The following is a 40,520-nucleotide window of genomic DNA, read 5'->3' as shown; positions in this document are numbered from 1 at the left end:
GCCGGCGCCGGCTGCGCGGCGACCTCGGCGGCGGGCTCGCTGTGGCGCGCGCTCACGGCCGCTCTCCCGCGGCGGCCAGCGCGGCACGCTGCTCGGCGATGGCCTGGCGCTCGGCAATGGTCTGGGCGACCTTGTCGCGCAGATAGATCGGCATGGCATCCTCCGGCGCGACAGTTGCGTTGCGCGCCAGCGCGCGCAGGGCGATCGATACCAGCGCCGGCGCAGCGGGCAGCGCGTCGGGCACGCTGTGCTGCGCCAGCGCCGCGGCGGCAAGGCGCTCGCCGAACACGGCGGCGGCGTTGCCGGCCAGCCAGAACGGCGCGGGCGGCAGGCTCACCGCTTCCGGCGCGCACACCTGCATTTCAGTGACGGGCTGCCATTGCTGCGCGGCATCGTCCCAGCGGAACGCACCTGCGTAGGCTTCATCCATGCGGGCATCCAGCGCCACCAGCACCGGGATGCCGGGCGGCAAGGCGGGCAGCCCCGCGCCGCCCAGGCGCACGCGTTCGGCGCAGGCCATCAGCGAATTGACGGGCACGACCGGCAGGCCGGCGCCAAAGGCCAGGCCCTGGGCCACGCCGCAGGCGGTGCGCAGGCCGGTAAAGGAGCCAGGCCCGGCGCCGAAGGCGATCGCTGCGCAGTCAGCCAGGGCAATGCCGGCCTCGGCCAGCAGTTCGCCGGCGGCCGGCAGCACGCGCGAAGACGAGCGCGGGCCGGTATGTTCATGACGCACCAGGCACTCCAGGGCGCCGCCATCGGCAATGCGCCCGAGCGCGACGGAGCACCACTCGGTGGAGGTTTCAACAGCAAGAATCCAGGACATGGCGAGATTGTATCCGTTGCGACCTCAAAAGCTGAACTTGCGCGGTGGCCGATCTGCCGGGATCGCCCGCGCGGCGGCCGGACCGAAGGCTTCTTCGGTTTCTTTCGGCTCAAACGCACGGTGCCGGGAGATATCATCGCGCTGTCCCGGGGCTGCTCCCGGCCCCTCGCCCCAGAAATCATCCAGGAGAACCCCATGAGCGACCTGCAGGCACGCTTCGCCCAAGCCCAGCTCGACGTCAAGCAACTGGCCGAGCGCCCCAGCAATATGACCCTGCTGCGCCTCTACGCGCTGTTCAAGCAAGGCAGCGAGGGCGATGCCCATGGCGACAAGCCCGGCATGACCGATTTCGTCGGCCGCTACAAGTTCGAGGCCTGGGAAACCCTCAAGGGCACCAGCCAGGAAGAGGCGATGGAAAAATACATCGCGCTGGTCGAAGAACTGCGCAGCGGCGCCACCGCCTGAGTGCGGGCCGGGGCTGGCGCCCCGGCCCCGCTAGCCCGGCGCGGCCGGCAGTTGCCGCGGGCGGATGCGCCAGGCCGCCAGGATGGCCGTGGCAATCACCAGGCCCACCGCCAGAAAGGTCTCGTCGAAGGCGCGGATGCGCGCCGCGGGATCGCCCTCCGGGCCCAGCACCGCGCCCTGCGCCGCCAGCCGCCATTGCAGTCCTACGCCCGCCAGGCTCACCCCGATGGCGCCGCCCAGCTGCCGCAGGAAGTTGATGCAGCTCGAGCCCTGCGCGATCAGCGAGTAATCCACGCCGCGCATGGCGCCCAGCGTCAGCGACGGCAGGATGCAACCCAGCCCGATGCGCCCCAGCACCGCCCACGCCACCAGCAACAGGTAAGGCGTGGCCTGCGAGCCCAGGGCCATCAGCAGGAAAGACGCCGCCAGCAGCGCAAGCCCGAACGACACCTGCCGGTGCGGCGCGACGCGGTTGATCAGCCGCCCCGAGGCGGCGATGGTGAGGGCCAGCGCCAGGCCGGCCGGCAGCAGCACCAGGCCGGCCCGCGACGGCGAATAGGCCAGCGCCATCTGCATGTAGACCGGCAGCAGGTAGGTCGAGCCGAACAGCCCCGCTCCGTAGATGAAGGCGACCACCGCGCCGGCGGCGAACTGGCGGTAGCTGTACAAGCGCATGTTCATCAGCGGATGCTGCGCGCGCAGCTGCCACAGCACGAAGACCACCAGCAGCAGCACCCCGAAGCCCGCCAGCGCCAGGCCCGCCGCCATGCTTTCGCGCAGCTGCACCAGGCCGTTGAGCAAGCTCACCGTGCCAATGCCGGCCAGGCCCAGGCCCTGCCAGTCGAGCGGCTTGCGCTCGCCCATCATGGCCGAGTCCACCGCCATGAAGCGGCGCGCCATGAACAGGCCGATCAGCGTCAGCGGCACCACCACGAAGAAGATCGAGCGCCAGCCGAAGGCCTCCACCAGGAAGCCGCCCACGCTCGGGCCCAGCGCCGGCGCCAGCACCACGCCGAAGCCGAACAGGCTGACCGCGCGGCCCTGCTCGCGCTCCTCGAATACCCGCAGGATGAGGATATTGGGCAGCGGCTGCAGGATGCCCGCGGCAATGCCCTCGGCCACCCGCATGGCGATCATCACTTCGTAGGACGGCGAGAAGCCGCCGACCAGGCCACCGGTGCCCAGCAGCAGCAGGCTGCCCACAAAGGTGCGGCGCAGGCCGTAGCGGTTGAGCAGCCATGGGGTGAGCAGCATCGACAGCGTCATGGCGATCATGAAGCTGGCCGCCACCCACTGCGCGCGCTCCTGCCCCAGCAAGAAATGCTTGCTCAGGGCGGGCACGGCCACATTGACGATGGTCGACGAGATGATCGACGAAACCGTGCCCAGCATCAGCGTCATCAGCACCAGCCAGCGCAGCCGGTCCCCATAGCGTGCGCGCAGCGTGGCCCGCGTCGGCCCGCCGGCCGGCTCGCCCGCCGAGCCGCCCGAAGGTCCGCCCGCGGCGGGTGGCGAGGGCTGCGCGCTCACCCCAGGCGCCCGGTGGCAGCCAGTTCGCGGATCTTGCGTACGGTGTCGATATCAGCCTCGTGATAGGCCGACTTGACGATCTCGGCGTAACGGTCGTCGCCGCTCGCGTCCACCGCCGGCATGGTGGTTTCGTAGACAAAGCGCAGCAGCAGCGCACCGGGTCCCGGCGTCTCGATCGCCATGGTCAGGGAGCCGCCGGCGTGGTCGGCGGTGGCCGCGGTCTCGTAGCGCACCTGGCGGCGCGGCGCGAAAACCACCCGATCGCGGATCGAAGCCTTGCCGAAGTGCAGCACCCGCACGACGTAGTCCTCACCCCGCTCCACGATCTCGGCACGGTCCAGGCCCAAGACGAACAACTCGGGCTCGCTGGTACGCAGCACCAGCCCTTGCCATAGCTGATCCGGCGTCAGCGTGTCCAACTGGATATTGTGTGGATCGTTGATCTCCACAAGGTGCTCGAAACGCAACTTTCCTCTCCCGATCTATCGTTAGCCGATATTATGAAGGCTCCGCGTCAAGGTCTACAGCAAAACTTCCCCCTCCCGCACATCCTCGCCCCCGACCCCGCCGCCTCCGGAGCCCATCCATGAACCAACCCATCATCGAACCCGCCATCGACGCCGTCGATCCGCTGCAGGTCCTGGTGTATGCCGATTCGCTGTCGTGGGGCATCGTGCCGGGAACGCGCCGCCGCCTGGCCTGGCCGGTGCGCTGGCCCGGCCGGCTCGAGCTTGCCCTCAACGGCTCCGCCGGCCAGCGGCCGGTCCGCGTGCTGGAAGACTGCCTCAATGGCCGCCGCACGGTCTGGGACGATCCCTTCAAGCCCGGGCGCAACGGCATCCAGGGCCTGGCCCAGCGCATCGAGATGCATTCGCCGCTGGCGCTGGTGATCCTGATGCTGGGCAGCAACGATTTCCAGTCCATGCATGCGCACAACGCCTGGCACGCCGCGCAAGGCGTCGGCGCCCTGGTCGACGCCATCCGCGCCGCGCCCATCGAGCCGGGCATGCCGACACCGCCCGTACTGGTGCTGGTGCCGCCCGCGATCACCACGCCGTGCGGGCCGCTGGCGCCCAAGTTCGCCGGCGGCGAGCACAAATGCGCGGGGCTGACGCAAGCCTTCGCGGAAGTCTGCAACACGCGCGGCTGCAAGTGGTTCGATACCGGCAGGGTGATCCGCAGCAGCGCGGTGGACGGGGTGCACCTGGATGCCGGCGCCCACCTGGCGCTCGGCGACGCGCTGGCGCCGGTGGTTCACAACCTGCTGGCGCCGCTGCGCGCCTGAAGTGTCCCGGGGGGGCGCCCGATGCAACACTCCTGACAGTACATGTCAGGAGCGCCGGCGCACAATCGCGGCTCGATCACGCCCCCAACACGGGCAGGAGACTGCGATGCAATTGCTGATCCAACTCGATGTCGACGACCTCGCGCGGGGCATCGGCTTCTACGAGCAAGGCCTGGGGCTGAGCCTGGCGCGCACGCTGTCCGGCGGCGCGGTGGCGGAGATGCTGGGCGGCGGCGCGCCGATCTACCTGCTGGGCGGCCGCGCCGCGAGCTGGCCCGGCAGCCGTGGCAGCGCGAGCCGCACCCCGCGCAGGCAATGGACCCCGGCGCAACTGGACTTCGTCGTGACCGACCTGGAGGCGGCCATCGAGCGCGCGCTGGAAGCCGGCGCCGAACTGGAAGACTGGCCGCAGGATTTCGCATGGGGCCGCCAGGCCCTGCTGTCCGATCCCTTCGGCCACGGGCTTTGCCTGGTCGAGTGGAACGCCCGCGGCAACGAAGCCGGTGCGGGCGGCCGGCCAGTGATGGCGGCAATGCCCGCGCGACCCGGGATGGCGCGGGACGCCGCCATGTCCGGCTGAGGCGCGCGGCGGGATTGCCCCTGCGCGCGCCTCCCCGCTACATCGTCAGCGGATCTGCAGGTCGCGCCTGACTTCCGCGCTGCCCTGCCTGACGGTGATGGTCAGGACATCGCCGCTCACCGGCGGCGTGGCCAGGCTGGCCAGGTACTGGAAGCGGATGCCGGTCTGGATGCTCTGGAACAGTCCGGCCAGGTCGGTGCCCTCGACGCGCTTGTACTCGCCACCGGTATCCGCGGCCATCTTCTGCATCTCGGGCTCGTTGACGTCGCCGCGCCTGCCGAACGCTACCGTGTAGAGCGGCACGCCCTTGCCCTGCGCCGCGCGGATGACGCCGTCCGGCGCGTAGGGCGCGACGTTGTTCTGGCCATCGGTCATCGCCACCACGATGCGGCGTGCGTTGACGCCGGCATCGAGCAGATCGAGGCCGGCCTGCGTGGCGCCGTAGAACGCCGTGGTGCCGCCATAACGGTAGCTGTTGCGGACCCGCCAGTCGCCGGTGGCGGGATGGACCGGGTCGGCCCCGCTGCCGTCATAGATCTGCGACGCGCGGTTGTACAGGTCCACTACCGGGCGCAGCGCGGCGATGTCCTGCGTCAGGCCGCTGGCGCTGAAGCGGTAGCCGGCCACCGCCGCGCCGCCGCGGGTCCACGTGTAGTAGCGGTCCAGGTTGGCGTCGTCGATCGTCTCGACCTTCTGGTCGAAGATCACCACGCCGGCTTCGTCGGCCGCGCTGCGCAGGCCGTCGAGCAGCACGTGCCCGGCCGCGCCGGCGATCTGCAGCGCGCTCTTGCCGGTGTTGCCGATCAGGGTGCCCATCGAGCCGCTGGCATCCATCACGATCGCCACGCTGGCGTTCTGCGCCGCGCTGGCGCCGTACGACAGCGAGCCCAGCGGCAGCGCGGTGCCGGCCACGGCGAACGCGAAGTCCGGCGCGGCCAGCCCCAGTACAGCCTTGCCGGTCTGGTCGTCGGTCACGGTCAGCGCCACCTTGCCGCCGCCCAGGTCCTGCACCACGCTGAGCACATAGGCCGCGTTGGCCGGCAGCGCCGACACCGGTGGCTTGCCTGCGCCCGCGCTGGCGATGAACGACGAGAGCGGGCGGCTGACCGGGCCCAGGCCGGCGGGCTGGGCATGCGCCTGCACGGCGGTCTCGGGCACGTTGCCGGCGAAGCCGCCGCAGGCATCGGTGGTCAGCGTGCCGACCACCGTGCCGTCGGCGCTGGCGAAGTGCACGTCGAGCGCGGCGAGCGGGTCATACCCGTCAGGCACTTCCGGACAGGCAGCGCTGGCGGGCGTGCGCAACACCGTGCCGGCCAGGCGCACGATCATGGCGCCGCGCGCGGCCGTGCCCTGCGGCTGCACCAGCACGCCGGCCACCGCCACGGTCTTGGGGACGGCCGGCGTGGACGGGGCCGCGGGACCGGAGCCCGCGCCGGGCGTGCCGGCGGAGGTGTCGTCGTCGGAGCCGCCGCAGGCGGCCAGTACCGCCACTGCCAGCACGCTCAGCATGGCATGTCGAAATTCGCGCATCGATTCTTCTCCTGAAAAATGCGGTCGTTGTTCTGCCGCGATGGTTCCATCGCCGGCGCGACAAAAGGCTCGGACGGATTTGTTTGAATCGGCGGAATCGTCCGGCGATGGTGACAAAGGGAACAAAGCTGGCCCGCTTGATCTTGCGCAACGGATCGATCCGGCCAGTGCGCTATGGCCACGCGAACGACGCGCCAAACGGATAAGCAAGCGCGCATTGCTTCGTTGGTGACGCAGGCGGCTTGTTCTATCGTGTCTCGGGTGCAAGAAACTCCAGCCCGCGCGGCGAGCCTTCGCCGCCCCAACACGCAATCCGCGCATATCGCATGACCTCCTTCGGCCCGGATCTGAACGATCCCTTCGTGGCCCGCGCAGTGAAGCTGCGCGAAGCCTTCCATACCGATGCCGTTGCCCGCGACAAGGCCGGCGGGCGTCCCACCGGACAGATCCGCCTGCTCAAGGAAAGCGGCCTGCTGTCGGCTGGCATTCCCGCCGCGTTCGGCGGTGGCGGCGCGTCATGGCTGTCGCTGCTGCGCGTGGTGCGCGAGTTCGCGCGCACGGACGGCTCGCTGGCTCACCTGTTCGGCTATCACCATCTTCCCGTGCACACCGTGCGCGCACGCGGCACGCCGGCGCAGCAGGCGCGTCTGCTGCATGCCTCGGCTTCCGGGCAATGGCTGTGGAGCAACTCGGGCAACGCCTTGTCGAAGACGTCGGCCGCGCAGCGCGCGCCCGGCGGCGACGGCTGGCTGGTCACGGGCTTCCGGCCGTTCTCGAGCGGCACCCATGTGGCGGACGTGATCCAGCTGGCGTGGGAGAACGAACTCGGCCAGCGCCTGACCGCCGTGATCCCGGCGGAGCGCGCCGGCATCCGGATCGAGGACGACTGGGACGGCATCGGCCAGCGCCAGACCGGCAGCGGCACGGTGACCTTCGACAACGTGCTGGTGCGCGACGACGAACTGCTGGGCCGTGCCGACGACGCGCTCACGCCGTTCGCCTCGCTGGTCACGCTGCTGCAGCAAAGCGTGCTGCTCAATGTCTTCGTGGGCGCTGCCCAGGGCGCGCTCGACGAAGGCAGCGCCTACACGGCGACGCAATCGCGCCCGTGGATCCACTCCGGCGTGGAGCGTCACGTGGACGATCCCTGGGTCCAGCGCAAGTATGGCGAGCTGGCCATCCGCACGCTGGCGGCCACCGAACTGGCCGACCAGGCGGCGCGCACGCTGGACGGGATCTATGTCCATGGCACGGCGCTGACGCCGGAGCAACGCGGCCGCGCCGCCATCGACATCGCGACCGCCAACCTCTACGCCGGCGAGACCGGGCTGGCCGTGTCCAGCGATATCTTCGAGGTGATGGGCGCGCGCTCGGCCACCAATGCGAACGGCTTCGACCGCTTCTGGCGCAACGTGCGCACGCATACGCTGCACAACCCGGCCGAGTACAAGAAACGCACGGTGGGCACCTGGCTGCTGACCGGCGAATTTCCCTCGCCCGCCATCTATCGCTGATTGCGCTTATCCCGTTGACTTCCGCCGGCTGCGCCAGCCGGCTTCAACCGAGTCCCCATGTCCGCCAACGTCGCCTACCTCCATGCGCCGGCCGATGCCGCGCCCGCGCTGTTCGAACCTGACCGCAGCAACCCGTTCATCGCACGCGCCGCCGCATTGCGCGACCGCTTCGCCGAGGACGCCATCGCGCGCGACCAGGCCGGCGGCAAGCCGGCCGAACAGATCCGCCTGCTCAAGGAGCACGGCTTGCTGGCGCTGCTGCTGCCGCGCGAATACGGCGGACAAGGCGAGCGCTGGTCCACAGTGCTGCGCATCGTGCGCCTGTTCGCGCAGGTGGACGGCTCGCTCGGCCATCTGTTCGGCTATCACTACAGCAGCCTGCTGAGTCCGCGCCTGCGCCGCGCGCCGGAGCAGGCCGCCAGCCTGTGGCGCCGCTCGGCCGAAGGCAACTGGTTCTGGGGCAATACCGCGAACAGCTTTTCCAGGAGCCTGTCCGGCCGCCGCGACGGCGAGTATTTCGTGCTCGACGGCTACCGGCCCTTCACCTCGGGCTCGCACGTGGCGGACTTCCTCGCCATTGCATGGGAGGATGCCCACACCAATGAACGCCGTTTCGCCGCCATTCCCGCCGACCGCGCGGGCATCGTGATCGAGGACGACTGGGACGGCATCGGCCAGCGCCAGACCGGCAGCGGCCGCGTCACCTACCGCGGCGTGCGCGTGCACGAAAGCGAGGTGCTGGGGCCGCCGGTGCCGCTCGACCCCACCAGCGCGCCGGCAGAGCCGTGGCGCACGGTCACGCCGCTGCAGCAGCAAAGCGTGCTGCTCAACGTGTTCATCGGCACCGCGCAGGGTGCGCTGCGCGCCGGGCGCGAATACACGCTGGGCCAGTCGCGCCCGTGGGTCCACTCCGGCGTCGAGCGCCATGTCGACGACCCGTGGGTCAAGCGCCAGTACGGCGAGCTCTGGGTCAGGACCCAGGCCGCCACCGCGCTGGCCGACCGCGCGCTGGCCGCGCTCGACCAGGTGGCGGCGCGCGGCGAGGCGCTCACGGCCGGGGAACGCGGCGAAGCCGCCGTGGCCATCGCCGCGGCCAATGCGCTGGCCGGCGAGGTGGCGCTGCAGGTATCGAGCGAGATCTTCGAGCTGACCGGCGCGCGCTCGGCGGTACGCAAGTTCGGGCTGGACCGCTTCTGGCGCAACGCGCGCATCCACACGCTGCACAACCCGGCCGAGTACAAGACCCGCAATGTGGGCCGCTGGATGCTGGGCGAAGGCCATCCGCAACCGGGAACCTATCAATGAGCGCAACCTCGGCTTCGCGTCCGCGCCAGCTTCACCTCAATATCAACATCCTGCACTCGGGCTTCGTGCCCTCCGCCTGGCGGCTCGCCGACAGCGACCCGTACGCCTTCGCCGACGTGCGCCACTATGTGCGCGTGGCGCAGATCGCCGAGGCAGGCAAGCTCGATGCCGTATTCCTGGCCGACAACGCCGCCATCGTCGACCAGATCCACTTCCGCCCGGTCACGGCGCTGGAGCCGACCGTGCTGCTGGCCAGCATCGCGGCCGCGACCACGCATATCGGCCTGATCGGCACGGCCTCCACAAGCTACAACGAGCCCTACAACATCGCGCGGCGCTTCGCCACGCTGGACCATGTGAGCGGCGGGCGCGCGGGCTGGAACGTGGTGACCACGGCCGATGTGCCCTCGGCGCGCAACTTCGGGCGCGACGCCGCGCCCGACCACGCGCAGCGCTACGCGCGCGCGGACGAGTTCACCACGGTGGTCAAGGCGTTGTGGGATAGCTGGGAGGATGACGCCTTCATCGGCGACAAGGCCGGCGGGCGCTTTGTCGATGCCGACAAGGTGCAGCCGATCGCCCACCGCGGCGAGCACTTCAGCGTGCAGGGGCCGCTCAACCTGCCGCGCTCGCCACAGGGCCACCCGGTGGTGGTGCAGGCCGGCGGCTCCGCCGACGGGCGCGAGCTGGCCGCGCGCCATGCGGAGGCCGTGTTCTCGGCCTCGCAGTCGTTCGAGGAATCGCTCGCCTACGGGCGCGAGCTCAAGTCGCGCGCGCAGGCGCTCGGGCGCGGGCCCGACGCGGTGCAGGTGCTGGCCGGCCTGACCACCATCATCGGCGCCACCGAGGCGCAGGCGCGCCGGCGCCGCGACGAGCTGGTCGACCTGATCCCGTGGGACTACAGCCTGACGCGGCTGGCCGGCACGCTCGGCATTGCGCCGGACCGCCTCAAGCTGGACCAGCGGCTGCCCGACAATCTCGCGCTGCCCGCCGGCGGCAACGGCAACCACACCTTCTTCAACGCCACCCTGGCGCTGGCGCGTCGCCATGGCTACACCGTGCGCGAACTGATCCGCGAGCTGGCTGGCGGCGGCGGGCACCGCGTGATCGTCGGCACCCCGGAGCAGATCGCCGACGACATCGGGCACTGGTTCCGGCACGGCGCCGCCGACGGCTTCAACCTGATGCCCGACGCCCTGCCCGGCGGGCTGCAGGATTTCGTCGACGGCGTGGTGCCCATCCTGCAGCGGCGCGGCATCTTCCGCACCGCATACGAAGGCAATACGCTGCGCGACCACCTCGGGCTGGCGCGCCCGCAGGGCCGGCAAGGCACGCGCAAGGCCGCCTGACATTCAACCCAAGGACCAACCATCATGGCTCAACGTAGCGGTTTCCTCAGCCTGGGCGCTTTTCTCTACCCCAGCGGCCACCACATCGCCGCCTGGCGCCACCCCGACGCCAAGGCCGATGCCGGCATCGACTTCAAGCACTACGTGGCGCTGGCGCAGGCCGCCGAGGCGGCCAAGTTCGACCTGATCTTCCTTGCCGACGGCGTCGGCACGCGCGGCGACGACGTGGAATTCCTCAGCCGCACCGCGCACAGCTACCAGGCACAGTTCGAGCCGATCACGCTGCTGTCCGCGCTGGCCGCGGTGACCGAGCGCATCGGCCTGGTCGGCACCGCCTCCACCAGCTTCAACGAGCCGTATCACATCGCCCGCAAGTTCGCCTCGCTCGACCATATCTCGGGCGGGCGCGCCGGCTGGAACCTGGTCACCTCGTCCAGCGAGCACGAGGCGCACAATTTCAACCGCGAGCACCACTTCGCGCATGCCGACCGCTACGAGCGCGCCGCCGAGTTCGCCGACGTGGTCGACGGCCTGTGGAACAGCTGGGAAGACGACGCCTTCCTGCGCGACAAGGCCAGCGGCCGCTACTACGATCCGGCGCGGCGCCATGTGCTCGGCCACAAGGGCAAGCACTTCTCGGTGCAGGGCCCGCTTAATGTCTCGCGCACGCCGCAGGGCCATCCGGTGGTGGTGCAGGCCGGCTCGTCCGAAGCCGGCAAGGAACTGGCCGCGCGCACCGGCGAGGCGGTCTTCACCGCGCAGCAGACCGTGGAAGACGCGGTCGCGTTCTATGCCGACGTGAAAGGCCGCCTGGCGAAGTACGGCCGCGAGGCCGACGACCTGAAGATCCTGCCAGGCGTGTTCCCGGTGGTGGGCCACAGCGAAAGCGAGGCACGCGAGAAATTCGAGCAACTGCAGTCGCTGATCGATCCGGTGGTGGGCCTGGCGCTGGTGTCCGGCCTGAGCGGCGGCTTCGACCTGTCCGGCTACCCGCTCGACGGACCCATCCCCGAGCTGCCCGAGACCAATGCCAGCAAGAGCCGCCAGCGCCTGGTGATCGACCTTGCGCGGCGCGAGAACCTGACCATCCGCCAGCTCTACCAGCGCGTGGCCGGCGCGCGCGGCCACTGGCAACTGGTCGGCACGCCGGCACAGATCGCCGACCAGCTCGAAGAGCGCTTCCGCAAATACGGCGCCGACGGCTACAACATCATGTCGCCGGTGCTGCCTGGCGGGCTGACCGATTTCATCGCGCTGGTGTTGCCGGAGCTGCGCCGCCGTGGCCTGTTCCGCACGGATTACGCGGGCACCACGCTGCGCGACCACCTGGGCCTGAAGCGCCCCGTGCATCCGGCGCGCGCCGCCGGTGCCGCCACGACCAACCAGAACATCGCTGCCATCGCCGCATGACCGACCCGACCTCCACCGCCCGGGCGGGCGCATCGCCCGACCCTGATTTCCTCGCGCGCGAAACGCTGCGCCTGCTCGGCCCCGCGCCCGACGACTGGGTGCCCGGCCATGCCGGCATCGACCACAATGTCGCCATCATCGGCGGCGGCCAGAGCGGCAGCGCCTATGCCTTCGCGCTGCGGCGCGCCGGCATCGGCCGCGTCACCGTGCTCGACGCCGCGCCGGACGGCGCGCGTGCAGGTGTGTGGCGCACGCGCGCGCGCATGCAAAAGCTGCGCACGCCGAAGAGCCTCGTCGGGCCTGAACTCGGCCTGCCGGGGCTCGGCTTCCAGGCCTGGTACGAAGCCCGCCACGGCGCGCAGGCCTACGCCGCGATCGACCGCATCCCGCGCCTGGCCTGGGGCGATTATCTCGACTGGTTCCGCGGCTTCCTTGGCGTCGAGGTCCGCTATGGCACGCGTGTGATCCGCATCGAGCCCGTGACCGGCAGCGCCGTGCCGCACTTCCGCCTGCACCTGGAGAGCGACGGCCAGACGCGTATCGAAACCGCGCGCAAGGTCATCCTTGCCAGCGGCGTGGCCGGCAACGGCGCACCCTTCGTGCCCGCCGCGCTCAAGCCGGCCGTGGCGGCGGGGCTCGCCGCGCACACCGCCGACGCCATCGACTTTGCCGCGCTGCGCGGCAAGACCGTGGCCGTGCTCGGCGCCGCCGCTTCCGCCTTCGACGCCGCCGCGGTCGCGCTCGAAGCGGGTGCCGCCGCCGTCCACCTGTTCGCGCGGCGCGGCCACATCGCCGCCACGCCGGTCTCGCGCATCCGCGCCTATCCCGGCCTCTACGACAACTACCACGCCCTGCCCGACGCCACGCGCTGGGAACAGGCCCTGCGCTACCGCCGCGCCGGCTCCACGCCCCCGGCCGATTCGGTCGAACGGGTGCTCGGGTTCCCGCAGTTCCACCTGCACCTGAACGCGCCCTGGACCAGGGCCGACGTCGACGCGGGACGCATCGTCACGCAGGTACGAGGCGAGGTGCTGCGCTTTGACTTCGCGATCGCCGGCACCGGCTATCTCGTGGATCCTTCCGCCCGGCCCGAACTGGCCGACATCGCGCCACATGTCCTGCGCTGGCGCGACCGCTACCAGCCTCCGGCCGATGCGCGCGATGACGAGCTGGGTGCGTCGCCCTACCTCGGCAGCGGACTGGAGTACCTCGAGAAGACACCGGGCAGCGCGCCATGGCTGCGCGATATCCATGTGCATAACCCGGGCGGATTCGCCAGCACCGGCGTGCCGCTCGGCGACGTGCCCAGCATGCGGCGCGATATTCCCGGCGCGGTGGCGCGCATCAGCCGGGATCTGCTGCTGGCGGACCTGGCGCTGCATGAGCTGCGCATCCGCGCGGATGTGCCGGCGGATTTCGGGCCGGAGCTCTACGCGAGCGCCGTGCGCAAGGCTGCCGACGAGGATACGCAAGCCGCCGCCGCGTGAGGGTGGCGGACGCTGCCGGCCCGGTGCGCGGCGCTCAGTCCTTCACCGTGACGATGGTCACGCGCCGATTCTCCGGCGCTGAGGGATTCTGCAGATTCATCGGTTCGGCGGAGCCCTTGCCGACCGGCGTCAGCCGGTCGGCGGCAATGCGCCCCTCCAGCGTGAGGTACTCCACCACTGCCGCGGCACGGCTCTCGGAGAGCTTCAGGTTGGCATTTGCCGGTCCGCGCGGGTCCGCATGCCCTTCGACACGAAACTTGTACGGCGAGAGTTTTGCCGACTGCAGTCCGCGGGCGACCTTGCCTAGCGCGGCACGCGCACTGTCGGTCAGTCTCGATGAATTGCTGTTGAATGTGATCAGCAGCTGGGCGGACGGATCTTTCGCCGGGCTGGCGGCCTCCTGCGCCGCATAGACATCGCGATGCGTGATGCCGAGCGTCTCGGTCCTGGCGCTGGCATCCTGCGGCGTCAAGGCATTGGTGATGGCTTCCACGCTGATGTCCTGCTCCCGCATAAGGTTGTCGCCGGCGTGGGCGACAGGCCAGGCAGCCAGGATGCAGAGCGCAGTGAGCGACAAGCGCAGCAAGCAATGCATTGCGATCGTGACTTGCGTAGTCTTTGCCATGTTGGATCTCCAGAGATTTGCGCGTTTCCACGCCGGTGCGGCTCGCCGTCGCGATCGCCGCCAGTCCTCATCGGTTTCCAGTTTCCATATCCGTCGCCCCCCGCCAGAGCACGCCTATTCCAGGCATTGGACGAGAGCCGAAATCTGGCGCAGCCTTGCGCCCGGCTTCATTTCCGGCGCCTGGGGCACGACAGGCGCCGGCGCGCCCGGCCTCGCATCGACGAACCGGGCAAGATCCTGCGCGCAGACCGCAACGCTGAGTTCCGGGTTGTCCGTGTACCGCCCCACGATCATGCCGAGCAGCGCCCCCTGTGCGTCGACGACCGGGCCTCCGCTGTTGCCCTCATGCAAGGCCGCGCGCAGCACCAGCAGCCGGTGGCCCCTGGGCTGGGCGGTGCCGCGCACGTCTCCGCGCGTCATGACAGGCACGAGCGGCGACGACGGCGTGAGACCGAAGCCGATCGTATAGACCGACATGCCTTGATGGACGGAAACGGCGAGAGGCCGCGCAGCCATCTTCACGGCACGGTTGGTTGCGAGCAGTGCCACGTCCAGCTGGTCGTCGATCGCCACCAGGGAGGCGGGCATGCTCGCCATGTCGCGCGGCCAGACGTTGATCCGCTGGCAGCCGCGAACGACGTGCGCGCTGGTGAGCATGTCGCCTGACTGGGTCACGAAGAACGCCGTACCGCTGCGCAGCATCCCCTCGTGGCCCTTGCCCTTTGCACCGGCATGCTTGCCGGCACCCGCGGCTTTCATGTCGCCGCCGAGATGCCCGATGTCGACCGATCCGGTGCGCTGCGCTTGCGCGCACGCAGGCCAGATGCCGGTCAGCGTCAGGGCCAGGGCCAAGGCCAGCAGCAGGCACAAGCGCAGGGCGCGTTCGCGTCGGTCCATGGTCAGATCCGGGAAATCGCTAGGGGTTGGCAAGCTCCCACTCCCCGTTTGCGTTACGGCATGCCCGCGAAGACTGCTCGTATGTCTTTCCTTCCTTCACATAGGTCTCGTTGAATTTCCGGCACGTCTGGGCAGTCGGTGACTTCGTGTACCCGGAGAGCGGCTTGATGGTGCCGGAGTTCCCCGTCTTCGCGTTGCGCCAGGTCTTGGGCTGGTTGTTCTCGCTGGTCTGCAGGGCTTGCTTGAGCGCGGCCTGGCGCGCTTCGCGGTCGCGCTCGTCCATCTCCCGGCCAATGATGCCGCCAAGCAGCGCACCGGCCATGCCGCCGGCGACAATGGCGCCCGCGTTGCCATGGCTGAAAAGCCCACCGAGCGCCGCGCCCGTGCCGGCACCGATGAGCGCGCCCGACGTGGTCTTGTTCATGCCGCTCGAATCGCCCGTCGCACACCCCGCGATCGCGCTGGCCACCGCGGCGCAGCCGATCGCCATAGTCCATCTGTTCATCGCATCTCCCTTTGACGATCAGGCGCGATCGCCCCAATGACTACATTGCCCAGACCCCGGCGCGAGCACGTCGTGCCTCCTGCTCGGCAGTGGCATAGCGCGCCGGCGCGCCGTCCCTTGTGCGAGCCCAGCCATTTCTGAGGGCGTGCTCGCCGATGTCTTCTCCGCCCGCGAAGCACTGGAAGGCCTTGTCTTTTGCAAAACACTGAAGCTGGTTGCCCTTGCCTTTGAGGTACCGCTGCATGGCCTGGGCCGGCTTGCCGTCTTCGCCGTGTATGGAGGACAGGTTGACGATCTTCCCGGAGACGATCAGCGCGCCCGAATCGAGCACCTGGGCGACCGTTCCCTCGAGGTCCGGCCTGGCTTGCGATGCCGGACTGCCACCGTTCTGTCCTGCCGGGGGGGATGCCGGGTTCGCCGGGGCCGGCGGCGTCGGAACCAGGGCGATCGGCGGGAGATTGATCGGCTGCTCCTGCGCCGGCGGCTCGGGTACGGATACCTGCGGCCTCGCGCTCGCCGCCGGCGGGGGCGACTGGGGCTGGTCTTGCGAATGTCGCGTCAGTGCCATGAGGAGGATGCCCGCGCCGATGACCAGCCCGGCGGCAGCCGCGCCGAGGCCGATGACGCGCGAGCGCGGGCGCGCCGGCGGCGGCTCCGGCCTGATGGCCGTGCCGGGCGCCGGAGCATGCGCGGCTGGCCGGGACTGCGAGGCGAAAGCGGCCGGCGGAGGTACCGGCGGTGCCGCGGCGCGCGCGGTGCCTTGCGCGGAATCGGCATGGCCGGGCAGCCGCGCTCCCGGGAGCAGGCTCGGGTTCGCCCGCGTGCTCATGCTGGGATTCGCGATCGTGCTGACGCCCGGGTCCGGGTTCGGGTTGGCGCTCGTGCTGGTGCTGGTGCTCGTGCTCGTGCTCGTGCTCGTGCCTGTATATATCGCGCCTGCGACAAGGGTTTCCTGAAGATCGAGCGCGCTGTAGGTCTGAAGCACGCCGTCGCGCACGATGTCGGGCGCATCCGCAAGCAGCGGCGAAGCCCCCAATGCGCGGCCAAAGTCTTCTGCCGTGAAGAACCGTTCATCAGGAGCCTTGGCAAGCGCCTGCATCAGCGCGCGCTCGATGCCGGGGTCGAGGTCCGGGCACCATGCGGCCAGTGGCGGCGGTACCGTCTCCACCTGTGCGCGGATCAGCTCATAGTCGCTGGTCGCGTTGAACGGCAGTCGCCCGGAGATGAGTTCGTACAGCACCGTCGCCAGGCTGTACAGGTCACTGCGGCCGTCGCCTTCGTGGCCGCGCAGTTGCTCCGGCGAGGCGTATGCGAGCGTGCCGACGACATCGCCTTGTTGCGTGAGGCGTTGCGAACCCTGGATGCGCGCAATGCCGAAATCCATGATCTTCAGCGTGCCGCTGTCCGTGAGCATCAGGTTGGACGGCTTGATATCCCGGTGAATCACGCCCATCTTGTGCGCATAGCGCAGGCCCATGATGGCCTGGATGACCACCGCGAGGCTGTCGCGCACGGGAAACTTGCCAATGCGCTGCAGGATCGTCTCGAGCGTGTGCCCGTGCACCAGCTCCATCACCATGCACATGGTGTCGCCATCCTTGAACAGCGCATACAGCGTGGTGATGTTGGGATGGTTCAGCTTGGCAAGGCTGGTCGCCTCTGCGCGAAAGCGCTCCAGGAATCCCCTGTCGAGGCTGAACTCGGGCCTCAGGGTCTTGATGGCCACCTCGCGTTCGAGCTCGGTATCGAAAGCGCCATAGACTTCGCCGATCCCGCCACGTCCAAGCAGGGTGCGGATTTCGTAGTGGCCTATCTGCCGGACTGACATGGCGAATCCATCAACCCATTGCGTTCAGAAAGCGCTGGTCTCGCGCGTCGAGCGAACCGGCGCGCCGCCCGCGGCCGGTTGCTGCTGCACGCGACAGATCGCGACCGATGCGTTATCCACCCCTCCCGCCATGCGGGCCAGCTCTATCAGTTTCTGGCAGGCGTCGACCGGCTCGAGCGTCATGATCACCGATGCAATCGTCGCGTCGTCGATCTGATCGCTAATGCCGTCGGTGCACAGCACCAGGACATCGTCGTGCGCCAGCGGAAAGCCATCCGGTGAAACGACCGGCTCCTGGCCCGGCGTTCCCAGCGCCCGCAAAAGTACATTCTTGTCGGGGTGCCTGCTTGCCTCTTCCGCCGTGAGCAGCCCTTCACGGTACATCTCGCGGACCAGGGAGTCGTCCTCCGTCAATTGCCGGAATTCCCCCTGGCGAAGGAGGTAGATCCGGCTATCGCCGACGTGGGCGATATAGGCGAGGTCGTTGACGATGGCAAGCGCGCTGCAGGTGGTTCCCATGCCATTGCAGCTCGGGTCGGCGGCGGCATGTTCCCCGATCGCCCGATTGGCGATGACAAAGGCGTTTTTCAGCGCATCCGTGGGCGGGCCCGGATTGCGGTAGTACTCGCGAAGCACCGTACGCAGCGCGATCTGGCTCGCCACTTCACCTGCCGCGTGCCCGCCCATGCCATCCGCCACGACGGCAAGCGCACCGGCACGCGCATAGGGATCGTCCTCGCGTGGAATCATGCAGCCGACCGCGTCCTCGTTCAGGCTGCGCACGCATCCTGCGTCGCTGAGCATCGCGCACCTGACCATCAGCCGGGATCGATCTTCTTGGCGAGCCTGGTCGGCGCACATGGCGAGCTTCCCCGTTGGACTCAGTTAAGCAGCAGGTCAAGTCCGTACTTGATCGGGACCGCGAATGTCACGCGCTCATCGCCCATCGAGCGGGAATAGGTGAACAGCCCGATCACCTTGCCGTCGCGGTCGAACACGGGGCCGCCGCTGTTGCCATGGCCGGTCGCGGTGACCGTGAGCTGGTAGACATCGCCCAGGTCATCGTAAGTCTGGACGTTCTTCTCGGACTTGACCGTGTCGCCGACCTTCGCGATGATGCCCTCCGTCACCGTGGGCTGCGGAATCAGTTCAACGAAATTGGCGATATTCCCGCCTTCGCTCGACTGAACGATGGCGTGCTTTTCCTCGGATATGCCCGGATAGCCGAGCACGGTCACCCGCTCGCCCACGCGCGGCCGCGAACCGACCGAGGCAAGGTTGATCGTGGGCAATTTCCGTGTCGCGTCGATCTTGATCTCCGCTACATCTGCTTCGGCGGAAGACTTGACCAGTCGCGCCTCGATGCTTTCCCGCGTGTCGGGGAAGCGCACCGCCAGGCTTTCGTTGCGCCCTTCGAGAACGGCCAGGGACATGGGGCCAAGCGCCATGCCCCCCGGCACGGCGAAGTTCGGCCTGATCAAGCGCACCGGGTGGTCGAAGTCCCAGCCATTGAGATGGCGGTAGGCCTTCGGGTTGATGCGCGCCATGCTGACTTCGCCCTGGCCGCCCGTGGAGATCCGGATCAGGATGCCGCCGCTCGCGTCGAAGTCCATCCAGCCCGGCACCTTCCATCCTTGCGCGACGTGCTTGTTGGTCAGGATGAAACCCTGGTCCTTGACCACGAAGCCACTGCCGCGTCCGCCCACCTCGATCGGGATGCCACGATGGTCATCGTCGTCCGTCGTCAGCCAGCGCTGGACGGGATTGCTGTCGATCTGGATAAAGCACGGAAGCCGCAGGTTTTCGACGATGCAGATGCGCTGATAGACCTGGCGGCCCGTACTCTTGTCCACGATGTGCCAGCGGGCCTCCACGACCACCGTCGCTCCGCCGAATTCCGCGATGATTGCCTCGGGGCTTTTGCCGAACAGGATTCCGAAATGCGCAAACGCGCCGACCACGATGGCTGCCAGCAGGGCCACGGCGCCCGCGCCGATGATCACCCTGCGTCCGATGGAGCGCCGTTCCTGATTCATCATCCGCAGCACGGTTTCTTTGCCCACGCGATCATCCGTGGCCCGGGCCGGGCCCGCCGGCGGCTGGCCACCCCGGGCTTCCTGCATCGCACCGTCGTGCGCGCTGGCGCGCCCCGTCGAGGGGACCGCGGCGGCAGGCGCGGCCGCGGGCTGGGCCATGCGCGTTTCAGCTACCGCTTTCGCGTTCAGGCGTGTCGGCGCGGGAGCCGACGTGGGCCGGGGCTCCAGGTCGAATGTCAGGCGCGGTCCGCCTTCGCCCAGTTCGATGGTGTCGCCCGGCGCCAGCTGCGCCTCGTCCTTGACCGGGTGGCCGTTATGGAACGTGCCGTTGCTGCTGCCCAGGTCGACCAGCATATAGCGGGCCGGCCCCTCTTTCCTGATCTCGATGGCGGCGTGCTGGCGGCTGACCAGGTCGTCGCGCTGCGGGTCGAAGGCGACGGTAGCGGCCGGATCGCGGCCAAGGATCAGCTTGTCGAAACGGTCTGCCTCGAACTGCTCGATCTGGTGCGCCTTCGAGCCGGACAGATGCGTGATGATGATGCGGGTCATCCCGGTCTCCCTGCTGGTGCCCGGGTAGCGTTTCCAAGGCCATCGATATCGCGAGGATGGCCGGGGCCGGAGCTGGCTCTTGTTTTTCTCTGCCTGCGTTCGGCCACACCGGCTGGCGCCCGTGCACGCACGGCGGGAGGCGGCAAAGCCTCGCCCCGCCCCATGGCAATGGAACGCAGGCGAAACATGGACAAACGCGAGGACCGCCAACGCATATGCGCCCCTGAACGGTGCCGGCGCGCCTCGTCCGAGCGCACTGCTGGCAGCCTTCCCCCCGGGCACTCGAAATGCGCTTTTTGGCGCTGGATGTGACGCTAAAGTGGTTCTTCTCGAAAGAGTATAGGTAATGCGCAATGGCTTCGCAAAAGCGCGAACCGCCCCGCAAGCCACCCCGGAAAGCCACTGACCGCGAGGTGGAATGAAAGCCTCCCGGCGGTGCCTGGCCATGCCCGGCCCTGCCTCTGCCCGCTCCTGCGGCTTGCTACAACGGCCGCCCGGCAGCGGCCGCCCGGCAGGCCGGCGGGTCAGCCCTGCGTCACATGCGCCGCGATGGCGTCGCCCAATGCCGCCGTGCTGGCCGTACCGCCGAGGTCCGGCGTACGCGGGCCGTCGCGCAGCACGTGCTCGATGGCGGCCACGATGGCGTCATGCGCCTGCCGCAGCGGTGCGGGGTCCTGCGCCGCGCCGGCCAGGAAGTCGAGCATCAGCGCGCCGGACCAGATCATGGCGATGGGATTGGCGATGCCCTTGCCGTAGATGTCCGGTGCCGAGCCGTGCACCGGTTCGAACAGCGACGGGAAGCTGCGGCCCGGGTTGAGGTTGGCCGAGGGAGCCAGGCCGATGGTGCCGGTACAGGCAGGGCCGAGGTCCGACAGGATGTCGCCGAACAGGTTGGTGGCCACCACCACGTCGAAGCGGTTGGGCTGCAGCACGAAACGCGCGGTCAGGATATCGATGTGCTGCTTGTCCACCGTCACCTCCGGGTAGTCCTTGGCCACGGCGTCGGCGCGCTCGTCCCACCACGGCATGCTGATGGCGATGCCGTTGGACTTGGTGGCCACGGTGAGATGCTTGCGCGGGCGCGCGTTCGCCAGCTCCAGCGCGAACTTCAGCACGCGGTCGGTGCCGTGCCGCGAGAACACCGACTCCTGGATCACGATCTCGCGCTCGGTGCCTTCGAAGATGCGGCCGCCCAGGTTGGTGTACTCGCCTTCGGTGTTTTCCCGCACCACGAAGAAGTCGATGTCGCCCGGCTTGCGGTTGGCGAGCGGGCACGGCACGCCCTCGAACAGGCGCACCGGCCGCAGGTTGATGTACTGGTCGAACTCGCGGCGGAACTTGAGCAGCGAGCCCCACAGCGACACGTGGTCGGGCACGGTCGCCGGCCAGCCGACGGCGCCGAAATAGATCGCATCCTGCGAGCCGAGCTGCGCCTTCCAGTCTGGCGGCATCATCTCGCCGGTACGGGCGTAGTAGTCGCAGCTGGCCCACTCGTGCTCGCTCACCGTCAGTTCGAAGCCGAAGCGGCGCGACGCCGCGGCCAGTACCTTCATGCCTTCCGGAAGCACTTCCTTGCCGATGCCGTCGCCGGGGATGGCGGCGATCTTGAAGCGTTGTGTCATGGCTGATTCTCTCCAAACGATGTCCCGGACGATGCTAGCATTGCCTATACGTGAATATTTATGCCTTACGTGAATCCAGAATTTACGAATCATGCACAGTACGGGTAGTGCCCCCCTCCATGAAGACCTGCGCGTCTTCGTCGCCGTCACCCGCCAGGCCAGCTTCGCGCGGGCAGCCCAGGCGCTCGGCGTGTCGCCGGCCTACGTCACCAAACGCGTCAAGGCCCTGGAGGCGACGCTGGGGGTCCAGCTGCTGCTACGCAGTACGCGCACGGTCGCGGTCACCGAGCAGGGCGAGCGCGTCTACCAGTCGGCACTGACCGTGCTGGATGCGGTCGACCGCCTGCTGGACGATGTGCGCGAGACCAGTGCCGCGCCGCGCGGATTGATTCGGATCTGCAGCAGCTTCGGCTTCGGCCGCAATATCGTGGGGCCGGCGATCTCCGGGCTGGTGGCCCGCTATCCGGAACTGCAGGTGCGCTTCGAGATCTTCGACAGGCTGGTGGACGTGGCTGCCGAAGGCTTCGACCTCGATATCCGCGTCGGCGACGAGATCGCGCCCAGCCTGATCGCCCGCAAGCTGCTGCCGAACAGCCGCGTGCTGTGCGCGGCGCCGGCCTATCTGGCGGCCCGGGGCATGCCGAGGTCGGCGGCGGACCTTGCCCGCCACGATTGCCTCGTGATCAAGGAACGTGACCATCCCTTCGGGCTGTGGCGCCTGCGAAATGCGGCTGCCGAGGTCCTTTCGGTAAAGGTCACCGGGCCGCTCTCGGCGAACAACGGCGAAGTGGCCACGCAGTGGGCCATTGACGGCCGGGGCATCGTGCTGCGCTCGCTATGGGACGTCGGCCATCTGTTGCGCACCGGCAAGCTCGTGCAGGTCCTGCCCGCGCTGACACAGGAGGCCAACGTCTACGCCGTGTACCCGTCCAAGCTGCCCGCCACGGCCAAGACGCGGGTGTGCGTCGAGTGGCTGCACGCGGCCCTGCCTGCGCTGGTCGAGCAGCACCGGCGCGGCGGCTCCTGCCTCTCGTAGGACAAGCGCGGCGTCGTCCGCAATGGATGCGCCGCTGCGGGCTTTGCCTGCGACGCGTGTCATCGCCTCACTGCCACGAAGGCAGCGCAAGCCTGGCAAGCACGCGCGCCATGGGCAAACCCCGCCGGAACGCAAGGTCTGCTGGCCTGGCGGCCGCACTCGCACTCGGACCGTTTTGCCTGTCCGATCCGGCCATGCTTCATGGCCTCTTCAATAGCGGCCCGCGCCATGGAGGCAGTCCAGAAACGCCTGGGCAAGCGCCGGCACCGCGCGTTGCTGGTTGTGCAGGACGTAGCTCTGGAACGCGATCGCCGGCTCGAACGGGATGGCCTTCACCGCGGGCAGCTTCAGGCTGCGGACGACCACGGGATTGACCACGCTGACCCCCAGGCCCATGCCCACCATGGTGCAGATGGTGGCCGCATAGGGCGTCTCCAGTGTCAGGACGCGTCCGTCGGGCACGAATGCCGCGTCGACGGTGGCGCGCGTGCCATCCCCGTGCGTCAGCGAGATAAACCGCTCACCGTCGAGGTCGCTGGCCCGAATCCGGCGCTTCTTCGCCAGCCGGTGCGTGGCCGGCACGATGCACACGCCGTCTTCCTGCCGCAGCAGCGCGCTCTCGATGCCCGAGGTCTCCACCACGTAGGAGACCAGCCCGAAATCGCAGAACTGGGTGGCCGTCCACTTGGCAACTGTCGGCGAGTCATTGGTATGCACCGCGATGGGCACGTCGGGGTACTGCTCGCGGAAGGCCAGGATCGCCTCCGGCATGACCGTCATGGCAATGGAAGGCACCGTGCCGATGCGCAGCGTGCCCACCCCGAGTTCGCGTATCGCGCGAGCGGAGGCGCGCAGGCTGTCGAGGCCCGCAAATGATCGCTCCACGTCCTTGAACAAGGCTTCGGCTTCCGTCGTCGGCGTGAGCCGGCCCCCGATGCGAGCAAACAGGCGGAAGCCGACTTCCCGCTCCAGCTGGCCGATCACGCGGCTGATATTGGGCTGCGATGTGTGGAGCTGCGCCGCGGTGACCGTCATGGAGCGGCTCAGCATCACCGCCCGGAACGCTTCGATCTGTTTGAAGTTCATGCCTTTGGGAGTGCTTTCGGCCCGGATGGGCGTGCCGTCGATGGTATATCAAATCTGCATGCTCACGGCCAAACTACTGATTTGACGATATATCGTCGAGATTCCCATACTGTGTTCAACGCCCCTGGAGAAACACGTATGGAATCCAAAGTCAGCCGCCGCCTGACGCAGCCCACGGCCGCGGAAGTATGCGAGCACATCTACCTGCCCCGACTGATGCGCGAGTTCGGCAGCGGCTTTCCCTATCTCACCGAAATCAACCAGGCACACCTGCTGATGCTGCACGGCGCAGGCCTGATACCGTCGGAGGTAGCCGCCGTGCTGGCGCGGGCCCTGATGCGGATCGAGTCGGCGGGGCCGGACGCCGTTCCCCTGGACCCGGCGCGCGAAGATGCCTACTTCAACTACGAGGCGCACCTGATGGCGGTTGCCGGCGCCGACGCCGGCGGCAGGCTGCACGTGGCGCGCAGCCGCAACGACATCCTGGCCACCCACGACCGCCTGCGGGCGCGCGACAAGGCCATGGCGATCCTGGAGGGCCTGCTGGCCACACGCGGCGTGGTGCTGGACAAGGCCGCCGAGTACGCCGACGTGGTGATGCCCGGCTACACCCACCTGCAAGCCGCCCAGCCCATCACGTACGGCTACTACCTTGCCGGCGTGGCGGAGGCGCTTGGCCGCGACATCACCCGCCTGCGCCAGGCATTGGCGGGACTGGACGCTTGCCCGCTGGGCGCCGGCGCGCTGGCCGGCACGGCCTTCCCGATCGACCGCGATGCCACGGCGCGCTGGCTCGGCTTCTCCAGCTACGTGGCCAACTCCCTCGACGCTGTGGCCTCGCGCGACTTTGCGTGGGAGATCCAGTCCGCCATCACCATCGCAACTGTCACCTGGGGCCGGTTTGCGCAGGACCTGTTCGTCTGGTCCACGCCGGAGTTCGGCCTGATCGAGTTCCCGGACAGCGTGGCGGGCACCTCGAGCATCATGCCGCAGAAGAAGAATCCGGTCGTACTTGAGTATCTCAAGGGCAAGGGCGGCCATATGCTGGGACTGCTCACCGCGTCGCTCGCGGCGGTCAAGGGCAGCCACTTCACGCATACCGGCGACGGCAATCGCGAGAGCATGCGTGGATTCTGGGAGTCCATGGACGAGTGCCAGCGCTGCATCGCGCTGCTGCGGCTGGTGCTCGAGCACGCGACGCCGTTGCGGGCGAACATGGTGGCGCGCGCGCGCCGTGACTTCTCCGCGGCGACCGATCTCGCGGACGCGCTGGTGCGCGAGGCCGGCGTGTCCTTCCGCGAGGCGCACCACATCGTGGGCGCCGTCGTGCGCGAAGCACTCGACAAGCGCATTCCTGCCGACGAGATCGACACAGACATGGTTTGCGCCGCGGCGCTGCGCCATACCGGCCGGGCCATCGTACTCGCGCCTGCCGTAGTCGCTCGCTGCCTGGATCCAGAACAGGGCGTCGCGGCCAGGACCGCCGCCGGCGGCCCTTCGCCCTCGCTGGTGCGCGACAACGCTGCCGCGCAGCGCCGCGAGCTGGCATCGGCCGGGGAAGCGCTCGACATCTTGCGCCAGGGCGTTGTCGGCGGCCGCGCCGCCTTGAAACAGGCTGTGGCCGGCCTCGCCGGCCTGCACTAGCCGTGGCCGCCATCCGCGGCCTGCCCTCCCCTCGATACCGTATCCTTGTCCGACGGAGATATCTGCCCATGAAACCGATTGCGCGCATGCTCGCCGCCGCCTGTCTATCGCTGGGGACCACCCTGGCGCTGGCCGGCCCCTTTCCCGACAAGCCGATCAGGCTGGTCGTGCCCTTTCCGCCGGGCGGCACCACCGACCTGCTTGGCCGGGTGCTGGCAAACCGCCTGTCGGAAACCCTGGGCCAGCAAGTCATCGTCGACAACCGGCCCGGCGCCGGCGGCACGATCGGCTCGGATGTCGTCGCCAAGGCACCCGCGGACGGCTATACGCTGCTGTTCGGCACGGTGGGCACGCAATCCATCAACACCTCGCTCTACAAGCGGCTGCCGTTCGACGCGCAAAAGGACTTCACGCCGGTAGCACTGTTCGCCGGGGTGCCCAACATCCTGGTCGTCAACCCCAAGGTGCCTGTCAAGTCCGTGAAGGAACTCGTGGACTACGCCAAGAGCCACCCCAACGCGCTCAATATGGGATCGGCAGGCAACGGCACGACCAACCATCTCTCGGGCGAACTGTTCAAGTCGATGGCCGGCGTGCAGATCGTCCACGTGCCGTACAAGGGGAGCGGCCCCGCCATGGCAGACCTGCTGGCCAATCAGGTGCAACTGATGTTCGACAACCTGCCCGGCTCGCTGCCGCATGTCAAAGCCGGCAGGCTGCGCGCCCTGGCGGTGACCAGCGCCACGCGATCCCCCGCACTCCCCGACGTCCCCACCATGGCCGAAGCCGGCATCGCCGGCTATGAGGCAGACGTCTGGTTCGGCGTGGTCGGGCCGAAAGGCCTGCCTGCAAGCGTCGTCGCAAAGCTCTCGGCCGAGATCTCGCGCATCGCGCAGGACAAGCCGATGCGCGACAAGCTGATCCGGCAAGGCGCGTCGCCGCTGACATCGACGCCGGAGCAGTTTGCCGTGCTGATCCACCGCGACACCGACAAGTGGTCGAAGCTCGTCAAGGATTCCGGCGCGGCCATCGACTGAGGCCACGGATGGCAGTGCCGGCAGCGGATCTCCCCGGTCCGCCGGGACCCGGCAATTGATCCCCGTCAGTTAAGCAGGGCGGCCGCGGGATCGGCGGCGCGGCTTCAGCGCACCAGCCCCCAGCCCGACATCAAGGTGTGCAGTTGCGCATGCTGGTGCTGGGTCAAGGGCCACGCCGATGGCGGCCGCGTGGCACCGCAGTCGTTGCCCATCATCTGCAGCGCGGCTTTCACGACCGTGACATTGGCGCCGTTGTTCTCTTGCGCGCGCAGTTCCTCGAAGGGAAGCATCTCGTCGATGAGGCGCATCGCCCTGGCGTAGTCGGCGGCTTCGAGTGCGGCATGAATGGCAACCGAGCGCTCGGGCATCACGTTGATCAGGCCCGAGGTAAAGCCGCGTGCCCCGACCGCGTAGAGGGGCGGCGCCCACACTTCCGCAAGCCCGCCCACCCAGGCCAGGCCGAGATCGGCCGTGCGGCGCATCGCCTGCGCCAGCACCAGCGGCGTGGGTGAGGCCCATTTCACGCCGATCACCTCAGGGATGCGGCACAGTTCCTCGATGGCAGCCAGCCCGATGTTCTCGTTGCGCAGGTAGAGCACCAGCGGCAGGCCCTCGCCGGCCTCCGCGATCTTGCGCACGTAGGCCGACACCCCGCGCGGCGCCACGAACGGATCGGGCGGCTGGTGCACCATCAGCGCATCGGCGCCGGCGCGGCGCGAGGCGCGCGCCAGCGCGCAGGCTTCGTGCACGCTGCGGCCCACGCCGGCAAGCAGCGGCACGCGGCCGGCCACGCATTCGGCGGCCACGTGCACCATCCGCACGGCCTCCTGCTCGCGCAGGCCGTAGAACTCGCTGGTGTTGCCGTTGGCAACCAGCACATGCACGCCGGCCTTGACCGCGCGGTCCACGACGGGCGCGAGCGGTGCCGGCGAGACGGTATCATCTGCATCGAATGGCGTGACCAGGATGCCGGAAATGCCATCAAGCGCGGTGCGCAGCGCGGAACCTTCGAAAGTAGCCACCTTCATCTCCCCGGGGAAAAGACACAAGAGGTGCCACTCTAAGGAGGAACCGGCCGCAGCGTCCAATCCAAACAGGCGATGCCGCAATACAAGAATTGAATCGTGCTTCAGCTCTCGCATCTTCGCAGCTTCGTGGCGGTGGCCACGGAACTGCATTTCGGCCGGGCCGCCGCGTTGCTGAACATGACGCAACCGCCGCTTACCCGGCAGATCCAGCTGCTCGAACATGAGGTCGGGGTCCGCCTGCTGGAGCGCTCGGGCGGAAACGTGCGCCTGACCCTGGCCGGCGCCACGTTCTTGCGCGAAGCGGAGGACATCCTGCGCCGCAGCCAGGCCGCGACGCTTGCGGCACGACGCGCCATGCGGGCGGACGCGGGCACCGTGACGATGGGGTTCATCCCTGCCGCCAGCTTCACCTTGCTGCCGCAGATCCTGGCCGCGATCGGCACCAGGTACCCGGAGGTCCACGTGGCACTGCGCGAAATGCAGACGGATGCCCAGCTCGAAGCCATTGGCGCCGACCGCATCGAGCTTGGCATCGTCCGGCCGTTCGCGCCACGCAGCTTTGCGCTGTCCGCGCCGCTGCTGCGCGAACCGTTTGTGCTTGCGGCGCCGGCCGGGCATCCCTTGATGCGCTGCAGTTCGCTGACCCTCCAGTCCCTGGAGGCGCAGCCCTTCATCGAGTTCTGCCCGTCGGAATCCCGCTACCTGTACGAGATCGTGGCGGGCCGGCTGCGTGCCGAAGGCGTGGCGCCCGAGACCGTCCAGACGCTGAGCCACACGCATTCCATCCTGTCGCTCGTCGACGCAGGCATGGGCGTCGCGCTGGTCCCCCAGTCCGCGCACAGGCTGGGGTACGCGGGTGTTGCCTTCCGCCCGCTCGAGAAGGCCGCCGGGCTGGATGTCGAGTTGCATCTGGCGTGGCGCCGCGGCAGCCAGCACGGCGTCGCGGACACCGTGCGCACGCTGTTGCAAGAGACCTTCCCGGCCTCGGCCTAGCCGTCGCGGGTTCGCCGCCCTCGCCTCTTTCCTCTGCACGCCGCGCCGCGCACGCGCACACGCATACGCAAGCCCCCAAAAAAACCGCGCCGCCTCTTCTGCAAGAGGCGGCGCGGCTTCATGACGGCTTCATGACGGCGACCCGCGGCGGCGAGCACCCGGGCAGGCCCGGGTGCTCTCCGCGCATGGGAACTGTCAGATCTCTTCGTATAGCGGTAGCGTCAGGAATTCAGCGAAGTCTTCCGACGTCGACATCTGCTCGAAGATCTCGGCGGCACGGTCATAGGTCCTGGTGTCGCCACCGACGAACTCCTTGATCTTGCCCAGTTCTTCCGGGATCAGGCCACGCACCATCTCGGCGGTCACCTTGCGGCCGTCTTCCAGCTTGCCCTTGGGCGAGCGGATCCACTGCCACACCTGCGAGCGCGAGATCTCGGCGGTGGCGGCGTCTTCCATCAGGTTGTGGATGGGCACGCAGCCGTTGCCGGCCAGCCAGGAGCCGAGGTAGTGGATGCCGACGTTGATGTTCATGCGCAGGCCGGCTTCGGTGATCGGGGTTTCCGGCTGGAAGTCCAGCAGGTCCTTGGCCGCCACGTTGACGTCGTCGCGCTGCTTGCCGAACTGGTTGGGCGCGTCGCCCAGCACTGCCACGAATTCCTTCATGGCCGGCTCGACCAGGCCCGGGTGGGCCACCCAGCCGCCGTCGTAGCCGTCGGTGGCGTCGCGCTTCTTGTCGTTGATGATGCCCTGCATGGCGATGGCGTTCTTCTCCGGATCGTTCTTGATCGGGATCAGTGCGCTCATGCCGCCGATGGCGGGCGCGCCGCGCTTGTGGCAGGTCTTGAGCAGCAGCAGCGCGTACGAGCGCATGAACGGCGCGGTCATGGTGACCTTGGCGCGGTCGGCCAGGCAGAAGTTCTTGTCGACCTTGAACTTCTTGATGCACGAGAAGATGTAGTCCCAGCGGCCGGCGTTCAGGCCGGCGCTGTGCTCGCGCAGCTCATACAGGATTTCTTCCATCTCGAATGCGGCCAGGATCGTCTCGATCAGCACGGTCGCCTTGACGGTGCCCTGCGGCAGGCCGATTTCGTTCTGGGCCATGACGAAGACGTCGTTCCACAGGCGGGCTTCGAGGTGGCTCTCCATCTTCGGCAGGTAGAAGAAGGGGCCGGCGCCGCGCGCGATCTGTTCGCGGGCGTTATGGAACAGGAACAGCGCGAAGTCGAAGATGCCGCCGGAGACGCGCTGGCCGTCGATGGTGACGTGCTTTTCGTCGAGGTGCCAGCCGCGCGGGCGCACCTGCAGCGTGGCGATCTTGTCGGCCAGCTTGTAGTGCTTGCCGTTGGAGTCCAGCGTCAGCGTGCGGCGCACGGCGGCCTTGAGGTTGACCTGACCCTGCAACTGGTTGTGCCAGTTGGGAGTGTTGGAGTCCTCGAAGTCGGTCATGTAGCTGTCCGCGCCCGAGTTGAACGCGTTGATGACCATCTTGGCTTCGACCGGGCCGGTGATTTCCACGCGGCGGCAATGCAGCGCGGGGGGCACCGGCGCGACCTTCCAGTCGCCTTCGCGCACGCTCTTGGTCTGCGGCAGGAAGTCGGGCAGCTCGCCGGCGTCCAGGCGCTTGGTGCGCTCGACGCGGGCCGCCAGCAGCTCCTGGCGGCGCGGCTCGAAGGCGCGATGCAGCTTGTCCACCAGGGCCAGGGCCGCCGGCGTGAGGATGTCTTCGTAGGCCGGCAGGATTTCGCCGGTGATCTTCATGCCCGCAGGCAGCGTGATGGCCATCTGTGTTCTCCTGTGTTCGATGGTTGGTTTGGGTTACCCGCTGTCAGAGCGCCGCGCCGCGGGCGCGGGCGAATTGCAGCAGGTCGTTTATGTCGTGCCCGGTGCCGGCAGGGCTCACATCGAGCCGCTCCGCCGGATGACCGGCACGATTGATCCAGAAAGTCGTGAAGCCGTACCACGTTGCCCCGCATGCGTCCCAGCCGTTGGACGAGACGAACAGAATCTCGCCCGCCGGCAAGCCGAACGCCTGCGGCGCCATCGCGTAGGCGGCCGGCGCGGTCTTGTAGAGGCGCACCGGGTCCACCGACAGCACATGGTCGAACAGGCCGTGCATGCCGGCGCTCTTGACCGAGATATCGAGCATCTCCGGGTTGCCGTTGGAGAGGATGCCCAGCGGCAGCCCTGCGGCGCGCAGGCGCTTGAGCGCACCGAGGTTCTCCGGGAAGGCCGACAGGCAGGCGTATTCCTTGAGCAACTGCGCTTCCGTGGCCGGGCCAAGATCCAGTTGCAGCCGCTCGGCGGCGTAGCGCAGCGCATCCACCGTGATCGCCCAGAACGATTTGTAGTATGCGCCGTCGGGACCGGCCAGGGAGCGGATGCGGGTGTAGTCGATCTGGCGCTCGCGCCACAGCATCGCCAGCGCCTCGCCCTTGCCGGGAAAGAGCTGTTCTGCGCGCGCGGTGACGGAATACACGTCGAACAGCGTGCCGTAGGCATCGAAGACGACTGCGCGGATCTTTTGCATGAGCCAGGAAATTCCTCAGGGTGAATCCTGCAGGCCCGCGTGCATCGCAGGTCTGCCAATGCGTGGGCCTGTACACCAATGAATGCATGCATTGTAGGTAGACGTTGCAGTGCGGCAAAGCCGTTGCGGGTCACTTGATCTTTTACTTTTACCCCACTAATCTTCGCTAACGCTCAAGAGAATAGACACCAAATCCACTCCATTGCCCTGCACGCTTGCTGGCAAGGGCGGCATGAGGCACAAACCGGCGAGATTCGTGGATCATTTCAAGCAACTGGAGACCTTTGTGTCGGTGGCGGCACGCGGCAGCCTGTCTGCCGCCGCAACCGCCGAGGGCGTGGCGCCCGCGATCATCGGGCGCCGCATCGACGCGCTCGAAGAGCGCCTCGGCGTGAAGCTGCTGCTGCGTACCACCCGCAAGATCAGCCTGACCTTCGAGGGCTCGGCCTTCCTGGAGGACTGCCAGCGCATCCTCAACGACCTGCACAACGCCGAGGCCAGTGTTTCGGCTGGTGGCGTCAAGGCCAGCGGCCACCTGCGCGTGACGGCGCCGGCCGGCTTCGGGCGCAAGCACGTGGCGCCGCTGGTGCCGTTGTTCATCGAGTCGCACCCCGACGTGACCATCACGCTGGACCTGTCCGACCGCGTGGTGGACCTGGTCAACGAGGGCTTCGACTGCGCCATCCGCCTGGGCGATCTGCCCGATTCCAGCCTGGTGTCCATCCGCCTGGCCGAGAACCGCCGCGTGGTGGTCGCCGCCCCAGCGTACCTGGCCCGCGCCGGCACCCCGGCCGTGCCCGAGGACCTGGCCCGGCACAACTGCCTGGCGTTCGGCGCCAGCGCCAATGTGCAGCGCGGCTGGGCCTTCCAGCAGGACGGGCGCCCGGTCACGGTCAAGGTCGGCGGCTCGATGGAGTGCACGGACGGCGCGGTGCTGCATGCCTGGTGCCTGCACGGGCACGGGCTGGCGTGGCGTTCCTGGTGGGAAGTCGGGCAGGAGATCGCCAGCGGCCGGCTGGTCACGGTGCTCGACGAGTTCCAGGCGCCGCCGATCGGCATCCATGCCGTATTTCCCCAGCGCAAGCACCTGCCGCTGCGCGTGCGGCTGTTTATCGATCACCTCAAGAACACGTATGGCAATCCGGGCTACTGGCGAAGGGCCGAGCAGGCGCGCGCGCACGCGCCGGAACGCGCGCCCGCAGGAGAGGAATTTGATTTAAGCCAATGACGCATGCGCCACCCCTGCCTACAATGAATCAGGCGGGCGCTGTCCGGCCCGCCTCTGGCGCATCGCCATCCACTGCCTCTTTGCCCCAAAGGAGTCCAGCATGTTCAAGCACATCCTGCTACCCACCGACGGTTCGGAACTGTCCAAGAAAGCCATCGACGGCGCGCTGGAACTGGCCAAGACAATCAATGCGCGTGTCACCGGCTATGTGTGCCTGGAGGAATATCCCTACACGCCCTTCAGCGAGATCGTGGTGGAAGCCCCGCAGGCGTTCAAGGACCGCATCGAGAGCCAGGCCCGGCTGTACCTGAAGGAAGTGGAAGCCGCTGCCCTGGCCGACGGCATTTCCTTCGATGCGGACATGTCGACGTTCGCCGTGCCCTACCTGGGCATCATCGATGCCGCCGAGCGCCATGGCTGCGACGTCATCTTCATGGCCTCGCATGGCCGGCGCGGCCTCTCGGGCCTGCTGCTGGGCAGCGAGACGCAGAAGGTGCTCACCCATACCGACATTCCGGTCATCGTGTATCGCTGACGGTGTATCGCGCTGCCGCGCTCGCATCTGCATTCGGATGCCGGGCAGGAAAGCAAGGATAAGAAAAAGAATAAGGAAAAGGCTGGCCGCCCCCGCGGGATGCCAGCCTTTCCTTGCATGCACGGCCGATGCCGGCGAGCGCAGGCTCGGGCCGCTTAGCTGGCGCTATTCTTGATGCGGTCCTCGATGTGCTTGGCGCGGTCGGCCGAGCCCGGGTGCGAGGAGAACATGCTGGACTTGCCGCCGTCGAGCTTGGCCAGCTTCTGGAAAGCCGTTACCAGGCCGCGCGTGTTGGCCTTGTTCCTGGCGAGCACGTCGAAGGAGTAGTCGTCGGCGGCGCTCTCCTGTGTCTGCGAGAACTGCGCGTTGATCAGCTGTTCGCCGAGCTCTCCCAGTTGCGAGGACGACAGCGCGGCCACGGTGCCGTTGCCGCTGGCAACCAGCGCGCCGCGTGCCGCCATGGCGGCATAGGCCACCTGCATCTTGTTCCTGGTGTGGCCCAGCGCCACATGGCCCAGTTCGTGGCCCACCACGCCGCGCACTTCGTCGTCGGTCATCATGTCCATCAGGCCGCTGAGCACGCGCACACAGCCGTTGGCCATGGCCCAGGCATTGACGTCCTTGCTCAGGTAGACCTTGGCGTTGATGTTGGAGACGTCGATGGATTGCAGGCCGGCCATGATCTTGGTCAGGCGTTTGCCATAGGCGCTGTTGGCCGCCGCAATCTTGTTGGTCTTGTCGGACTCGGCGCAGGCCTGGTCGGACATGGACTTGACGTCCGCGTCGCTGAGCGAGGCCGCCTTGAGCATCGAGCTACCGGCACCCACCATGCCGTCGACATTGGTGCCGGCGCAGCCGACCGCGAGGGCAGAGAGGCCGATGGCAGCCGCCAGGGAGAATTTGCGCTTCATGAATGTATTTCTTATCGGATGAGCACCGGCCAGGAACGTCCGCCAGTGGGCTCGCATGGACATGTGCCGGTGGCTCACCGGCGGTTCTCGATGTACCGTTTCTGGCACACACCGGGAAATCATATCGTCGAAATCATCCAAAATGATCGCGAAATATCCGAATCAATACAGACATTATTTTTGACATTTACCGGAAATTTCTCGCGCCCCTCCCGGATTCCTAGCCTGCCGCCCTCGCCTACGCCTACGTGGCCCGCCAGAAAGCAAAAAACCGCGCCGTCCCTGCGGGAGACGGCGCGGCGCCTAATTGAAGGGCGCGATGGTCGCACGCCCTTCACGATGACCAGGAGTCGATCTGGCTATCCTGTCTATCTGAAGTCCGGAGATCCGGGGATGCCGGAGCCTCAGGCTACTTTCTTGTCGAAGAACTGCTCGTCTTCGGTCGAACCCTTGAGGGCGGTCGTGGACGACTGGCCGCCTTCGATGGCCTGGGTCACGGCGTCGAAGTAGCCGGTACCGACTTCGCGCTGGTGCTTGACGGCGGTGAAGCCCTTCTCGGCCGCGGCGAATTCGTTTTCCTGCAGTTCGACGAAGGCGCTCATCTGGTTGCGGGCATAGCCGTAGGCCAGGTTGAACATCGAGTAGTTCAGCGAATGGAAGCCGGCCAGCGTGATGAACTGGAACTTGTAGCCCATCGCGCCCAGTTCCCTCTGGAACTTGGCGATGGTGGCGTCGTCCAGGTTCTTCTTCCAGTTGAACGACGGCGAGCAGTTGTAGGCCAGCATCTTGCCCGGGAACTTGGCGTGCACGGCTTCAGCGAACTTCTTGGCGAACTCCAGATCCGGCTTGCCGGTTTCGCACCACACCAGGTCAGCCACTTCGGCGTAAGCCAGGGCACGCGAGATCGACTGATCCAGGCCGTTGCGCACGCGGTAGAAACCTTCGACGGTGCGCTCGCCGGTGCAGAACGGCTTGTCGTTGTCATCCACGTCCGAGGTCAGCAGGTCGGCGGCTTCGGCGTCGGTACGGGCGATCACCAGGGTCGGCACGCCGGACACGTCGGCGGCCAGGCGCGCCGCGGTCAGCTTGGCGACGGCTTCGCGCGTCGGCACCAGCACCTTGCCACCCATGTGGCCGCACTTCTTGACCGAAGCCAGCTGATCTTCGAAGTGCACGCCGGCGGCGCCCGCTTCGATCATGGACTTCATCAGTTCGAAGGCGTTCAGCACGCCGCCGAAGCCGGCTTCCGCGTCAGCCACGATCGGCGCGAAGAAGTCGGTGTCGCCCTTGCCTTCGCTCCACTGGATCTGGTCGGCGCGCTGGAAGGTGTTGTTGATGCGCTTGACCACCATCGGCACCGAGTTGGCCGGGTACAGCGACTGGTCGGGGTACATTTCGCCGGCCAGGTTGGCGTCGCCCGCGACTTGCCAGCCCGACAGGTAGATGGCCTTCAGGCCGGCCTTGACCTGCTGCATGGCCTGGTTGCCGGTCAGCGCGCCCAGCGTGTTGACGAACGGCTCGGTGTTCAGGAGGTGCCACAGCTTTTCAGCGCCGCGGCGGGCCAGGGTGTGCTCGATCTGCACGGAGCCCCGCAGGCGGACCACGTCTTCCGCCGTGTAGTTGCGCTTCACGCCCTTCCAGCGCGGGTTGGTTTCCCATTCCTTTTGCAGCTTCTGGATTTCTTGTTCGCGGGACATGTGCACTCTCCTGGTGATTGAGACGGATATGGCGTAAGAAAGCTTGCGGCTGGCTTGCCGGAACGTGCTGCCGGGCAGCCGACCGAGGCGCTGTCGGGGTGATTTCCGGAGGCAGTTGCCTGCTTCCCGGTGGCCCTGTTTTTCGCGCCTCGGGTCATGTGTCTTATATAAGAGTGTAGGGAAGCGTTCCGCGTCGCAACAGCCCGGAATGCAGTCGTCGCTTAGTTTTTTTATTCAACAAAATCATATAGTTACTGCGTTAATTTCACAATGCGGCAAGTTATACCCCATCATGAGAGATGCCCCTTGTGCTTCGCAGTTACATTTTTTGTGGCTCAAAACAACATTCCACATCGTGAAATATAAGGGGTGACACGTATCCCTGCCGGGCTGCCGGCGCTCTCGCGCCCTGCCCGTCTGGCCTGCGTGCGCGTTGCAGCGCTTGTCACTCCGGAGCGCCATCGGCAAGGCATGCGCGAACCCAGGACACTGGGTGATGGCATGGTTGCCGATGCTCCGCCAGGCGTCGTTGCGCGGCGGGCATCGGTCATGCCGCTTGAAATACCTGAGGGAATGCCGGCGCTGCGCCGGCGGCGATGTCCGGGACGATGCCCGGGGCGAACCGGATCGCTCAGGCCGGCGACAGCCCGGCCTCGCGCTCGCGCCGGTAGGCCACCCAGTCGCCGGAGGCGATACGTGGCAGGCCGGCCACCGCGTCCTGCCCAACCGGATAGAGCAGGCAACTGAGGGACTGCCCGCCGGCGACAATGCTGCGCTCCTCGCGCACGAACAACGATGCCTGGCCGGGGTAGACCTCCTCGATCTCGTCGAGCACCGGCACCAGCGCGGCATCCACCTCGTAGAGATCGCCGGCCACGCCAGGCGCGCCGGCATCCAGCACCAGGCCGGGATAGGTGCCGAAGTCATAGAGCCGGCCAGGCACCGTGGCGCTGCCCAGCAGGCGCGGTGTCGCGATGCCGTGCTTGCGCGCGGCGGCGTTGAGGTCGTTGACTTCGCCGGCACGCAGCGTGCCGTAGACGAATACCACCGGCATGCTCAGCTCCCCAGCTTGGTATCGGCCACCAGCACGCCATCGGCATCGGCGTAGATCCAGTCGCCAGGACGCACCACCGCGCCGGGCATCTGCACCGTGACTTCGCGTTCGCCCACATTGCGCCTCTGGCTTCTCTGCGGATGCAGCGCCAGCGCGCGCACGCCGATATCGCACACATCCAGCTCGGCGCTGTCGCGCACGCAGCCGTTGACGACAATGCCAGCCCAGCCGTTCTTTTCCGCCAGCACGCCGAGGTTGCCGCCCACCAGCGCGCAGCGCAGCGAGCCACCGCCGTCCACCACCAGCACGCGGCCGTTGCCGGGCGACTCCACCGCTTCGCGCACCAGCGAGTTGTCCTCGAACACCTTCAGCGTCGCCGCCGGGCCGGCAAAGGCCGCGCGCTTGCCGAAATGGCGGAACACCGGCGCCAGCACGCGCAGCGTGCCGTCGGCCAGCCGTGCTTCGTTGGCATCGCAGAGGTCGGCGGTGGCAAAGTTCATGGATGACTCCTGAATCATGAGAGGGAAAGAATCCGGTGAAATCCGGTGAGATTCGGCGCCCGCGCATGCACCGCCAGCCACCTGCCGGGGAGCGCCCGCTCTCAGCCGGCGGGCGCGCCCCGCGCCCCGGCCTCGCGGCGCGAGCGGTTGCCGTTGCCGACGGTGACGGCGGTGAAGATCGCCAGCATCTGGAAGGCACCGATCATGAAGAAGACCCAGCTCGGCCAGCGCGCGTCCATCAGCGCGCCGAAGAACAGCGGGCCGCTGGCCAGCCCGATGTCCAGGCCGGAATAGACCACCCCATAGACCCGGCCGGTGGCGCCCGCCGGCGCGGCCGCGCGCACCAGCAGGTCGCGCGAGGGCCCGGCGGTGCCCGCGCCGAAGCCGATCACCCCCATCAGCACCGGCACCATCACGGCCGGCAAGACGCCCAGCCCCACCACGATGGCGACCAAGCCGGACAGCGTGAAGCTCATCGCGATCAGGCGGTCATGGTTGCTGGTGCGCCCGGCGGCGAAGCCGCCCACGATCATGCCCCCGGCGCTGCACAGCATGTAGACCGTGTAGGAAGCCGTGGCCAGCGCCAGCGGCATGCCGTAGAGCTGGGTCAGCGCGGTCGGCGCGAAGCTCTGGATGCCCGAGAACGAAAACGTGGTGACCAGGAAAAAGGCCCAGCAGATCCAGACCTGCGGCAGCCTGAGGAAGGCCAGCATGCCGCCGCCGGCCGCCTTGCCTGCCGGCGCGCCCGCCTTCGCCGCCATGGCGGTGCGGGGATCGAGCACCCGGCGAAACACCAGCAGCACGGCCAGCACGCCGAACGCCACCACCGCCGCGCAGGCCAGCGCCGTGCGCCAGCTGCTCAGTTCGGCCAGCGTGACCAGGAATACCGGGGCCGCGGCCCAGCCGAGGTTGCCGGAGATGCCGTGCACCGAGAACGCATGTCCCAGCCGCGGCTGCGACACATGCTTGTTGAGCAGGGTGAAATCGGCGGGATGGAACACGCCGTTGCCGATGCCGGCCACGCCGGCGCCGAACAGCAGCATGGCGTAGCTGGGGCTGAATGACAGCAGCAAGGCCGCCGAACCCAGCAGCGCCAGGCCGCCGAACAGCACGGGCGAAGCGCCGAAGCGGTCCACCACGAAGCCCGAAGCGGTCTGCACCAAGGCCGAGACGGCAAAGAACACCGTCATCAGCAAACCCAGCTCGGCATAGCTCAGGCCGAACTCGGCCTTGATCCACGGGAACAGCGGTGCCAGCAGCAGGTGGTAGAAATGGGAAACCCCGTGCGCGAGCCCCACCAGGCCGATGACCTGGGCGTCGTGGCGCAGCGGATTACGGACGGGATCGAGAGTGGCGGCGGTCATCGGGCGGCTATCCGTACAGTGCGGTGCATGGGCGCGCCTGCCGCTGCTGCCTGGCATGGGACGCGCGCTGCGAATATCGCATCATAGAGGAAAACCACGCCCGGCTGGCGTGGCCCGAGCGCTACATCTGCTTGAACAGATAGGCGTACTGGCGTGCCACCGGCAGGGTCTCGGCGCGGTTGCGCAGCTTCAGCGCGAGCCGCCCGAGCGACTGGTTCACGGCGCTGGCCACGCAGTCGATGTTCACCACCGTGCCGCGATGGATCTGCCAGAAGCGTTCCGGGTCGAGCTGCTGGGACAGCTCGCGCAGGCTGGTGCGGATCAGCGCCTCGCCGCTGGTAGACACCACGTTGACGTACTTGTCGGTTGCCTCGAGGTAGATCACCTCGTCCACCGGGATGATGCGGATCTCCTGCCCGACCAGCGCCTTGATGAAACGCAGGTAGCCGTGCTGGCCCGCGCCCGCGGCCGGCTGCTGCGGGGCGCCGCCGCCTGGCGGCTCCAGCGTCTCGAGCCGCGCCAGCAGTTGCGCCAGGCGGCCGGTATCGAGCGCCGCGCCACCCTCTTCGCCAGCCTGGGCATGCTCGGCCAGCCGCCCCTTGAGGCGTTGCACGGTGGCCTCCAGCCGCTCCGGCTGCACCGGCTTGAGCACATAGTCGACCGCCTCGCGCTCGAAGGCTTCCAGCGCGAACTGGTCATAGGCGGTGACGAACACCACCAGCGGCGGATGATCGAACTCCATCAGTTCACGCGCCACGTCCATGCCGCTCATGCCCGGCATGCGGATATCGAGGAAGGCCACTTGCGGCGCATGCTGGCGTGCCGCCTCCAGCGCGGACACGCCGTCATGCACCACGGACACGACCTGCGCCTCCGGCCACAGGCTGCTCAGTTCTGCATGCAGGGCGCGCGCAAGCAACGGCTCATCGTCGGCGATCAACAAGGTCGGGGACATGGGAACGGTAGTGGACGGTCGGGACAGTCGGGACGGCAGGGATTGCCGCAGCGCTCAGCGCTGCGTCAGGCTTGCGGGGCGCCATGCGCGGCGGCACTGGCAACCGGGGCGATGCCGATCCCCGCCGGGATCGTGCCCGCCGGTGCCGCCGTACGCGCGATGATGGCGGTCACCGTAGGACGCATGACCGGCAGCGTCAGCCGCACGACCACGCCGCGCGGCGAATTTTCTTCCATCTGCATGCTTGCCGCGGCGCCAAAGATGCGTGCGAGGCGCTCGCGCACATGGGTCAGGCCCAGGCCCGACCCCTTCGTCACGGCATGGCCGAAGCCCACGCCGGTATCGGCGATCACCACCTGCACCGCCGCGTCGCCCAGCGCGCGCGCCGACAACACGATGCTGCCGCCGTGCATGCACGGCTCGATGCCATGGCTGACCGCGTTTTCCACCAGCGGCTGGATCAGCATTGGCGGGATCTCCACTTCAGCCAGTTCCGGCGGCAGGTCGACGCTGTAGCTGAGCCGGGTGCCGAAGCGCAGGCACTGGATATCGAGGTAGCTGCGCAACAGTTCGAACTCCTGGCGCAGTGTGCACTGCTCGGCGCGCGTGTGCGCCAGCGACATCCGCAGGAAGCCGATCAGCCGCTGCAGCAGGCGCCGCGCGGCCTGCTGGTCAGTGGCGATCAGGCAGTCCAGGTTGGCCAGCGAATTGAACAGGAAGTGCGGCTCGATCTGCGCCTGCAGCGCCATCAGCTGCGCGCGCACCAGTTGCTTCTCGGCTTCCTCGCGTTGCAGCGCATCCAGCGCGGCCTGCCGCTCCAGGTGCGCCAGCTTCTCGCGCGACCAGTAGAAGTAGATCATGCTGGCCGAGGCAAGCATGCCCACCACCAGGCACATGCGCAGCATGTCGGTGGCCTCTTCGAAGGACTTCGCCGGCTCGTTCAGCACCACCCGGGTGGCCCAGCTACCCATGATGACCCCGAGCGGCACGGCGATCGCGGCCAGGCAGATGAACGGCCAGCGCGTGGGCCGCTCGTTCCACCAGATCACCACGCGGGCAACATCGATCAACAGCCAGATCGACAAGCCGATGAGGTGGCTGTAGACGAAGTTGTGCCACATCGAGCCGCCGGTGCGGAAGCCATAGTTGAGACTGACGGCAATCACGGTGTTCATGCACAGCACGAACACGAGGTCGCGCCCGAGAATCGTGAGGCGCGAGGGAATGGCGGCGGGACAGCGGCCCAGCGATTTCATAGGGACGGAAGCTCCGTACAGGGCAGATGCGTCTTGAAAGGCAAAAGTGGCAGGCGCGCCATGTGCTGGACACGCGCGGACATCGGGCGGCTGCCTGACGGGCTATTGTAAAGGCCGCTCATCGGCTCGGACGGCCGTCGGCCGGCTCGCATGTGCGCTGGGCCACCTTTGCGGCCCCGCCTTCCCCGGCCGGCCTGCCGTGCAGCGCCGCCCACCATTGCCCCGACAGCACAAAGCGCGGAAATGTGATCCACTGCTCGGCCAGGATGCGCCCGGCGATATCGAGCGGGCCGGCAAACGGCTCCGGTCGCTCGGCCTCGAGCCGGTGG

At 68.0% G+C, this 40,520-nt stretch carries 37 protein-coding genes (1 of these 37 only partly in view); 14 read left to right on the top strand and 23 right to left on the bottom strand.

What is annotated here, in order from left to right; translation table 11 throughout:
• Positions 1-52 precede the first annotated feature (52 nt).
• Complete coding sequence (gene tsaB / locus AC1DKV_RS14975) at positions 53-823, bottom strand: tRNA (adenosine(37)-N6)-threonylcarbamoyltransferase complex dimerization subunit type 1 TsaB (RefSeq protein WP_441613422.1); 771 nt, start codon at positions 821-823, stop codon at positions 53-55.
• A 195-nt stretch (positions 824-1,018) separates the two neighbouring features.
• Here tsaB and AC1DKV_RS14970 point away from each other — a divergent pair, with 195 nt between their 5' ends.
• Positions 1,019-1,288 (top strand): acyl-CoA-binding protein, encoded by a 270-nt coding sequence (locus AC1DKV_RS14970; RefSeq protein WP_441613421.1) that lies wholly within the window; start codon positions 1,019-1,021, stop codon positions 1,286-1,288.
• Positions 1,289-1,318: 30 nt separating this feature from the next.
• Here AC1DKV_RS14970 and AC1DKV_RS14965 read toward each other — a convergent pair whose 3' ends face one another.
• Both AC1DKV_RS14965 and AC1DKV_RS14960 read right to left on the bottom strand, forming a co-directional pair.
• The gene (locus AC1DKV_RS14965; protein ID WP_441613571.1) at positions 1,319-2,731 is read right to left on the bottom strand and encodes a DHA2 family efflux MFS transporter permease subunit; all 1,413 of its coding nucleotides are present in this window, start codon (positions 2,729-2,731) and stop codon (positions 1,319-1,321) included.
• A gap of 83 nt (positions 2,732-2,814) precedes the next feature.
• On the bottom strand, positions 2,815-3,285 hold the full coding sequence (locus AC1DKV_RS14960; RefSeq protein WP_441613420.1) for an SRPBCC family protein: 471 nt from the start codon (positions 3,283-3,285) through the stop codon (positions 2,815-2,817).
• A 119-nt stretch (positions 3,286-3,404) separates the two neighbouring features.
• Here AC1DKV_RS14960 and AC1DKV_RS14955 point away from each other — a divergent pair, with 119 nt between their 5' ends.
• Together AC1DKV_RS14955 and AC1DKV_RS14950 are read left to right on the top strand one after the other, a co-directional pair.
• Positions 3,405-4,103: an SGNH/GDSL hydrolase family protein gene (locus tag AC1DKV_RS14955; protein ID WP_441613419.1), complete on the top strand. Its 699-nt coding sequence runs from the start codon at positions 3,405-3,407 to the stop codon at positions 4,101-4,103.
• Positions 4,104-4,209: 106 nt separating this feature from the next.
• Positions 4,210-4,683, top strand: a complete 474-nt coding sequence (locus tag AC1DKV_RS14950; protein WP_441613418.1) for a VOC family protein — start codon at positions 4,210-4,212, stop codon at positions 4,681-4,683.
• Between the two features lie 45 nt (positions 4,684-4,728).
• Here the strand turns inward: AC1DKV_RS14950 and AC1DKV_RS14945 are convergent, their stop codons facing one another.
• A complete protein-coding gene (locus AC1DKV_RS14945; protein WP_441613417.1) occupies positions 4,729-6,213 on the bottom strand; it encodes a vWA domain-containing protein in 1,485 nt (494 codons plus the stop codon).
• 326 nt (positions 6,214-6,539) lie between these two features.
• Here AC1DKV_RS14945 and AC1DKV_RS14940 point away from each other — a divergent pair, with 326 nt between their 5' ends.
• The 5 genes from AC1DKV_RS14940 to AC1DKV_RS14920 are packed head-to-tail and all read left to right on the top strand — an operon-like array spanning position 6,540 to position 13,278.
• Positions 6,540-7,727 carry an acyl-CoA dehydrogenase family protein gene (locus AC1DKV_RS14940; RefSeq protein ID WP_441613416.1) on the top strand — a complete coding sequence of 396 codons (1,188 nt, stop codon included), beginning with the start codon at positions 6,540-6,542 and terminating at the stop codon, positions 7,725-7,727.
• Between the two features lie 57 nt (positions 7,728-7,784).
• The gene (locus tag AC1DKV_RS14935) at positions 7,785-9,032 is read left to right on the top strand and encodes an acyl-CoA dehydrogenase family protein (RefSeq protein ID WP_441613415.1); all 1,248 of its coding nucleotides are present in this window, start codon (positions 7,785-7,787) and stop codon (positions 9,030-9,032) included.
• Positions 9,029-10,381, top strand: coding sequence for an LLM class flavin-dependent oxidoreductase (locus AC1DKV_RS14930; protein WP_441613414.1), 1,353 nt, complete (start codon positions 9,029-9,031; stop codon positions 10,379-10,381). Before AC1DKV_RS14935 ends, AC1DKV_RS14930 begins: the two co-directional genes overlap by 4 nt.
• A gap of 24 nt (positions 10,382-10,405) precedes the next feature.
• Positions 10,406-11,791 (top strand): LLM class flavin-dependent oxidoreductase, encoded by a 1,386-nt coding sequence (locus AC1DKV_RS14925; protein WP_441613412.1) that lies wholly within the window; start codon positions 10,406-10,408, stop codon positions 11,789-11,791.
• The gene (locus AC1DKV_RS14920) at positions 11,788-13,278 is read left to right on the top strand and encodes a SidA/IucD/PvdA family monooxygenase (protein WP_441613411.1); all 1,491 of its coding nucleotides are present in this window, start codon (positions 11,788-11,790) and stop codon (positions 13,276-13,278) included. The genes AC1DKV_RS14925 and AC1DKV_RS14920 overlap by 4 nt, the downstream gene beginning before the upstream one ends.
• 34 nt (positions 13,279-13,312) lie before the next feature.
• Here the strand turns inward: AC1DKV_RS14920 and AC1DKV_RS14915 are convergent, their stop codons facing one another.
• The 7 genes from AC1DKV_RS14915 to AC1DKV_RS14885 form a co-directional block, all read right to left on the bottom strand.
• Positions 13,313-13,903, bottom strand: coding sequence for an OmpA family protein (locus AC1DKV_RS14915; protein ID WP_441613410.1), 591 nt, complete (start codon positions 13,901-13,903; stop codon positions 13,313-13,315).
• A 114-nt stretch (positions 13,904-14,017) separates the two neighbouring features.
• Positions 14,018-14,800, bottom strand: coding sequence for a S1 family peptidase (locus AC1DKV_RS14910; protein ID WP_441613409.1), 783 nt, complete (start codon positions 14,798-14,800; stop codon positions 14,018-14,020).
• A gap of 19 nt (positions 14,801-14,819) precedes the next feature.
• Entirely contained in the window at positions 14,820-15,290 is a 471-nt protein-coding gene (locus AC1DKV_RS14905; protein WP_441613408.1) for an RT0821/Lpp0805 family surface protein, read from the bottom strand.
• Positions 15,291-15,345: 55 nt separating this feature from the next.
• Positions 15,346-17,133, bottom strand: coding sequence for a protein kinase domain-containing protein (locus AC1DKV_RS14900; protein ID WP_441613407.1), 1,788 nt, complete (start codon positions 17,131-17,133; stop codon positions 15,346-15,348).
• Positions 17,134-17,157: 24 nt separating this feature from the next.
• Positions 17,158-17,994, bottom strand: coding sequence for a PP2C family serine/threonine-protein phosphatase (locus tag AC1DKV_RS14895; protein ID WP_441613406.1), 837 nt, complete (start codon positions 17,992-17,994; stop codon positions 17,158-17,160).
• Positions 17,995-18,014: 20 nt separating this feature from the next.
• Complete coding sequence (locus AC1DKV_RS14890; RefSeq protein ID WP_441613405.1) at positions 18,015-19,718, bottom strand: trypsin-like peptidase domain-containing protein; 1,704 nt, start codon at positions 19,716-19,718, stop codon at positions 18,015-18,017.
• Positions 19,719-20,242: 524 nt separating this feature from the next.
• A complete protein-coding gene (locus AC1DKV_RS14885; RefSeq protein ID WP_441613404.1) occupies positions 20,243-21,340 on the bottom strand; it encodes a tartrate dehydrogenase in 1,098 nt (365 codons plus the stop codon).
• A 91-nt stretch (positions 21,341-21,431) separates the two neighbouring features.
• On the opposite strand from AC1DKV_RS14885, the gene AC1DKV_RS14880 reads away from it, so the two are divergent.
• Entirely contained in the window at positions 21,432-22,376 is a 945-nt protein-coding gene (locus AC1DKV_RS14880) for a LysR substrate-binding domain-containing protein (protein ID WP_441613403.1), read from the top strand.
• Positions 22,377-22,586: 210 nt separating this feature from the next.
• Here the strand turns inward: AC1DKV_RS14880 and AC1DKV_RS14875 are convergent, their stop codons facing one another.
• Positions 22,587-23,462 carry a LysR family transcriptional regulator gene (locus AC1DKV_RS14875; RefSeq protein ID WP_441613402.1) on the bottom strand — a complete coding sequence of 292 codons (876 nt, stop codon included), beginning with the start codon at positions 23,460-23,462 and terminating at the stop codon, positions 22,587-22,589.
• 138 nt (positions 23,463-23,600) lie between these two features.
• Between AC1DKV_RS14875 and argH the strand changes: the two genes are divergently transcribed.
• Positions 23,601-25,106, top strand: coding sequence for an argininosuccinate lyase (argH, locus tag AC1DKV_RS14870; RefSeq protein ID WP_441613401.1), 1,506 nt, complete (start codon positions 23,601-23,603; stop codon positions 25,104-25,106).
• Between the two features lie 68 nt (positions 25,107-25,174).
• Positions 25,175-26,143 carry a Bug family tripartite tricarboxylate transporter substrate binding protein gene (locus AC1DKV_RS14865; RefSeq protein WP_441613400.1) on the top strand — a complete coding sequence of 323 codons (969 nt, stop codon included), beginning with the start codon at positions 25,175-25,177 and terminating at the stop codon, positions 26,141-26,143.
• Between the two features lie 104 nt (positions 26,144-26,247).
• Here AC1DKV_RS14865 and AC1DKV_RS14860 read toward each other — a convergent pair whose 3' ends face one another.
• A complete protein-coding gene (locus AC1DKV_RS14860) occupies positions 26,248-27,171 on the bottom strand; it encodes a dihydrodipicolinate synthase family protein (protein WP_441613399.1) in 924 nt (307 codons plus the stop codon).
• Between the two features lie 96 nt (positions 27,172-27,267).
• On the opposite strand from AC1DKV_RS14860, the gene AC1DKV_RS14855 reads away from it, so the two are divergent.
• On the top strand, positions 27,268-28,164 hold the full coding sequence (locus AC1DKV_RS14855; RefSeq protein WP_441613398.1) for a LysR family transcriptional regulator: 897 nt from the start codon (positions 27,268-27,270) through the stop codon (positions 28,162-28,164).
• A gap of 195 nt (positions 28,165-28,359) precedes the next feature.
• On the opposite strand, the gene aceB is transcribed toward AC1DKV_RS14855, so the two are convergent.
• Positions 28,360-29,946 (bottom strand): malate synthase A, encoded by a 1,587-nt coding sequence (aceB, locus tag AC1DKV_RS14850; protein ID WP_441613397.1) that lies wholly within the window; start codon positions 29,944-29,946, stop codon positions 28,360-28,362.
• A gap of 43 nt (positions 29,947-29,989) precedes the next feature.
• Entirely contained in the window at positions 29,990-30,691 is a 702-nt protein-coding gene (locus AC1DKV_RS14845) for a haloacid dehalogenase type II (RefSeq protein ID WP_477137626.1), read from the bottom strand.
• Positions 30,692-30,947: 256 nt separating this feature from the next.
• On the opposite strand from AC1DKV_RS14845, the gene AC1DKV_RS14840 reads away from it, so the two are divergent.
• Together AC1DKV_RS14840 and AC1DKV_RS14835 are read left to right on the top strand one after the other, a co-directional pair.
• Positions 30,948-31,919, top strand: coding sequence for a LysR family transcriptional regulator (locus tag AC1DKV_RS14840; protein ID WP_441613394.1), 972 nt, complete (start codon positions 30,948-30,950; stop codon positions 31,917-31,919).
• A gap of 100 nt (positions 31,920-32,019) precedes the next feature.
• On the top strand, positions 32,020-32,454 hold the full coding sequence (locus AC1DKV_RS14835; RefSeq protein ID WP_441613392.1) for a universal stress protein: 435 nt from the start codon (positions 32,020-32,022) through the stop codon (positions 32,452-32,454).
• 155 nt (positions 32,455-32,609) lie between these two features.
• On the opposite strand, the gene loiP is transcribed toward AC1DKV_RS14835, so the two are convergent.
• From loiP to AC1DKV_RS14795, 8 genes are all read right to left on the bottom strand, one after another.
• Complete coding sequence (gene loiP, locus AC1DKV_RS14830; protein WP_441613391.1) at positions 32,610-33,365, bottom strand: metalloprotease LoiP; 756 nt, start codon at positions 33,363-33,365, stop codon at positions 32,610-32,612.
• A 404-nt stretch (positions 33,366-33,769) separates the two neighbouring features.
• Positions 33,770-35,062, bottom strand: coding sequence for an isocitrate lyase (gene aceA / locus AC1DKV_RS14825; RefSeq protein WP_441613390.1), 1,293 nt, complete (start codon positions 35,060-35,062; stop codon positions 33,770-33,772).
• Positions 35,063-35,693: 631 nt separating this feature from the next.
• On the bottom strand, positions 35,694-36,116 hold the full coding sequence (locus tag AC1DKV_RS14820; protein ID WP_441613389.1) for a gamma-glutamylcyclotransferase family protein: 423 nt from the start codon (positions 36,114-36,116) through the stop codon (positions 35,694-35,696).
• A gap of 2 nt (positions 36,117-36,118) precedes the next feature.
• The gene (gene rraA / locus AC1DKV_RS14815) at positions 36,119-36,616 is read right to left on the bottom strand and encodes a ribonuclease E activity regulator RraA (RefSeq protein WP_441613388.1); all 498 of its coding nucleotides are present in this window, start codon (positions 36,614-36,616) and stop codon (positions 36,119-36,121) included.
• A gap of 101 nt (positions 36,617-36,717) precedes the next feature.
• Positions 36,718-37,980, bottom strand: a complete 1,263-nt coding sequence (locus tag AC1DKV_RS14810) for an MFS transporter (RefSeq protein ID WP_441613387.1) — start codon at positions 37,978-37,980, stop codon at positions 36,718-36,720.
• Positions 37,981-38,101: 121 nt separating this feature from the next.
• Positions 38,102-38,935, bottom strand: a complete 834-nt coding sequence (locus tag AC1DKV_RS14805; RefSeq protein WP_441613385.1) for a LytR/AlgR family response regulator transcription factor — start codon at positions 38,933-38,935, stop codon at positions 38,102-38,104.
• Positions 38,936-39,000: 65 nt separating this feature from the next.
• A complete protein-coding gene (locus AC1DKV_RS14800; protein WP_441613384.1) occupies positions 39,001-40,191 on the bottom strand; it encodes a sensor histidine kinase in 1,191 nt (396 codons plus the stop codon).
• A gap of 118 nt (positions 40,192-40,309) precedes the next feature.
• On the bottom strand, positions 40,310-40,520 hold the 3' end of the coding sequence (locus AC1DKV_RS14795) for a terminase (RefSeq protein ID WP_441613383.1). The gene runs 215 nt beyond the window's last position; the window shows 211 of its 426 coding nt (coding positions 216-426); its start codon lies off the right edge, out of view — the gene reads right to left on this strand; it ends in the stop codon at positions 40,310-40,312.

The organism is Cupriavidus sp. 05T41 (assembly GCF_056396525.1).
Note: the sequence above shows the minus strand (reverse complement) of the source record. Positions and strands in the feature narration are given on the sequence as shown.

Coding starts and splice junctions, on each gene's coding strand:
- tsaB (WP_441613422.1), bottom strand. CDS start 823: ATGTCCTGGATTCTTGCTGTTGAAACCTCCACCGAGTGGTGCTCCGTC.
- AC1DKV_RS14970 (WP_441613421.1), top strand. CDS start 1,019: ATGAGCGACCTGCAGGCACGCTTCGCCCAAGCCCAGCTCGACGTCAAG.
- AC1DKV_RS14955 (WP_441613419.1), top strand. CDS start 3,405: ATGAACCAACCCATCATCGAACCCGCCATCGACGCCGTCGATCCGCTG.
- AC1DKV_RS14950 (WP_441613418.1), top strand. CDS start 4,210: ATGCAATTGCTGATCCAACTCGATGTCGACGACCTCGCGCGGGGCATC.
- AC1DKV_RS14945 (WP_441613417.1), bottom strand. CDS start 6,213: ATGCGCGAATTTCGACATGCCATGCTGAGCGTGCTGGCAGTGGCGGTA.
- AC1DKV_RS14940 (WP_441613416.1), top strand. CDS start 6,540: ATGACCTCCTTCGGCCCGGATCTGAACGATCCCTTCGTGGCCCGCGCA.
- AC1DKV_RS14935 (WP_441613415.1), top strand. CDS start 7,785: ATGTCCGCCAACGTCGCCTACCTCCATGCGCCGGCCGATGCCGCGCCC.
- AC1DKV_RS14930 (WP_441613414.1), top strand. CDS start 9,029: ATGAGCGCAACCTCGGCTTCGCGTCCGCGCCAGCTTCACCTCAATATC.
- AC1DKV_RS14925 (WP_441613412.1), top strand. CDS start 10,406: ATGGCTCAACGTAGCGGTTTCCTCAGCCTGGGCGCTTTTCTCTACCCC.
- AC1DKV_RS14920 (WP_441613411.1), top strand. CDS start 11,788: ATGACCGACCCGACCTCCACCGCCCGGGCGGGCGCATCGCCCGACCCT.
- AC1DKV_RS14915 (WP_441613410.1), bottom strand. CDS start 13,903: ATGGCAAAGACTACGCAAGTCACGATCGCAATGCATTGCTTGCTGCGC.
- AC1DKV_RS14910 (WP_441613409.1), bottom strand. CDS start 14,800: ATGGACCGACGCGAACGCGCCCTGCGCTTGTGCCTGCTGCTGGCCTTG.
- AC1DKV_RS14905 (WP_441613408.1), bottom strand. CDS start 15,290: ATGGCGATCGGCTGCGCCGCGGTGGCCAGCGCGATCGCGGGGTGTGCG.
- AC1DKV_RS14900 (WP_441613407.1), bottom strand. CDS start 17,133: ATGTCAGTCCGGCAGATAGGCCACTACGAAATCCGCACCCTGCTTGGA.
- AC1DKV_RS14895 (WP_441613406.1), bottom strand. CDS start 17,994: ATGTGCGCCGACCAGGCTCGCCAAGAAGATCGATCCCGGCTGATGGTC.
- AC1DKV_RS14890 (WP_441613405.1), bottom strand. CDS start 19,718: ATGACCCGCATCATCATCACGCATCTGTCCGGCTCGAAGGCGCACCAG.
- AC1DKV_RS14885 (WP_441613404.1), bottom strand. CDS start 21,340: ATGACACAACGCTTCAAGATCGCCGCCATCCCCGGCGACGGCATCGGC.
- AC1DKV_RS14880 (WP_441613403.1), top strand. CDS start 21,432: ATGCACAGTACGGGTAGTGCCCCCCTCCATGAAGACCTGCGCGTCTTC.
- AC1DKV_RS14875 (WP_441613402.1), bottom strand. CDS start 23,462: ATGAACTTCAAACAGATCGAAGCGTTCCGGGCGGTGATGCTGAGCCGC.
- argH (WP_441613401.1), top strand. CDS start 23,601: ATGGAATCCAAAGTCAGCCGCCGCCTGACGCAGCCCACGGCCGCGGAA.
- AC1DKV_RS14865 (WP_441613400.1), top strand. CDS start 25,175: ATGAAACCGATTGCGCGCATGCTCGCCGCCGCCTGTCTATCGCTGGGG.
- AC1DKV_RS14860 (WP_441613399.1), bottom strand. CDS start 27,171: ATGAAGGTGGCTACTTTCGAAGGTTCCGCGCTGCGCACCGCGCTTGAT.
- aceB (WP_441613397.1), bottom strand. CDS start 29,946: ATGGCCATCACGCTGCCTGCGGGCATGAAGATCACCGGCGAAATCCTG.
- AC1DKV_RS14845 (WP_477137626.1), bottom strand. CDS start 30,691: ATGCAAAAGATCCGCGCAGTCGTCTTCGATGCCTACGGCACGCTGTTC.
- AC1DKV_RS14835 (WP_441613392.1), top strand. CDS start 32,020: ATGTTCAAGCACATCCTGCTACCCACCGACGGTTCGGAACTGTCCAAG.
- loiP (WP_441613391.1), bottom strand. CDS start 33,365: ATGAAGCGCAAATTCTCCCTGGCGGCTGCCATCGGCCTCTCTGCCCTC.
- aceA (WP_441613390.1), bottom strand. CDS start 35,062: ATGTCCCGCGAACAAGAAATCCAGAAGCTGCAAAAGGAATGGGAAACC.
- AC1DKV_RS14820 (WP_441613389.1), bottom strand. CDS start 36,116: ATGCCGGTGGTATTCGTCTACGGCACGCTGCGTGCCGGCGAAGTCAAC.
- rraA (WP_441613388.1), bottom strand. CDS start 36,616: ATGAACTTTGCCACCGCCGACCTCTGCGATGCCAACGAAGCACGGCTG.
- AC1DKV_RS14810 (WP_441613387.1), bottom strand. CDS start 37,980: ATGACCGCCGCCACTCTCGATCCCGTCCGTAATCCGCTGCGCCACGAC.
- AC1DKV_RS14805 (WP_441613385.1), bottom strand. CDS start 38,935: ATGTCCCCGACCTTGTTGATCGCCGACGATGAGCCGTTGCTTGCGCGC.
- AC1DKV_RS14800 (WP_441613384.1), bottom strand. CDS start 40,191: ATGAAATCGCTGGGCCGCTGTCCCGCCGCCATTCCCTCGCGCCTCACG.